This is a genomic window from Lysobacter soli (assembly GCF_009755585.1).
Classification (GTDB): domain Bacteria; phylum Pseudomonadota; class Gammaproteobacteria; order Xanthomonadales; family Xanthomonadaceae; genus Lysobacter_J; species Lysobacter_J soli.
In genome coordinates, this window is record NZ_CP046603.1 from 2,841,254 (window position 1) to 2,898,924 (window position 57,671).

General features: G+C 67.6%; 40 protein-coding genes, 1 pseudogene and 2 riboswitches (2 of these 43 running past the window's edge). Of the genes and pseudogenes, 19 read left to right on the top strand and 22 right to left on the bottom strand.

Going from position 1 to position 57,671, the window contains the following annotated elements:
* Positions 1–44, bottom strand: partial view of an MmcQ/YjbR family DNA-binding protein gene (locus GOY17_RS12975; RefSeq protein WP_157030706.1) — the start only. Its footprint begins 316 nt before the window's first position; only the first 44 of its 360 coding nucleotides appear in the window; it begins with the start codon at positions 42–44; its stop codon lies beyond the left edge, outside the window.
* Between the two features lie 64 nt (positions 45–108).
* On the opposite strand from GOY17_RS12975, the gene GOY17_RS12980 reads away from it, so the two are divergent.
* Both GOY17_RS12980 and GOY17_RS12985 read left to right on the top strand, forming a co-directional pair.
* Positions 109–672: a GNAT family N-acetyltransferase gene (locus GOY17_RS12980; protein WP_115842902.1), complete on the top strand. Its 564-nt coding sequence runs from the start codon at positions 109–111 to the stop codon at positions 670–672.
* A gap of 218 nt (positions 673–890) precedes the next feature.
* On the top strand, positions 891–1,943 hold the full coding sequence (locus tag GOY17_RS12985) for a class I SAM-dependent methyltransferase (RefSeq protein WP_157030707.1): 1,053 nt from the start codon (positions 891–893) through the stop codon (positions 1,941–1,943).
* A gap of 74 nt (positions 1,944–2,017) precedes the next feature.
* On the opposite strand, the gene GOY17_RS12990 is transcribed toward GOY17_RS12985, so the two are convergent.
* Both GOY17_RS12990 and GOY17_RS12995 read right to left on the bottom strand, forming a co-directional pair.
* Entirely contained in the window at positions 2,018–2,443 is a 426-nt protein-coding gene (locus GOY17_RS12990; protein WP_115842900.1) for an organic hydroperoxide resistance protein, read from the bottom strand.
* A gap of 116 nt (positions 2,444–2,559) precedes the next feature.
* Positions 2,560–3,030, bottom strand: coding sequence for a MarR family winged helix-turn-helix transcriptional regulator (locus GOY17_RS12995; protein WP_157030708.1), 471 nt, complete (start codon positions 3,028–3,030; stop codon positions 2,560–2,562).
* A 194-nt stretch (positions 3,031–3,224) separates the two neighbouring features.
* On the opposite strand from GOY17_RS12995, the gene mfd reads away from it, so the two are divergent.
* Together mfd and GOY17_RS13005 are read left to right on the top strand one after the other, a co-directional pair.
* The gene (gene mfd / locus GOY17_RS13000) at positions 3,225–6,695 is read left to right on the top strand and encodes a transcription-repair coupling factor (protein ID WP_157030709.1); all 3,471 of its coding nucleotides are present in this window, start codon (positions 3,225–3,227) and stop codon (positions 6,693–6,695) included.
* 20 nt (positions 6,696–6,715) lie between these two features.
* The gene (locus GOY17_RS13005; RefSeq protein WP_157030710.1) at positions 6,716–7,318 is read left to right on the top strand and encodes a SixA phosphatase family protein; all 603 of its coding nucleotides are present in this window, start codon (positions 6,716–6,718) and stop codon (positions 7,316–7,318) included.
* 119 nt (positions 7,319–7,437) lie between these two features.
* Here the strand turns inward: GOY17_RS13005 and GOY17_RS13010 are convergent, their stop codons facing one another.
* The gene (locus tag GOY17_RS13010; RefSeq protein ID WP_157030711.1) at positions 7,438–9,012 is read right to left on the bottom strand and encodes a phospholipase D family protein; all 1,575 of its coding nucleotides are present in this window, start codon (positions 9,010–9,012) and stop codon (positions 7,438–7,440) included.
* Between the two features lie 139 nt (positions 9,013–9,151).
* Between GOY17_RS13010 and GOY17_RS13015 the strand changes: the two genes are divergently transcribed.
* The 3 genes from GOY17_RS13015 to gcvP all read left to right on the top strand — a co-directional run bounded on the left by GOY17_RS13015 (position 9,152) and on the right by gcvP (position 13,707).
* Positions 9,152–9,520: a YajG family lipoprotein gene (locus GOY17_RS13015; RefSeq protein ID WP_157030712.1), complete on the top strand. Its 369-nt coding sequence runs from the start codon at positions 9,152–9,154 to the stop codon at positions 9,518–9,520.
* Between the two features lie 83 nt (positions 9,521–9,603).
* Positions 9,604–10,464: a pirin family protein gene (locus GOY17_RS13020; protein WP_157030713.1), complete on the top strand. Its 861-nt coding sequence runs from the start codon at positions 9,604–9,606 to the stop codon at positions 10,462–10,464.
* 63 nt (positions 10,465–10,527) lie between these two features.
* Positions 10,528–10,628, top strand: a riboswitch (glycine riboswitch).
* Between the two features lies 1 nt (position 10,629).
* Positions 10,630–10,751, top strand: a riboswitch (glycine riboswitch).
* A 64-nt stretch (positions 10,752–10,815) separates the two neighbouring features.
* Positions 10,816–13,707 carry an aminomethyl-transferring glycine dehydrogenase gene (gcvP, locus tag GOY17_RS13025; RefSeq protein ID WP_157030714.1) on the top strand — a complete coding sequence of 964 codons (2,892 nt, stop codon included), beginning with the start codon at positions 10,816–10,818 and terminating at the stop codon, positions 13,705–13,707.
* Between the two features lie 528 nt (positions 13,708–14,235).
* On the opposite strand, the gene GOY17_RS13030 is transcribed toward gcvP, so the two are convergent.
* From GOY17_RS13030 to GOY17_RS13065, 9 genes and pseudogenes are all read right to left on the bottom strand, one after another.
* A complete protein-coding gene (locus tag GOY17_RS13030; RefSeq protein ID WP_157030715.1) occupies positions 14,236–15,069 on the bottom strand; it encodes an OmpA family protein in 834 nt (277 codons plus the stop codon).
* Between the two features lie 111 nt (positions 15,070–15,180).
* The gene (locus tag GOY17_RS13035) at positions 15,181–22,884 is read right to left on the bottom strand and encodes a YadA-like family protein (protein WP_232338429.1); all 7,704 of its coding nucleotides are present in this window, start codon (positions 22,882–22,884) and stop codon (positions 15,181–15,183) included.
* A gap of 240 nt (positions 22,885–23,124) precedes the next feature.
* Positions 23,125–23,205: pseudogene (locus GOY17_RS19145) on the bottom strand (ESPR domain-containing protein); the annotation flags it as partial.
* Between the two features lie 775 nt (positions 23,206–23,980).
* Positions 23,981–25,681 (bottom strand): ShlB/FhaC/HecB family hemolysin secretion/activation protein, encoded by a 1,701-nt coding sequence (locus tag GOY17_RS13040; protein WP_198173682.1) that lies wholly within the window; start codon positions 25,679–25,681, stop codon positions 23,981–23,983.
* A gap of 195 nt (positions 25,682–25,876) precedes the next feature.
* Positions 25,877–28,180: a two-partner secretion domain-containing protein gene (locus GOY17_RS13045; RefSeq protein WP_157030718.1), complete on the bottom strand. Its 2,304-nt coding sequence runs from the start codon at positions 28,178–28,180 to the stop codon at positions 25,877–25,879.
* Between the two features lie 288 nt (positions 28,181–28,468).
* Positions 28,469–28,999, bottom strand: a complete 531-nt coding sequence (locus tag GOY17_RS13050; protein WP_157030719.1) for a hypothetical protein — start codon at positions 28,997–28,999, stop codon at positions 28,469–28,471.
* 79 nt (positions 29,000–29,078) lie between these two features.
* A complete protein-coding gene (locus GOY17_RS13055) occupies positions 29,079–30,056 on the bottom strand; it encodes a hypothetical protein (RefSeq protein WP_157030720.1) in 978 nt (325 codons plus the stop codon).
* A 30-nt stretch (positions 30,057–30,086) separates the two neighbouring features.
* Positions 30,087–30,365, bottom strand: a complete 279-nt coding sequence (locus GOY17_RS13060; RefSeq protein ID WP_157030721.1) for a DUF4242 domain-containing protein — start codon at positions 30,363–30,365, stop codon at positions 30,087–30,089.
* A gap of 72 nt (positions 30,366–30,437) precedes the next feature.
* A complete protein-coding gene (locus GOY17_RS13065; RefSeq protein ID WP_157030722.1) occupies positions 30,438–31,223 on the bottom strand; it encodes a methyltransferase domain-containing protein in 786 nt (261 codons plus the stop codon).
* A gap of 173 nt (positions 31,224–31,396) precedes the next feature.
* Between GOY17_RS13065 and GOY17_RS13070 the strand changes: the two genes are divergently transcribed.
* The 3 genes from GOY17_RS13070 to GOY17_RS13080 all read left to right on the top strand — a co-directional run bounded on the left by GOY17_RS13070 (position 31,397) and on the right by GOY17_RS13080 (position 35,392).
* Entirely contained in the window at positions 31,397–32,110 is a 714-nt protein-coding gene (locus tag GOY17_RS13070; protein WP_157030723.1) for a response regulator, read from the top strand.
* 336 nt (positions 32,111–32,446) lie between these two features.
* Complete coding sequence (locus tag GOY17_RS13075; protein ID WP_157030724.1) at positions 32,447–34,921, top strand: PAS domain-containing hybrid sensor histidine kinase/response regulator; 2,475 nt, start codon at positions 32,447–32,449, stop codon at positions 34,919–34,921.
* Positions 34,922–35,032: 111 nt separating this feature from the next.
* A complete protein-coding gene (locus GOY17_RS13080) occupies positions 35,033–35,392 on the top strand; it encodes a response regulator (RefSeq protein ID WP_192631227.1) in 360 nt (119 codons plus the stop codon).
* 150 nt (positions 35,393–35,542) lie between these two features.
* Here the strand turns inward: GOY17_RS13080 and GOY17_RS13085 are convergent, their stop codons facing one another.
* Entirely contained in the window at positions 35,543–38,188 is a 2,646-nt protein-coding gene (locus GOY17_RS13085; RefSeq protein WP_157030726.1) for a M1 family metallopeptidase, read from the bottom strand.
* Positions 38,189–38,645: 457 nt separating this feature from the next.
* On the opposite strand from GOY17_RS13085, the gene GOY17_RS13090 reads away from it, so the two are divergent.
* On the top strand, positions 38,646–39,077 hold the full coding sequence (locus GOY17_RS13090) for an EF-hand domain-containing protein (protein ID WP_198173683.1): 432 nt from the start codon (positions 38,646–38,648) through the stop codon (positions 39,075–39,077).
* Between the two features lie 588 nt (positions 39,078–39,665).
* On the opposite strand, the gene GOY17_RS13095 is transcribed toward GOY17_RS13090, so the two are convergent.
* The gene (locus tag GOY17_RS13095) at positions 39,666–41,402 is read right to left on the bottom strand and encodes a sensor domain-containing diguanylate cyclase (protein WP_198173684.1); all 1,737 of its coding nucleotides are present in this window, start codon (positions 41,400–41,402) and stop codon (positions 39,666–39,668) included.
* A 171-nt stretch (positions 41,403–41,573) separates the two neighbouring features.
* Here GOY17_RS13095 and GOY17_RS13100 point away from each other — a divergent pair, with 171 nt between their 5' ends.
* On the top strand, positions 41,574–42,233 hold the full coding sequence (locus tag GOY17_RS13100) for a 2'-5' RNA ligase family protein (RefSeq protein WP_157030728.1): 660 nt from the start codon (positions 41,574–41,576) through the stop codon (positions 42,231–42,233).
* A 479-nt stretch (positions 42,234–42,712) separates the two neighbouring features.
* Here GOY17_RS13100 and GOY17_RS13105 read toward each other — a convergent pair whose 3' ends face one another.
* Positions 42,713–43,678: an MBL fold metallo-hydrolase gene (locus tag GOY17_RS13105; protein WP_157030729.1), complete on the bottom strand. Its 966-nt coding sequence runs from the start codon at positions 43,676–43,678 to the stop codon at positions 42,713–42,715.
* Between the two features lie 231 nt (positions 43,679–43,909).
* Between GOY17_RS13105 and GOY17_RS13110 the strand changes: the two genes are divergently transcribed.
* From GOY17_RS13110 to aqpZ, 4 genes are all read left to right on the top strand, one after another.
* Positions 43,910–46,333 (top strand): DEAD/DEAH box helicase, encoded by a 2,424-nt coding sequence (locus tag GOY17_RS13110; RefSeq protein WP_157030730.1) that lies wholly within the window; start codon positions 43,910–43,912, stop codon positions 46,331–46,333.
* Entirely contained in the window at positions 46,330–47,202 is an 873-nt protein-coding gene (locus tag GOY17_RS13115; RefSeq protein WP_157030731.1) for a ribonuclease H-like domain-containing protein, read from the top strand. The genes GOY17_RS13110 and GOY17_RS13115 overlap by 4 nt, the downstream gene beginning before the upstream one ends.
* Before the next feature lie 304 nt (positions 47,203–47,506).
* On the top strand, positions 47,507–47,944 hold the full coding sequence (locus GOY17_RS13120) for a hypothetical protein (RefSeq protein WP_115842878.1): 438 nt from the start codon (positions 47,507–47,509) through the stop codon (positions 47,942–47,944).
* Between the two features lie 191 nt (positions 47,945–48,135).
* Complete coding sequence (gene aqpZ, locus GOY17_RS13125) at positions 48,136–48,873, top strand: aquaporin Z (RefSeq protein ID WP_115842877.1); 738 nt, start codon at positions 48,136–48,138, stop codon at positions 48,871–48,873.
* A 70-nt stretch (positions 48,874–48,943) separates the two neighbouring features.
* Here aqpZ and GOY17_RS13130 read toward each other — a convergent pair whose 3' ends face one another.
* The 6 genes from GOY17_RS13130 to GOY17_RS13155 all read right to left on the bottom strand — a co-directional run bounded on the left by GOY17_RS13130 (position 48,944) and on the right by GOY17_RS13155 (position 55,439).
* Positions 48,944–49,264, bottom strand: a complete 321-nt coding sequence (locus GOY17_RS13130; protein ID WP_115842876.1) for a DUF3861 domain-containing protein — start codon at positions 49,262–49,264, stop codon at positions 48,944–48,946.
* Positions 49,264–50,115, bottom strand: a complete 852-nt coding sequence (locus tag GOY17_RS13135) for a pirin family protein (protein WP_157030732.1) — start codon at positions 50,113–50,115, stop codon at positions 49,264–49,266. Before GOY17_RS13135 ends, GOY17_RS13130 begins: the two co-directional genes overlap by 1 nt.
* Before the next feature lie 232 nt (positions 50,116–50,347).
* Positions 50,348–52,045, bottom strand: a complete 1,698-nt coding sequence (locus GOY17_RS13140) for a YadA family autotransporter adhesin (RefSeq protein WP_198173685.1) — start codon at positions 52,043–52,045, stop codon at positions 50,348–50,350.
* Positions 52,046–52,214: 169 nt separating this feature from the next.
* Positions 52,215–54,386 (bottom strand): bifunctional 23S rRNA (guanine(2069)-N(7))-methyltransferase RlmK/23S rRNA (guanine(2445)-N(2))-methyltransferase RlmL, encoded by a 2,172-nt coding sequence (gene rlmKL, locus GOY17_RS13145; protein ID WP_157030734.1) that lies wholly within the window; start codon positions 54,384–54,386, stop codon positions 52,215–52,217.
* 10 nt (positions 54,387–54,396) lie between these two features.
* Positions 54,397–54,927, bottom strand: coding sequence for an alpha/beta hydrolase (locus GOY17_RS13150; RefSeq protein WP_157030735.1), 531 nt, complete (start codon positions 54,925–54,927; stop codon positions 54,397–54,399).
* Entirely contained in the window at positions 54,924–55,439 is a 516-nt protein-coding gene (locus GOY17_RS13155; protein ID WP_157030736.1) for an MOSC domain-containing protein, read from the bottom strand. The genes GOY17_RS13150 and GOY17_RS13155 overlap by 4 nt, the downstream gene beginning before the upstream one ends.
* Before the next feature lie 119 nt (positions 55,440–55,558).
* Between GOY17_RS13155 and GOY17_RS13160 the strand changes: the two genes are divergently transcribed.
* From GOY17_RS13160 to GOY17_RS13170, 3 genes are all read left to right on the top strand, one after another.
* A complete protein-coding gene (locus GOY17_RS13160) occupies positions 55,559–56,131 on the top strand; it encodes an N-acetylmuramoyl-L-alanine amidase (protein ID WP_157030737.1) in 573 nt (190 codons plus the stop codon).
* A 600-nt stretch (positions 56,132–56,731) separates the two neighbouring features.
* Positions 56,732–57,643, top strand: coding sequence for an acyl-CoA thioesterase II (gene tesB / locus GOY17_RS13165; RefSeq protein WP_157030738.1), 912 nt, complete (start codon positions 56,732–56,734; stop codon positions 57,641–57,643).
* 1 nt (position 57,644) lies between these two features.
* Positions 57,645–57,671, top strand: partial view of a hypothetical protein gene (locus tag GOY17_RS13170; protein ID WP_157030739.1) — the 5' portion only. 831 nt of this gene lie beyond the right edge of the window; 27 of the gene's 858 nt are visible here — the first part of the coding sequence; the start codon lies at positions 57,645–57,647; its stop codon lies off the right edge, out of view.

The window sequence follows — 57,671 nt, forward strand, 5'->3', positions numbered from 1 at the left end:
CCCGGCCAGCCGCCTACCCAGTCCCGCAATCCCGCCTGATCCATCGCCCTGTCCCCGGGGCTGTCCCCGTGAAGAATGTGAATACGGGCAGTGTGCCAATATCCGTCCATGGCCGCGCGCGAACGACTCCCGCCCTGGCACGAAAGGATGCGTCTTCCCAACGGACGCGAAGTATTGATTCGTCCGATCCGCCCGGAAGACGCAGAACCCATTCGCGCCAGCTTCTCCCTGCTCCAGCCGGAGGAGGTGCGCCAGCGCTTTTCCTCCGGCATCCAGCGCGACGCGTTGGCGGAAATGACGCCTGAAGCGGCTGAGCGGATGACCCGCATCAACCCCAAGAACGAGTTCGCCCTCGTCGCGGCCGAGCCTCTGCCGCCCGGCGAGGCGTTGATCGGCGCGGTCGCGCGCATCTCGGTCGACGACAACGGTCGGGATGCCGGGTTTGCCATTCTGGTCAGCCATTACGTGGCGAACATGGGACTCGGCCGGTATCTGATGACCCGGCTGGTGAAGTGGGCGCGCGGCAAGAAGCTCGACTGCGTGTACGGCGACGTGTTCGAGCACAACCAGGCGATGCTCTCGCTCGCCGAGTCGCTGGGTTTCGAGCGCAGCGGCGAGGACGCCGCCGGGCTCATCCGCGTACGGCTGGACCTGAAGCCCAAGGCCGCCTGATCGCCTCGCGGCGTCATCCCGGCGCAGGTTGGGACGCAGCCCAACACGCGTGATCCGACGCGAGCCCTGCGCTGGGCGCGTGAACAGGCGCTCGCACGACAAGCGGCCGGAAGTGACCGTCCCGCCCGGGCCATCGCGTTGTAAAACAACGACCGGGGGGCCTTGCGGCAGGCACAACCGCGTCCGTCCACGGAGGGATCGTTTCCGGGACTGCAGCGATGAACGCCATCAACGAAGACCGCCTCAACCAGTTCCTCGGCCAGGCCGTGGGCGACCTCGGCGCGGCGATGAGCGCCACGCTCATGCTCGTGGGCGACCAGCTCGGCCTGTACCGCGCACTCGCCGAAAAGCCCATGAACGCCGCCGACCTCGCCCGCCACACCGGCACCAACGAGCGCTACATCCGCGAGTGGCTCGGCAACCAGGCCGCGGGCGGGTATGTCGATTACGACCGTGCGAGCGATACGTACTCGCTCAGTGCCGAGCAGGCGCTGTGCCTGGCCGATCCGGGCGGGCCGGTCGATCTGCCCGGCGCGTATTCCATCGTGGAAGCGACCTTCCACGCGCTGGAGAAGACCAAGGCGAATTTCCGCACGGGCCAGGGCATGGAATGGGGCGAGCACCATCCCTGCCTGTTCCATGGCACCGAGCGCTTCTTCCGCGCCGGCTACAACGCGCACCTGGTGACCGAATGGCTGCCGGCGCTGGAAGGCGTCGTCGACAAGCTGCGCGCGGGCGGCAAGGCAGCCGACGTCGGCTGCGGCCACGGCGCCAGCACATCGCTGATGGCGCGAGCGTTCCCGAACTCGACCTTCTTCGGTTTCGACTACCACGTACCGTCGATCGAGGTCGCCCGCGAGCGCGCGACGCAGGCCGGCGCGACCAATGCGCGGTTCGAAGCGGCCGATGCCACGGGCTACGCCGAGAAGGACTTCGACCTGATCTGCTTCTTCGACTGCCTGCACGATATGGCCGACCCGGTCGGCGCCGCGCGGCACGCGCTGCAGGCACTGAAGCCCGACGGCACCTGCATGCTGGTGGAACCCTTCGCCGGCGACAGCGTGGCGGAGAATCTCAATCCCGTCGGCCGCGTGTACTACGGCGCGTCGTCGCAGATCTGCGTGCCGGTGTCGCTGGCGCGCAACGGCCCGGCGCTCGGGGCGCAGGCCGGCGAGGCGCGGCTGCGCAAGGTGATGACGGACGCCGGCTTCACGCGTTTCCGCCGCGCGACGCAGACGCCGTTCAACCTGGTGTTCGAAGCCAGGCCGTGAGGCCCGCTTCGTTCCGGTAGCGAGGGGGCACGCGCGACGCGGGCTGGACGCCCGCGCCGCGCTTCCTCGTGCGATCAGACGACGGTCAGCGTCACGTCGATGTTGCCGCGGGTCGCGTTCGAGTACGGGCAGACCTGGTGCGCCTTCTGCACAAGCGCTTCGGCCTGTTCGCGCGGCAGGCCCGGCAGTGAGATCTTCAACTCGGCCTGGATGCCGAAACCGGTCGGCAGCGGGCCGATGCCGACGGCGGCGTCGATGCTCGCATCGGCGGGGAGCGCGATCTTCTCCTTGCCTGCGACGAACTTCAGCGCGCCGAGGAAGCAGGCCGAGTAACCCGCGGCGAACAGCTGCTCGGGGTTCGTGCCCTCGCCGCCCGCGCCGCCGAGTTCGCGCGGCGTGGCGAGCTTGACGTCGAGCACCTTGTCGGAGGAGACGGAACGGCCGTCGCGGCCACCGGTGGACGTGGCGTGGGCGGTGTAGAGGACCTGATCGAGGGACATGCGATGACTCCTGGTTGTGGGGTGGAACGTGGGCGGCCGACTGGCCGATTACATAGATAGCCCGCTACTTCATAGCGCACTACTTATTTGATAGAGCGAAGTGTCGCGCGGCGGACTCATCCGTTCCGTGCGAGCGCTTCCCTCAGGGATTCCAGTTGCTTCTTCATCGCCACGAGGTCGTCGGGCGAGCATTCCGAGGCGCACAGCAGGTCGGCCGGAACCGACTTAGCGCGGGTTTTCAGCGCCCTGCCTTCGGCGCTTAGCTCGACGATCACCTGCCGCTCGTCGTGGCTGGCGCGCGTGCGCGTCACCAGGCCCATCGCCTCCAGCCGCTTGAGCAGCGGCGTCAGCGTGGCCGAGTCGAGGAACAGGCGCTCGCCGATCTCCGACACGCTCAGCCCCTCGCGCTCCCACAGCACCATCATCACCAGGTACTGCGGATACGTCAGGCCCAGCGGCGCCAGCAGCCGCCGGTACACCTTGTTCAGCGCCAGCCCGGTGGAATACAGCGCGAAGCACAGCTGCTCGTCCAGATGCAGCAGGTTGCGGGCCGGCTTCGGCGTGGAGGCTTTGCGGACGGTCTTCATGGGTCGGAAATTTACATAGCGCGCTATCTAATTGCAAGCGATATTACGCGCACTGACATAACGCTGCGATCCGGTAGCGGCCCGTCCGAACGGCCTTCATCCGCATGTCCCGTAAAATGCGGGCTCTTTGCGCTGGGAGGCACGCTTCCGGCGCTGGTCTTGTTTTCGCTTTCCGGACGCCCCACGCCTTCCCGATGCGCAAATCCGCAATCCCCACGCCTCCCCTGCCGAAAACCGGCCAGCAGCGCGCCTGGTGGCGCGCGCCGGCCTCGCCGTCCGCGCTGGCGTTCCACGTCGCCGCCGCGGCGTCCGCCCATGGCGCGCCGCTGCTGGTCGTCGCGCGCGACAACCAGGGCGCACACCAGCTCGAATCCGACCTGCACACGCTCCTGGGCGCGCAGCAGACCGAGCTGCCGGTGATCGGCTTCCCCGACTGGGAAACCCTGCCCTACGACGTCTTCAGCCCGCACCCCGACATCGTGAGCCAGCGCCTGGCCGCACTGCATCGCCTGCCCACGCTCAAGCGCGGCATCGTGATCGTGCCGGTGCAGACGCTGCTGCAGCGCCTGGCGCCGCTCAAGCACGTGGTCGGCGGCAGTTTCGATGTGAAGACGGGGCAGCGCCTGGACCTCGACGCGGAGAAGCGTCGCCTCGAATCCGCCGGCTATCGCCATGTGCCGCAGGTGCTCGATCCGGGCGATTTCGCCGTACGTGGCGGCCTGCTCGACGTCTACCCGATGGGCGCCGACCAGCCGTTCCGCGTCGAGCTGCTGGACGACGAGATCGAAACCATCCGCGCGTTCGATCCCGAATCGCAGCGCTCGCTGGAAAAGATCGACGCCGTGCACCTGCTGCCGGGCCGCGAAGTGCCGCTCAGCGATGCTGCGCTGAAGCGCGCGCTCGATGCGCTGCGCGACCGCTTCGATCTGGATACGCGCCGAAGCGCGCTTTACCAGGATTTGAAGGCCGGCCTCGCACCGCCGGGCATCGAGTACTACCTGCCGCTGTTCTTCGATACGACGTCCACGCTGTTCGACTACCTGCACGCTGACACGCTGCCGGTCATCGCCGACGGCGCGATGGAAGCGGCCGACCAGTTCTGGACGCATACGGGCGAGCGTTACGAGCAGCGCCGACACGACCTCGAACGCCCGCTGCTTCCGCCCGACGCGCTGTACCTGCCGCCGGACGCATTGCGTGAGCGCCTCAATGCCGGCGCGCGCGTGGAAGTCTGCGGCGAAGGCCACGCACAGCGCGAGCGCGCGACCGCGCTCGGCGACCAGCCGGCACCGTCCCTGCCTGTCGCCGCGCGCGATCACGCGCCGGCCGACGCGCTCACGTCATTCCTGTCGAGCTATCCCGGCCGCGTGCTGGTGGCGGCGGACTCGCCGGGACGTCGCGAGGCGCTGCTGGAAATCCTGCAAGCCGGCGCATTGAAGCCCGAGGTCGTCGCGGATTTCCCGGCGTTCCTCGCGAACGACGCATCGCGATTCTCCATTGCCGTCGCTCCACTCGACGACGGTTTCGCGATCACCGAGCCGGCGTTCGTCGTGCTCACCGAACGGCAGCTGTTCCCCGAACGCGCGAGCCAGCCGCGTCGCCGACGTCGCGTCGGGCGCGAACCCGAAGCGATCATCAAGGATCTGGGCGAACTCACCGAAGGCGCGCCGATCGTCCACGAAGACCACGGCGTGGGCCGCTATCGCGGACTGGTGACGCTAGAAGCCGGCGGCATGCCGGCCGAATACCTGGAAATCGAGTACGCCAAGGGCGACCGCCTGTACGTGCCGGTCGCGCAGCTGCACCTGATCAACCGCTATTCCGGCGCGTCGGAGGAAACCGCGCCGCTGCATTCACTCGGCGGCGAGCAGTGGACCAAGGCCAAGCGCAAGGCCGCGGAAAAGGTGCGCGACGTCGCGGCGGAACTGCTGGAAATCCAGGCCAAGCGGCAGGCGCGCGCGGGCCTTGCGATCGACGTCGATCGCGCGGTGTACGAGCCGTTCGCGGCGGCGTTCCCGTTCGAGGAAACGCCCGACCAGCATGCAGCCATCGAAGCGGTGATCCGCGACCTCGCCTCCAGCCAGCCGATGGACCGCGTGGTCTGCGGCGACGTCGGCTTCGGCAAGACCGAGGTCGCGGTGCGCGCGGCTTTCACCACGGCGATGGGCGGCAAGCAGGTCGCCGTGCTCGTGCCGACGACGCTGCTGGCCGAACAGCATTACCGCAATTTCCGCGACCGCTTCGCCGACTGGCCGATCAGGGTCGAGGTGCTTTCGCGCTTCAAGACGAAGAAGGAAATCGAGGCGGAACTCGCGAAGGTCGCCGACGGCACGATCGACGTGATCGTCGGCACGCACCGCCTGCTGCAGAAGGACGTGCGCTTCAAGGATCTCGGCGCGGTCATCGTCGACGAGGAACAGCGTTTCGGCGTGCGCCAGAAGGAAGCGCTGAAGGCGCTGCGCGCGAACGTGCACCTGCTCACGCTCACCGCGACGCCGATCCCGCGCACGCTGAACATGGCGATGGCGGGACTGCGCGACCTGTCGATCATCGCCACGCCGCCGGCGCACCGCCTTGCCGTGCAGACCTTCGTCGTACCGTGGGACGACATGCAGCTGCGCGAGGCGTTCCAGCGCGAGCTGTCGCGCGGTGGCCAGGTGTACTTCCTGCACAACGACGTGGAAAGCATCGGCCGCATGCAGCGCGAGTTGCAGGAACTGGTACCCGAAGCGCGCATCGGCGTGGCGCACGGGCAGATGCCCGAGCGCGAACTCGAGCGCGTGATGCTCGACTTCCACAAGCAGCGCTACAACGTGCTGCTGTCGACGACGATCATCGAATCGGGCATCGACATCCCCAACGCGAACACGATCATCATCAACCGCGCCGACCGCTTCGGCCTGGCGCAGCTGCACCAGCTTCGCGGTCGCGTGGGTCGTTCGCACCATCGTGCGTATGCGTACCTCGTCGTGCCCGAACGCAAGGCGATGACCGACGATGCGCGCAAGCGCCTGGATGCGATCGCGGCGATGGACGAACTTGGCGCGGGCTTCACGCTGGCCACGCACGACCTGGAAATACGCGGCGCCGGCGAACTGCTGGGCGAGGAACAGAGCGGTCAGATGGCGGAAGTCGGCTTCAGCCTCTACACCGAGTTGCTCGAACGCGCGGTGCGCTCGATCCGCCAGGGCAAGCTGCCGGACGTGGACATGGTCGAAGCACGCGGCGCGGAAGTCGAGCTGCGCATTCCAGCGCTCATCCCCGACGACTACCTGCCCGACGTGCACACGCGCCTGACGCTGTACAAGCGCATCAGCGGGGCGCGCGACACGGACGAGCTGCGCGAGTTGCAGGTGGAGATGATCGACCGCTTCGGCCTGCTGCCCGACCCCGCCAAGTACATGTTCGCGGTGGCCGAACTAAAGCTGCGCGCGACGGAACTGGGCATCCGCAAGCTCGACCTCGGCGAAACCGGTGGCCGAGTGCATTTCGTCGAGAAACCCAATGTCGATCCGATGGCGATCATCCGCCTGATCCAAGGCCAGCCGAAGCTCTACAGGATGGAAGGCCCGGACAAGCTGCGCATGACGCTGGACCTGCCCGATGCATCCTCGCGCGTGCTGGCCGCCAAGGGCATCCTCACGGCACTTCAGCCGGCCGCGTGAGGTCGGCTAAGGTGGGCGGCATGAAGAAGATGCCGCTCACCGCCTTGTTCCTGACGTCGTGTCTGTCGCTGCTGTCCGCATGTGCATCGGCGCCGCACACCGAGGCCGCGCAGGCCGATACGTCGATGACATTCGTGATCGTGCGTCACGCCGAAAAGGTGCCCGATGGCTCGAAGGATCCGCCGCTGACCGATGCGGGCCACGCGCGGGCACAGGCGCTGGCGAAGCGGTTGTCGTCGATGCCGGTGATCGCGGTCTACACCACGCCCTTCCTGCGCACGCGCCAGACCGCGACGCCGACGGCGCAGGAACACGGTTTGCCGCTGATCGAGTACGACGCGAAGCTGCCGGCGTCGGAGTTCGCCGCGCAATTGAAGCAGCGGCATGCGGGCCAGACGGTGTTGGTCGTCGGCCATAGCAACACGGTGCCGGATATCGCGGCCGCGTTGTGTTCGTGCGATGTCGCGCCGATGAGCGAAGCGGAGTACGACCGGTTGATGACGGTGCGGATCGATGCGTCCGGGCGTGCGGCGCTGGACGTGACGAGGCAGCCTGCTGTTTCCTTCTCCCTGCGGGAGAAGGTGCCCGAAGGGCGGATGAGGGGCGACGGAGCGTCACGGTAGAACCAGCCGTGCCTCACTGCACTGCGAGTTCCAGCCCTCATGCTCCGTTACCCCTCACCCCAACCCCTCTCCCGCGGGGAGAGGGGCTCAAAGCGCAGCGACCGCTGAAAACTGCGCCACTACAACTGCGACTCCACTGGCAGCCATCTCGCCACGGTCGCCATCGCGCGACGCTTCCAGTCGGCATCGGGCTCTTCCGTCCACGTACGCGGCGGCTTCGCGGCGGCATCCTCCCAGCGCAGCTCGCCGTTCTCCAGCCACAGGCGATAGCTGTTTTCGCGGCCGATCTTCCACGCGTACAGGCGCATCAGCTCGCGCGTGAGTTCGCGATCGGTGAACAGGATGCCCATCTCGGTGTTGAGGTTGATCGAGCGCGGATCGAAGTTGACCGAGCCGACGAAGCCGGAGTCGCCGTCGACCATGAACGCCTTGGTGTGGAGGCTCGCCTCGCCCGATTTCGAACCCAGCAGACCGCTGCCGGCGCGACCGCCTCCGGGCCCCTGGGCCTTGAGTTCGTACAGTTCGATGCCGCCGCGCAGCAGCGGCACGCGGTACGGCGCGTAACCGCCGTGCACGGCGGCAACATCGGTCGCGGCGAGCGAGTTGGTCAGGATGCCGATGCGCACGCCGCGATCACGCATGCGCAGCAGCCCGGTCACGCCGTCGTCGCCGGGCACGAAATACGGCGAACTGATGAACACCTCGCGCTCGGCGCTGGTGAACGCCGGCGTGATCGCATCGATCAGCCAGTTCCGGCGACGCGGCGCGCCTTCGGCTTTCTCGGGCGGATCGGAGTAGACGTGTGCGTTCGGCGTCCAGCGCGGTTCGCGACTTCCGTGCAGCAGCGCCTGGACACTGGGCGAACGGCGAAGCTGTTCGATGTAGGGCTTGGCGTCCTTCGACCGGTATTCGAGCACGCCCACGCGACGCAGCCGCTGCAGCGACAGCTCGTCGGCGTCGACCAGCTCCGACAGCGGAATCGCGGTCGAACTGTTCCAGTACGCGTCGAAGATGCGCGAGGTTTCGCGCACCGGCTCGCCGATGACCGCAAGGTCCGCATCGAGGAAGTTCGACTCCGACGCTGCGCCGAAATACTCATCGCCGATGTTGCGACCGCCCACCACGGCCACACGGCCGTCGGCGATCCACGCCTTGTTGTGCATGCGCCGGTTGAGGCTGAAGATCCGCAGCACCATCTCCACGCCGCGCAGGAAATACGACTGCCGCGCGCGCGAGGGATTGAACATGCGCACTTCGATGTTCGGATGGCGGTCGAGGGCGGCCAGCACCGAATCCTTCTTGTGCGAGTTCAGGTCGTCCAGCAGCAGCCGCACGCGAACGCCGCGATCGGCCGCGCGCAGCACTTCGTGCACGATAAGGTTGCCGGTGAGGTCCGGCTTCCAGATGTAGTACTGCAGATCCAGGCTGCGCCCGGCCTCGCGCGCGGTCAGCGCGCGCACGGTGAACGCGTCGAGGTTGTCGGCGATCAGCGAAAGCCCCGCCTGGCCCGGATGCGCCTGCTCCATCGGCGCGATCACGCGATCCAGCGGCGTCTGCACCGCCGTGGCGGCGATCGCCTGCGACGGCGCCCCGCGCGCACGCTGGGCGAAGCGTCCGTAGCTGTAGAGCGACAGCAGCGAGGCCGCCGCCAGCAGGAACACGGCCAGGCCGATCCACCGCAGCTTTCGTGTCATGGGGATCCGGCGTTGTGCACTGCCCGGATTCTAGCGACGGCCCCTTCAACGACTCATTCACGCGACGGCGATCACCGCGTCGTAGCGCGCAGCGGCTAGACTCGCGCCGTCCCGTTCACCTGCCGACTCCGATTCGACGATGGTCCGTTTCGCGCCCGCCCTGTTCGCCCTGCTCCTCACGGCCTGCGCCAGCGTGCCGAACGTCGCGCTGCCCGTGGAGGCACAGCTGCACCCCGGCCGGCGCATGGCGCTGCCCGAAGGCGCGAGCCTGATCTATGTCGATACGACCAACGATTCGCGCTGCCCGCCCGACGTGCAGTGCGTGCATGCGGGCGATGCGGACGTGCACGTGCGTTTCGTCAAACCCGACGCGGTGCTCGACGTGACGCTCAAGGCGTCCGAGCAGGGCCAGCCGCGCGCGATCGGCACGTGGCGCGTCACGCTCCGCGGCCTGGGCCCCGGCCCGCGCCCGCCGGCGACGCTGCGCGTGGACGACGCATCCCGCTGAGCGACACGGTGCGTGCCAGCCAGGGACGTGCCGCCTTCCGCAGGATGTGACACGCTCGCCGGACCCCACGTCGGAGTCCGGCCATGACCCTCATCGTTTCCCCGCGCGTGCACGACCTCGGCGGCTTCCACGTGCGCCGCGCGGTGCCGAGCATTCAGGCGCGCTCGATCGGTCCGTTCGTGTTCGTCGACCACATGGGGCCGGCGGTGTTCGAGGTCGGCCGCGGCATCGACGTGCGCCCGCATCCGCACATCGGGCTGGCGACGGTGACGTTCCTGTGGTCGGGCACGATCACCCATCGCGACACGCTCGGCAGCCTGCAGGACATCAACCCCGGCGACGTGAACTGGATGACCGCCGGCCGCGGCATCGCGCATTCCGAACGCACGCCCGCCACGCTGCGCGAGCACGAACATCCGCTGCACGGCATGCAGACCTGGGTCGCGTTGCCGCGCAGTTCGGAGGAGGCCGACCCGGGCTTCTTCCACCATCCCGCGGCGACCCTGCCGCAGCAGCGCCGCGACGGCAGCTGGCTGCGCGTGGTGGCCGGTCGCGGTTACGGCGAGGAATCGCCGGTGCACGTGTACGCGGACACGCTGTACGTGGCGATCGACCTGGATGCCGACGCCGAGCTCGCGCTCGACGACAGCCATGCGCAGCGCGCGCTCTACGTGCTGGAAGGCGACGCGCAGCTCGACGGCGCGGACATCCCGGCGATGCACCTGGTGGTGCTCGACGAAGGCACGCAGCCGAAGCTGCGTGCGCGCACGCCGGTCAAGGCGATGCTGCTGGGCGGCGAGCCGCTCGACGGCCCGCGCCACCTGTGGTGGAACTTCGTGTCCAGCTCGAAGGAGCGCATCGAGCAGGCCAAGCAGGACTGGCTGGACGGCCGCTTCGGGCACGTGCCGGGCGACGACGAGTTCATTCCCCTGCCCGAGCGCTGAACCCCGCGCCGGGGCGGTCGCTGCGGCAGGCAGGATCGGCCCGCGACCGGTATGATTCGCACCCAGCAGACGGTGGGAGAAGCGGCCCAACCTGAACAGGTCGGAGCCGCTGCCGAAGGCGCAAACGCCCGGAATCGCTCAGGCCCCATTACCGCCGTCGGCTCACACTCTGGAGAGACCGCCCGCGCCCGATGCATTCGGCCGGAACCGGCGCCGAAGGGGCAAGAAGCCAGCGGGGTCTCCTCCCCGCCCCGCGCTTTGAAACTCTCAGGCAAAAGGACAGAGGGGCACTCCACGTGCGCGACCGCGCACGCCCCGGCTTTCGAGCCAAACCTGGATGCCCCTCGCCACATGAGCCAGAAGACCTCCCTGCGCGCCCTCGAGCACCACGACGCCTTCCTCGAACGCCACATCGGCCCCAACGATGCCGAAATCGCGCAGATGCTGGGCGTGGTCGGGTTCGATTCGCTGGACGCGATGACCGACGCCATCGTCCCTGCGTCGATCAAGTCCCCGAAGCCGCTGGACCTTCCGGCGGCGATCACGGAAGTCGACGCCATCGCCAAGATCCGCGCGATCGCCGACAAGAACCAGGTCTTCAAGAGCTTCATCGGCCAGGGCTACTACGGCACGCACACGCCGAACGTCATCCTGCGCAACATCCTCGAGAACCCCGCGTGGTACACGGCCTACACGCCGTACCAGGCCGAGATCTCGCAGGGCCGCATGGAAGCGCTCATCAACTTCCAGACGATGTGCGCCGAACTGACGGGCATGGAGATCGCCAACGCGTCCCTGCTCGACGAAGCCACCGCGGCGGCCGAGGCGATGACGCTGGCCAAGCGTTCGGCCAAGTCGAAGTCCAACACCTTCTTCGTATCAAACGGCGTGCACCCGCAGACGCTGGAAGTGCTGCGCACGCGTGCCGAGCCGCTGGAGATCGAGCTCGTCGTCGCCGATGACAGCGAGGCCGCCAGCATCGACAGCTTCGGCGTGCTGCTGCAGTACCCGAACACGTTCGGCCAGATCCACGATTACAAGGCGCTCGCCGACGCCGTGCACGCGCGCGGCGGCCTCGTCGCCGTGGCGACCGACCTGCTCGCGCTGACGCTCATCGCCGCGCCGGGCGAATGGGGCGCGGACATCGTCGTGGGCAACACGCAGCGCTTCGGCGTGCCGTTCGGTTTCGGCGGCCCGCACGCGGCGTTCATGGCGTGCCGCGATGCGTACAAGCGTTCGATGCCGGGTCGCCTGATCGGCGTGTCGATCGACGCCGAAGGCAAGGCCGCGTACCGCCTCACGCTGCAGACGCGCGAGCAGCACATCCGTCGCGAGAAGGCGACGTCCAACATCTGCACGGCGCAGGTGTTGCTGGCGGTGATGGCGTCGATGTACGCCGTCTACCACGGCCCGGATGGCCTGCAGCGCATCGCGCGCCGCACCCACCGCCTGGCGTCGATCCTCGCCACCGCTCTGCGCAACGCCGGCATCACCGTCGGTCCGGACTTCTTCGACACCTTGCACGTGGTCGACGTCGATGCCGACGCGATCCACGCCAAGGCCGTTGATGCCCGCATCAACCTGCGTCGCATCGACGGACGCAGCCTCGGCATTTCGCTCGATGAAACGACCACGCGTGCGGACGTCGTCGCGCTGGCCGCGCTGTTCGGCGCGAACGTCGACGTCGATGCGCTGGATGCGACCGTCGAGGACGCGCTGCCGAACGGCCTGCTGCGCACCAGCGCGTTCCTGACGCACCCGGTGTTCAACACGCACCACAGCGAGCACGAGCTGCTGCGCTACATGCGCTCGCTGGCCGACAAGGACCTGGCGATGGATCGCACGATGATCCCGCTGGGTTCGTGCACGATGAAGCTCAATGCCACCGCCGAGATGATCCCGGTGACGTGGCCGGAGTTCGGCAACCTGCATCCGCTCGCCCCGGGCGCGCAGGCCGCCGGCTACCAGCAGCTCATCGGCGAACTGGAAGCGATGCTGGTCGAATGCACCGGCTACGACGCCGTCAGCCTGCAGCCGAACTCCGGCGCGCAGGGCGAATACGCCGGCCTGCTGGCGATTCGCGCCTACCACCGCTCGCGCGGCGAAGCGCATCGCGACATCTGCCTCATCCCGGATTCGGCTCACGGCACCAACCCGGCCTCGGCACAGATGTGCGGCATGCAGGTCGTGGTGACCAAGACCGACGGCAACGGCAACGTCGATGTCGAGGACATCCGCCGCAACGCCGAGAAGTACAGCGATCGCCTGGCCGCGATCATGATGACCTACCCGTCCACGCACGGCGTGTTCGAGGAAGAGGTCGTGGAGATCTGCGAGATCATCCACAAGCACGGCGGCCAGGTGTACACCGACGGCGCGAACATGAACGCCCTCGTCGGCGTCGCCAAGCCGGGCAAGTGGGGTTCGGACGTTTCGCACCTCAACCTGCACAAGACCTTCTGCATCCCGCACGGCGGCGGCGGCCCGGGCGTCGGCCCGTGCGCGGTGAAGTCGCACCTGGCGCCGTTCCTGCCCGGTGCGCTCAACGCCGATGGCGTGAGGACGGACGGCGTCGGCAACGGCGACGTGGGCATGGTGTCGGCGGCGAGCTTCGGTTCGGCCTCGATCCTGCCGATCAGCTGGATGTACGTGACGATGATGGGCGCCGCCGGCCTGCGCCGTGCGACGCAGGTCGCGCTGCTCAACGCGAACTACATCGCCCGCCGCCTGGCGCCGCACTACGAGACGCTCTACACCGGCCGCAACGACCTGGTCGCGCACGAGTGCATCCTCGACCTGCGTCCGCTGAAGGATTCGACCGGCGTGTCGGCCGAGGACGTCGCCAAGCGCCTGATCGACTTCGGCTTCCATGCGCCGACGCTGAGCTTCCCGGTCGCCGGCACGCTGATGGTCGAGCCGACCGAGTCCGAGTCGCTGCATGAACTCGACCGCTTCATCGATGCGATGATCCAGATCCGCGACGAGATCCGCGCGGTGGAAGAAGGCAAGCTCGATCGCGAGGACAACCCGCTCAAGAACGCGCCGCACACCGCGACCGCCGTGTCGGCGAGCGAGTGGACGCACGCGTACCCGCGCGAGCTGGCCGCATTCCCGCTGCCGAGCCTGCGACTGCAGAAGTACTGGCCGCCGGTCGCGCGCGTGGACAACGTCTATGGCGACAAGAACGTCATGTGCGCGTGCATCCCGGTGGATGCGTACAAGGATGATGAGGTCGAGGCGTAAGGCGTTTCATTACGACGAGACTTCGCCTTGATGCAGACGCCCCGCTTCGTGCGGGGCGTTTTGCTATTGGGGGTCGTGATTCGTGATTCGTGATTGCTGGTTACTGATTACCGATTGCTGATCGTTCGGGATTCGGGACGGCAGAGCGCGAAGCGTTTGTCCGAAGCCGTCATCCCGGCGAAAGCCGGGACCCAGGCCCGCAGCGCATGGGCACTCTCTTGTCGGCAAACCGCCTCACCGTCATTCCAGCGAAAGCTGGAATCCATCTTGCTGTTGCTTCGAGCATGACCCACGCGCAATGCAACCATGCGCCACGAGCGCCAGCACACTCGCACGTCCCGACCCTCACCCCAACCCCTCTCCCGGAGGGAGAGGGGCCAACAGCGAAGCCGCCCGTCGAGCGAGCCGCGTCTAGGGTTCCCGCGCAGGGTTCCCAGAAAAGAAAACGCCCCGCAAGGCGGGGCGTCTTCCACTCACGACGAGAATTCGCGACGCCAACGCAGCAAGCGTCGGCCTCGCAGGTACTACTCAGCGCGCCACCACCTCGATGCGAACGCGACGGTTCGGCTTGAGGCACGCCACCACCGACGGGCTCTTCGCACCCGGGCACGTCACGACCGGCTCGGCTGCACCACGGCCGGACGTGAGGATCGCCTCGCCCGGGACGCCGCGCGACACGAGGTACCGCTTCACCGCCTCCGCACGCTTCAGCGACAACTGCTGGTTGTAGGCCTCGCTACCGAGGCGATCGGTGAAGCCGATCACGCGCAACGCCTCCACGCGCTCGGCCTTGTCGAGCACTTCCATGACCTTGCTGTCGATGGCCTGCGCCGCGCCCGAGGCGAGCGTTCCGCTGTCGAAGTCGAACAGGAAATCCGCCGACACTTCGGTCGCCGCGACCACGCGCGCCGGAGCATCCGGCTGTGCCGGCTGCACCGCCTGCACAGGACCGACGACACCCGCGCAACCGGCCGGATTCCAGAACGTCTGGCGGGCCAGCATCTGGTCGTCGAACAGCACCTTGTACTGGCACGTCATGTACTGGCCGGGCTGCTCGGCGAGCGGGAACTTGAACACGTAGTCCCACTCGTGCACGCCGGCGATGCCCTCGCGGTACATCGGGTGGCCGATCAGGCGGTACACCTCGAGCTTCGGCGTGCCCACGTCGATCTTGCGTAGCGCTTCGACCTGCGGGAACACCGTGGACTCGACGATCGGGCGCGCCTTCTCGACCGCAGGCCAAACCGGCTGCTGCGTCTGGCCGTCTTCGATCCTGCTCAGGTGCGTGGAGCCGCAGGCGGACAACGTCGCCGCCGCGGCCAGCGCCAGGGCGAGCCCCGGCATTCGTTTGTAATTGAACATCGTTGGAACCTCTGCCTCGCGGCCGGAGCCGCGGGATGGAATGGATGACGGACGAGCGGTCGGGACGCTGCGGGCACGAAGTCCCGCAACGTCCTTTCCCCTCCGCTCTCGTCAGAAGACGTAGCCGACGCCGACGCGGAACACCGGCTCGTCGCCCTTCGCCGCGGACACGCCCGCGTTGAAGTTCACGCGGCCGTTGTCGCTCCAGCGCGACACACCCACGCCCAGCGCGGCTTCGCCACGGTAGGACGCGACGCCGGCGTTGACCGCGGTCTTGCCCGGCAGGTACGGCGTCACGTTGACCAGGGCCGATGCCGCCGCGATGCCGCGGTTGGCCTGGCGGTTGACCTGGTTGATCTCGTCGCCGAGGTCCTGCCACACGTCGTTGATGCGCTGGTCGGTGTAGCTGTTGGCCTGGTTGAGCACTTCCGTGTTGTTGCTCTGCAGGCGCTGGTTCAGCTGGCTGATGTTGACCGCGTCGTGATCGGCCACGCCGTCGGCGACGTTGTGGATCGCGACCGGCGTCGAAGCACCCTCACCACCCATCGTGATGCTGGTCTTCTCCGCGTTGTCGTAGGTCACCACGGCATTGGCGCTGCCGTCCTTGTTGATGACGCCCGCGTCCTTCAGCTGCTTGATGTTGACGGCGTCGTTGTCGGCCGAACCGGCCGCAACACCCGTCAGCACGCGGTCGCCGTCGGTGCCGGTGAAGTTCACCGCCTTGCCGTCGGTGCCCTTGCCGACCGTCAGGTCCGCGCCCGGGGCCGCCTGCTGCACCATGCCGATACCCGAACCGTTGATCTGGTTCGTGATGTTCTGGATCTGCGTGGTGTTGCTGTAGGTGCGCTGGTCGAGGTTGGTGACGGCGCCTTCCACGCCGTTGACCGTCGTGGTCGTGCCGTCGACGTTGGTCACGTTGTAGACCGGCGTGGTGACCGAGCCGTCTTCGTTGACCGTCGAACCGCCGCCCATGGCATCGGCCACGGATTGCGCCACCGTGTACAGCTGGCTGCCGTTCACCGCGTCGTGGCTCTTGTCGGAGACCGTACCGTTGTCCACGCCCGTCAGCTTGCGGTCGCCCGCCGTGCCGGCGAAGTTCACCTCGGCGCCATCGGTGTCCTTGCCGACGGTGAGCTTCTCGCCCGCTGCCGCCTGCTGGACCAGGCCCACGGTGCCCTGCTCGATGTTCTGGTACAGGTTGTAGACGCGGCCGTCGAGGTTGGTGATCGCATCGCCCACGGTGTGCACTTCGGTGGTGGTGCCATCAACGTTGGTCACGTTGTAGGTCGGGCCGACGTAGTTGCCGTTCTCGTCCTGCGTGTCCGTGCCGCCCAGGATGTCCTTCAGCTGCTTGACATTGACCGCGTCGGTGTCTTCGGCACCGGCGGCGACGTTCTTCAGCTGACGGGCTGCGCCGTCGGCATTGGCGAAGTCGACCGTCGTGCCGCCCTTGCCCGCCGCCACGGTGACCGTGCCGGTCGCATCGTCGTACTGCACCAGGCCGACTTCACCGTTGGTAATCTGCTGGGTCAGGTTGGTGATGTTGGTGGTGTTGTCGTATGTGCGCTGGTCGAGGTTGGTGATGGCGCCTTCGACGCCGTCGACCTTCTCCGTCGTGCCGTCGGCGTTGGTGACGTCGTACTGCGGCTTCGAGATGGTGCCGTCCGGATTCACCACGGAACCACCGCCCAGCGCTTCGGTCACCGAATTGGCGATGTCGTACGCCTGGCCACCGTTGATGGCCTGCGTGCCGCCTTCCTTGATCTCGCCATTCGCCACACCGTCCAAGACGCGCGCTTCGCCGTCCTTGTTGGTGAAGTTCACGACGGTGCCGTCGGTGTCCTTGCCCACCGTGATCTCGCGGCTCGTCTCGTCCTGCTGAACCAGGCCGGCCTTGCCGTCGATGATGTTGGTGACGTCGCCTTCGATGTTGGTGACGCGGTTGTCGACGTTGGTGACATGCTCGTCGACCGTGCTGATCGCATCGGCCACGGTGCCCGCCTCGACGGTGTTGCCATCCTTGTCGGTGACGTCGAACTTCGGCGGGGTGATCGCGCCCGTCGTCGGGTCGATCGCCGTGCCGCCGCCGATGGCGTCGGCGATGCCCTTCAGCTGCGAGACGTTGACCGCGTCGGTCTGCTCGACGCCGGCCTTCACGTTGACGACCTGGCGCTCGGCACCCGCCTTGCCCACCGACACCGTGTTCTCGCGATCGCTCGTCGAGTTGGAACCCAGGGCCACCGAGTTCTTCGCGTTGGCGATGGCGTTGCCGCCGATGGCCACCGAGTCCACGCCCTTCGCCTGCGAGTCCGCCAGCGTCGAGTTGGTGTGGAAGTACTTGATGCCCGCGCCGTTGTTGATGATGTTGTTGATGATGTCCGTGTTGGCCGTGGTGCGGCTGTCGATGTTGGTGATCGCATCGCCCACGTTGTCGACGGTGGTTTCGCCGTCTTCCAGCTTGAACTCCGGCTTGGTCAATTCGCCCGTCGTCGGATCGACCGACGCGCCGCCGCCGATGGCGTCGGCCACGGACTGGCTGACGTCATGCAGCTGGCCGCCGTTGACCGCGTCCTTCGAGCCCGCTTCCACCTTGCCGTCGGCCACGTTGGTCAGCACCACCGGCGTGCCGTCGGCGCCCAGGGTCACCTTGTCGTGCGCGGCCGAGTCGTACTTGACCACGTCGGCCATGTCGCCGGTGATCGTTTCGATCTTGCCGTTGATGCCGTCGATCCCGTCCTTCGCTTCCTTGGCGCGCGTGTCGAGGTTGTCGATGGCGTCTGCGACCGTGTCGGCCTTCGTGCCATCGGCCATGTCGAACGACGGCTTGACGATCTCGCCCGTGGTCGGATCGACCTTCGTGCCACCACCGATGACGTCGGCGAGTTCCTGCAGCTGGCCAGCCGTGGCGGCGTCGCCGGCGGCCGTGCCGTTTTCCAGGCCGGTGATCTTGCCGGCGTCGTTGATGGTGATGTCGCCGAACTTCGGCGAATCCACCACCGAGACCTTCAGCTCGTTCTTGGTCGAATCGAACGCCACCTTGGTGTTGGTGCCATCGACCACGGCCAGCGTGTCGCCGCCCTTGATCGTGCCCGCCGTGCCGGTATTGGCCTTGATCTTCCAACCTGCGCCGGCGCTGATCACAGCGTCGTCCAGCTGCTTCTTCGTCACTGCGTCGGTGGCAGCGGTGCCGTCCGTCAGGTTGGTGATCTTGCCACCGCCCATGTCGATGGAACCGTTGCCGCCCTTGTTGATGACGATGTTCCCGAACTGCGGGGAATCGGCCATCTTGATGACGATGCCGCCGTTGGTGGTGTCGGTCGCGGTCTGGACGTTCTTGTCCGAGAACGTGCCGGCCACCGGCGTGGCGCCGCCCTTGATGCCCAGCGTCTCGCCCAGCTTGCGCGTGACGTTGGTGCCGCTGTTGGCGGAGAACACCAAGCCCTTGTCGGTCAGCGCGGTCTGCACATCGAACAGCTGGCCGCCGTTGATCGCCTGCTTGGAGTCCTTCGCAACCGTGCCGTTGGCCACGTTGTCGAGCACGACCGGCGTGCCGGCCTCGCCGAAGGTGACCTTCTTGTGGTCGGCGGAGTCGTACTTCACGACGTCGGCCATGTCGGCGTTCAAGCCATCGATGCCGTCCTTCGCGGACTTGATGCTGTCGTCCAGCGCGGTGATCGCACCGTCCACGCCCTTCGCGTCCTTGCCGTCGACCGTGTAGGTCGGCTGCGTGATCGTGCCGTCGCTGGCGACCGCGGCGCCGCCGCCCATGGCCGTGGTGATGCCCTTGAGCTGGCTGACGTTCACCGCGTCGGTGTCGGCCGTGCCGGCCGCGACCTTGGTGATCTTGTTGCCGCCCATGTCGATCGTCTTGCCCGCGCCGACCGTCAGGCCGCCGTTGGCAGTGACCATGCCGGAGAACGTCGGGGCGTCGGCCACCGAAACCTTCAGCTCGTTCTTGGTCGAATCGAACGCCACCTTGGTGTTGGTGCCATCGACCACGGCCAGCGTGTCGCCGCCCTTGATGGTGCCTTCGGTACCAGCGTTAGCCTTGATCTTCCAGCCTGCACCGGCCTGGATGACGGCCGCGTCCAGCTGGCCCTTGTTGACCACGTCCGTCGCGGCCGTACCAGCGGCAACGCCACTGATCTTGCCGCTGTCGTTCACGGCGATGTTGCCGAACTTCGGCGCATCGGCCACCTGGATCTTGATTTCACCGGTGGTCGCGTCGGCAACGGTCTTGATGTTGTTGCCCGAGAAGGTACCGGCCGTGGTGCCCACGCCCGTGATCTTCAGGGTTTCGCCGAGCTTGCGCGACACGGTCGTACCAGCCGTGTCGGAGAACTTCAGCGGGTTGGCGGTGACGCCGTCGATGCGCGTATCCAGGGCGTCGATAGCGCTGCCCGCGTTGGTGTAGTTGGTGCCGTTGACGTCGTAACTCGGGGCCTTGATCGTGCCGTCCGCGTTGACCGCCGCGCCGCCACCCAAGTCCGTCACCACGCTCTTGAGCTGGCTCAGGTTCACCGCATCGGTGTCCTGCGTACCGCGCGCGACGCTGATGATCTGGCGCGTGTCGGTCGCCACGCCCGCGCCGCCGCTACCCACAGAAACAGCGCCCTTGGTGCTGCCGCCGGTCCCAGACGCGCGGTCGGCCTTGGCGGCATGGCCGAGTGCGACGCCATCGGCCGCGCTGGCCGAGCTGTCGCGCCCGAAAGCGAGGGCGTCGTTCGCGTCGGCTTTCGAGCCCGAGCCGACAGCGATGCCACCCGTCGTCGCACTGGAGGTGACAGCGGCGTTATGTCCAATGGCGATGCCGCTGCCAGCGGCTGCATTGACCGAAGCCGCAGGGCCAATGGCCGTCGAATCGGCACCGCCAGCCGTGGAGTCCGCCAGCGTTGAATTGGTGTGGAAGTACTTGATGCCAGCGCCGTTGGTGATGTTGGTCACCGTGCTGTTCACGCCGTCGATGCGCGTATCCAGCGCGTCGACCGCACCACCCACGTTGCTGTAGTTGGTTCCGTTCACGTCATACGTCGGCGCCTTGATCGTGCCGTCGGTGTTGACCGCCGCACCGCCGCCCATGGCGGTAGTGATGCCCTTGAGCTGGCTGATGTTGACTGCGTCGGTGTCGCCCGTGCCGGCCGCGACCTTGGTGATCTTGTTGCCGCCCATGTCGACCGTCTGGCTCGCGCCCACCGTCAGGCCGCCGTTAGCGGTGACCGTGCCCGAGAACGTCGGCGCATCGGCCACCGATACCTTCAGCTCGTTCTTGGTCGAATCGAACGCCACCTTCGTGTTGGTGCCATCGACAACGGCCAGCGTGTCGCCGCCCTTGATCGTGCCGGCCGTGCCTGCGTTGGCCTTGATCTTCCAGCCCGCACCGGCCTGGATGACAGCCGCGTCCAGCTGCCCCTTGGTGACTGCGTCGGTCGCGGCAGTGCCATCGGAGAGGCCGCTGATCTTGCCGCTGTCGTTGACGGTGATGTTGCCGAACTTCGGTGCATCTGCCATCTGGATCGAGATGCCGCCGTTGGTCGGGTCGGTCACCGTCTTGATGTTGTTGCCCGAGAAGGTGCCGGCCGTGGTGGCCAGGCCCTTGATCGCCAGCGTGTCGCCGAGCTTGCGCGACACATCCGTGCCGCTGTTGCCCGAGAACTTCAGCGGATTGGCGGTGACGCCGTCGATGCGCGTGTCCAACGCGTCGATGGCGCTGCCCGCGTTGGTGTAGTTGGTACCGTTGACGTCGTACGTCGGCGCCTTGATCGTGCCGTCGGCGTTGACCGCTGCGCCGCCACCCAGGTCCGTCACCACGCTCTTGAGCTGGCTCAGGTTCACCGCATCGGTGTCCTGCGTACCGCGCGCGACGCTGATGATCTGGCGCGTGTCGGTCGCGACTCCCGCGCCGCCGCTACCCACAGAAACAGCGCCCTTGGTGCTGCCGCCGGTCCCAGACGCGCGGTCGGCCTTGGCGGCATGGCCAAGTGCGACACCATCGGCGGCGCTGGCCGAGCTGTCACGCCCGAAAGCGAGGGCGTCGTTCGCGTCGGACTTCGAACCCGAGCCAATTGCCACGCCGCCCGTCGTCGCACTGGAGGTGATGGCCGCGCTGTGACCAATGGCGATGCCACCGCCAGCCGCTGCATTGACCGAAGCCGCAGGGCCAATTGCCGTCGAATCGGTACCGCCGGCCGTGGAGTCAGCCAGCGTTGAATTGGTGTGGAAGTACTTGATGCCACCGCCGTTGGTGATGTTGTTTACGGTGGTGTTGAGCGTGGTGATATCACCGGAGTTCTTGGTGGTCGCGGTGTCCAGCTTCGTGAGCGCAGTGCCAACGTCGTTGGCCGTCGTGCCCTGGATCGTGTACGTCGGCGCCTTGACGGTGCCGTCGGCGTTCACGGCCGCGCCGCCGCCGAGGTCCGTTACCACGCTCTTGAGCTGGCTCAAGTTGACCGCGTCGGTGTCCTGCTTACCGCGCGCCACGCTGATGATCTGACGCGTGTCGGTCGCAACGCCCGTGCCGCCGCTGCCCACCGAGACCGCACCCTTGGTGCTGCCGCCCGTGCCGGAAGCACGGTCGGCCACCGACTTCGAACCGAGCGCAACACCCGTCGCAGCGGACGCGTTGGCCTGATCGCCCAGCGCCGTCGAATTGGCGCCGGACGCCGCCGAGTACACGCCGGTCGCGGTGGACCAGGTGCCCGATGCATTGGCGTTGTAACCAAAAGCATTCGACACGCCATTGGCATGGGCACCGCTACCGACTGCGACGCCGGCGTTGTCGGTGTTGGTGGAATCGACCTTCGCGCCGTTGCCGATCGCGATGGAGTTATCTACTCCCGCCACGGCATTCGGGCCAACCGCGACGCTGTTGACGCCCGTCGCCTTGGAATCGGCCGCCGTCGAGTTGGCGTGGAAGTACTTCGCGGTACCGGACGCTGCCGCTGCCGTGATCGCATCACCGACGTTGTTGTAGGTGCTGCCGTTGACGGTGTAGCTCGGCGCCTTGACGGTGCCGTCTGCGTTGACGGCCGCGTCGCCGCCCAGGGCCGTGGTGACGCCCTTGAGCTGGCTGAGGTTCACCGCGTCGGTGTCCTGCGTACCGCGCGCCACGCTGATGATCTGGCGCGTGTCGGTCGCCACGCCGTCGCCGCCGCTGCCCACCGAAACTGCACCCTTGGTGCTGCCGCCGGCGCCGGAAGCGCGATCGGCGACCGCGGCGTGACCGATGGCGACGCTCGAGCTGACGCTCGCTTTGGCATCACGACCGAATGCCATCGCGCCGTCGGCATCCGCCTTCGCGCCCGTGCCAACGGCCACACCTGCCGACGTCGCGTTCGCCGTTACCGAGGCAGCTCTACCGATCGCGATGCCGCCACCTGCCGCGGCGTTGACTGAAGCCTCCGGACCGATGGCGGTGGAATCGGTGCCGCCGGCGGTCGAGTCCGACAGGGTCGAGTTCGAATGGAAGTACTTGATGCCGCCGCCGTTGCTGATGTTGTTGATTGCGTCGCCCACGGTGTTGTAGGCATTGCCGTTCACGGTGTACGTCGGCGCCTTGATCGTGCCGTCGGCGTTCACGGCCGCGCCACCGCCGAGCGCGGTCGTCACGCCCTTGAGCTGGCTCACGTTGACGGCGTCAGTATCGGCTGTACCCGCGGCGAGCTTGTTGATCTGGGTGCCCTGCATGTCGGCACCATTGTGGAACGTCGCGACGTCCCACACGTCGAGCCAGCCACCGATGTTGACGGAGTCTTCAAGTCCGTTTCCGGTGACACTGCCGCTCTGCTTGGCAATACCTGCGGAGGAGTAGATGACCACCTGGCTTCCCGGGTCACCCTGCGTGCTTGCCGTGCCCGTGGTTTGAGGAACGATGCACTTTGTAACGTTGGTATCGCCGGCGCTGATCTGGCCGCCGGAACCGTCCAGAATCCGATAGCAGGCACGAGCGGAACCCGTTTCCTGCGGATTTCCTTGAATGATCAGTGACGCATTTGCGCTCCCCGCAGAGGCAAGTACGACAGTGGCGGCAGCGACGGCCACTGCACCGGACGCCTTCTTCTTGCGGCCCTTGGCCATTTCCGAAGCAACGACCCACTGGCCGGTCTCCGCATTCCATACCACCCGGTAAATCTTGTTCATTTGAAACACACCTGTTTGACGAGAAAGGAAGAAAGACAAAAACGCCGGGCAGGAGCGCCCAGACGGGTGCGCATCGTCGTCGTCGGCAGGCAGTGGTCCTATTAGATAAATCTGAGGGTTTTAGGCCCGGATAAGCGCGAGCCGCTTGCACGCGCATCGCGGTGTTTTTCCTCAGAGAACTCTCAGAGAAAAACTGGCCAAGGGTTCAGGAAGCTCGCGTCCGCGGCGAGGCGATAAACCGTAGGACTCAAGCGATTGCGCGAGATGGCATGGCGGGATTTGGCGAACGCATGCAGCCAGCGCGGCGCGGCCGTGTTCGCGCGGGTTGTCGTGCAGATCGGCCTGACTGCATCAACGACGTGTCAAGCGGTTTTTGTCGCGCATCGGGCGATGTCACGCGCGCGCGGGCTCCGACCTCGACGTTCCGGGCTCGGAGTTCGTGGAAGATGTGCAGCGTCGGATGGATGGATTTCCGCCTTCGCGGGAATGACGGCGGTATGGGATGCGAGGAGTCGCACCAGAGCGCTAGAGAGAACCGTCTTCCCGGCGAAAGCCGGGACCCAGGCCCGTAGCGTAGGGACACTCTGGTGAGTGCAGGCCACATCACCGTCATTCCAGCGAAAGCTGGAATCCATTTGATTTCGCGCTTTTGGAAGCGCGCATCGCTATCGCCGGCGTGGTCGCACGCCCCGACCCTCACCCCAACCCCTCTCCCGCGGGGAGAGGGGCTAAAAGATGCGCTTTCCGTTGCATCGCGCTACGTGGAATTGTCGGCTCAGAACGACTTCCCCACCGTCACCCACACCTGATCGTCCTTCGGCTTTTCGTCCGAGCCACCGATCGCACGTGCAACGCTCACCTGTCCCTGCACGCCCTTCCAGTTCCAGTTCACGCCGATGCCGGCGCCTTGCAGGTTGGTCGAACGCGAGGGGTACCCCATCGCCGAACGATAGCGACCGGCCGCGCCGTCGTAGAAGGCGCTGATGCGCGTGTTGGGGATGATGAAATCGTGGCTGGCCTCCAGCGACACCACGGCGCCGTCGTCGACCGCCGCCGCGCTGAGATCGTAGGCACGAACCGCGCCGGGGCCGCCGAGGCTCATGCGCTCGGAACCGTCGAGGCTGCGGCTCGCCCACTGGCCGCGCACCTGCGCGCTGAGTTGCAAACTCGATACCGGCGCGACGGCGATGCTGGCGACGGGCTCGGCTTTCACAAACGTCGCGTGCTTGCGCGTGGCGTCCTCGCCGCTGGTGCGATCCAGATCGGTCTGGTCCATTGCGCCGTAGGACACGCCGAGCCCGTAGCGATACCAGCGCCGCCAACGTCCCTTCCCCGCGACGCCCGATCCGTCGGCGCGCACGCTGGCGACGTCGCTGTCGCGGCGGCTTTCGAGCAGGCCGTCGAAGCGGTCGTCGCGCAGTTGCTTGCGGTCGATCGACGCGCTGACGTCCAGGCTGGCGTCGCGCGTGCGCCACACGGGGCGTGTTGCATACAAGCTGGCAACGTCGGCCGAGCCCTTGCCGAGTCCGGCGAACGCGCCGCCAAGCCGGTACGCGACATGCGACACCGCGGCGCCGACACGCGTCACTCCATCGCCAACGGGTGTGTCGTACGACACGCGCGCCAGGCGCGTCTGCCCGCCTTCTGACGCATGCGTCTGCAATGCGTTGGGCGTGACGTACACCATCGCTTCGAAACGATCGCCACGACCGAACGGGTTGTTGATGCCGCCGACGAGCCCGATGCGGCGCTCGCCCGCTTCAATCGAACCGGCGTTGTCGGCGGTGATCGCGCCATACAGACCGGCGCCGGGCGCGACACTCACGGTCACGATCGTTCCGCCGGCGTACTTGCCGGGCGAGAGCGTGGCGTCCACCGCGCCGACGCCCGGCAATGCGCGCAGCAGCCGCATGCGCGCGTCGATGTCACGCAGCTTCGGGTCGGCGACGCTGCCACCCTGCAGGATGCGTTCGATGCGGTCGGTCGCCACGTCGGACGCGTTGCTTACCTCGATGCGTTCGATATGACCGCGCACGATCTCGAAGCGCACGACGCCGCCCTCGATCGTCTGCTGCGGCAGCGTCACGCGCACGAGCGATTCGCCGTCGTGGTAGAGCAGTTCGGTCAGTTCGCCACGCACGGTCTGCAATGCGGACAAGGTCATCTGCCGGCCGCGGAGCGGCGCGATGAACGCCTCGACGCGCGTGCGCTCGTCAGGCGACAACTCGCCGTCGAAGACGAAGTCATTGATCTGGAATCGCAGTTCGTCGCCGTCGCCGGGCGCGTCGGACGACGAAGCGGAATCGTTCTGCGCCGTTGCAGGACCGGACGGCTGCAACGCATGCGAAAGCTCGGGCGTCTGTCGCAGCAATCCGCCGGAGGTGATGCTGCCTTCGGCTGCGTGGGCGAGCGGCGAGAGAACGAACGCGGTCGCGATGGACAGGCGGCGGAGCGTGGTACGGGGAAAGGAATTCACGGCACGGTTTTCGACGCACGGCGGTATCGCCGCGCATCTGGAATCTGGAAAGGAAAGCGTTTCGCGCGATCGAAACCACGCAAGAAACGCGAAAGCGTCAGAACGCAAGAAGGAGGAAGGCGCCCTCGCACCTTCCTCCCGCTTGGTTACGTCACGACAGGAAGGGGCGGTGGCCGAAACCACCGCCCGCCCGCCTTACTGGATCACCAGCGCCATGGGACGGCCATCGACCCACACCACGGAGAACTGGTTGATGCCTTCGGCCTGCGCCTGGCTCATCGGGATGAGGCGCTCGGTGTGCTGGGCCGGCTGCGGCACCTGCTGCTCCGGAGCCGGGTAGATCGGCTGGGTCGGCTGCGGCTGGGGTTCCGGCTGCGGCTGCGGCTGCGGCTGCGGCTGCGGCTGCGGCTGTGCATCCGTCGCGATGATGTAGCCGGCGGTGTTCTTCGCATTCGCCGGAACGAACACGCGACGTGCGGTCAGCTTGCCACCCAGGGTGACGTCGCTGCCGTTCAGCGCGATCTGGTTGCCGGCGGTGATGACGCCCGACTTGATCGTCGTGCCGCTGATGTTGACGTCGCTGCCCGCATTGATCGCACCGTTGGTGGTGACGGTCGTAGCGGCGAGGTTCACCGAGCCGTACTTCGACTCGATGGCCTTGGCGGTCGTCAGGCTGCCGTTGCCGACGTTCACCTGCACGCCGGCGTCGGCCGAGATCGCACCGTTGAGGTTCACGCTGCCCGCGGCGTTATCCACCACTACCTGCGACGCCTTGATGTCGCCCAGGTTGAACGCCAGCGGCACGCCACGCGCCGGAGCGCGGAATTCCGCGTTGCGGGCGGCCGTCGTGGTGACGCCAGCGGCGTGGTACAGCGCGCCGCCGGTTTCCATCACATTGCCCTGCGTGCTGGTGACGTCGGCGGCCTGCCACACGCCGGTGACGTTGCCCGACAGGACGACGTCGCCCTTGCCGGTCACCGGTGCGTAGATTTCCACCGCGTCGGCGTTCATGCGGACCTGCTGGCCGTTGACCGCGCCGCGCGTGACGACCTTTGCGCCCACCGCGTCGAGGTTCACGCTGCCGGCGTCGGACGTCAGCGACTTCGCCGCCGTGATGCTGCCGCCGCGACCGGCGGCCACGTCGATGCCGTACTTGCCCTTCACGTCTTCGTTGAGCGCGACGGTCTTGCCGGCGATGCGGACCTGCTCGCCGTCCAGCGTGGCGGCCTTGACCGAACCGGTGGCCTGGTTCGCGATCAGCTCGATTGCGCCACCGCGCGTGGTCACGCCGGCGGCCTGATCGATGGTGTTGCCGTTGATCGACACGCGGCCGGTGCCGGTGATGTTCGCCTTCTGCGTGACGCTGTTGGCGCCGTACACGTTCACGTCGCGCGCCGACACGACCGGCGCGTTGACGACGACGTTGTCGCCGGCCAGCGTGACGGTGTTGGCGGTGTAGCTGCCGTTGGAGGTCAGCGTGCTGCCCACGGCGTTGAGCGCGATGTCCGACGCCTGCAGCTGCGCCAGCGGCTCGACGACGATCGTGCGGCCGTTGCTGGTCGCCGTGCCCGGACGGGCTTCGATGTTGATGCGGTCGTCGGCCGTCAGCTTGCCGCCGATGGCGATCTGGCCGTCGGCGTCGGAACGCAGTTCGATCGAACCGCCCGCGCCGGTGGTGGCGCGACGTGCTTCGATCGTGCCGGTGTTGCGCACGGCGTTGCGCAGCGCGTCGCCGGTGGCGGCGGCGGTCAGGCGCACGTTGCCGCCCTTGGCGACGATCATGCCGCCGTTGTCGACCAGCGCGTTCAGTTCCGGTGCGCCCAGGGCGACCGAGAAGCCGGAGTTGTCGAGCGACAGCGTCGCCGTCTGCGCCGAGCCCAGGGTCACGTCACCCGTGGCGTTGATCTGGCCCTTGTTCAGCACCTGGCCGCCGAGCAGCGCGACCTGGCGGGCGTTGATGCGACCCTGGTTGACGACCGAACCCTTGGTGCTGCCGGCCGTCAGGTCGAGCAGCTTCTGGTTGCCCGCCGCGCGGCCGCCGGCCATGAACTGCTGCGCGCCGATGTCCAGCGTCGAAGCAACGACGCTGTCGGCGTTGACGACGGCGTTCTGGCCGAACATCACGCCGGCCGGATTGACGACATACACGCGGCCGTTGGCGTTCAGCGTGCCCTGGATGTCGGTGGCCTTCACCGGGCCGACGACGCGGTTCAGCACGGCCGACGACGCGTTCGGCTGCGCGAAGTTGACGGTCTGGCCCTGCGCGATGTCGAAGTTGTTCCAGTTGACAACCATCTTGTCGGTCGACTGGGTGACGGTGGTGGTGGCGCCCTGCGTGGCGATGCGGCCAGTGCCGTTGACGACGACACCGCCGTCGGCGGCCCACGCGCTGCCGACGCAGCCCATCGCGACGGCGAGGACGGTCGGCTTGAGGACGCGCAGGGCGTTTTGCGATGCCGACAGCGTGCCGGCTTCGTAGCGTGCTTCGAATTGAGTCATGGGTACTTCTCTTGGGGGATTTACTGAAAGCCGCGATGACGTGCCGATCCTTCGGTCATCCGCCGCCCGGCCCACGTTGCCGAGGCGTTGCGCCTCTGGCCCGGCTGCACCGCGAGGCGACCGTTGGTCGGCCCTGCGCGAGTGCGGGCCGCGACTTTAGGTTGGAACCGCCCGTCGCTAGAAGGCGACGATTTCCCCTTCGACTCAGATAACTCCCACGAGTGAGACGTCCACAAACGAAAAGCCCCGCGATTGCGGGGCTCTTCGAGATCGCATCGATCGATGCATTCATCGTCGCCGGTCCAGCGACATCGGCAGCGACATGCGCATCCCGCCGGTCATCCCGCCGGTCGATGTCGAACCGCCGTTGCATTGCTGCATCGGCCACACGCGCCCCAGTCGCTGGCGAACGACGCAGCCCAGCGCGATCCAGCGATCGGTGCGCTCTTCGGCGCTGGAGGCCATCACGCGCTCCGGCGCGATGCCGCGACGCTGCGAACCACGCGGGATGGCCAGCGAGGCACGGCGCGCGGTCGCCGTGCGCATCGCGATCGCCCGCTTGCCCACATCGGCCACGTCGCTATCGTCGCGGGCCGCATGCACGCGCACCGGGGGGAGGTCGTGGATGCGCGGGGCCTGCATCGCGATCGCATCCGGCTCGCGCTCGACCGTGGCGTACACGCGCACGGTGGGCAGGTCGAAGGTGCGGATCGCGGTTGCGCTCGTGGTGGTGTTGTCGCTCGCAGCGGCGGTACGGGTGGCGATGGAATGGGTTGCCGCGACCATCGCCAGCGCGGCCATCAGGGTCATCGTTTTCATCGTTGCAGTCCTGTCGGGCGGCGGCCGCTCGCGGTCGCCGTGTGGGGCGTGAAGCAATCGGGGGATGTGTCTTGTCGAATCAGTCTTCGGGCACGATCGACGCGAGCGCCGCGTCGAAGCGCGTCCGCTGTGCCGGCGTGCACAGCTTCGCCAGCGCCTGGACGAAGTGCGGATGCCGCGCGCCCGAGGCGATGTACTGCCAGCGATACGCACGCCGCAGCACGTCCAGCACGAGCAGCTGCTGGCGCATGCCGAACGGTCGTCCGCATGCGGCGACGAAGTACGCCGCGTCCGCATCGGCCTGCGCGCGCAGGATGTCGTCCACCGCGCCCAGCAGCGCGATCAGGTCGTCCATGGCGGCGTCACGCTCGTCGTGATCCAGGCGTGCGTCTTCCGCGCGCCATTCGATCTCGTCCATGACCGAGTGCTGGCACTCCTCGCGGAAGTGGAACAGGAACACGTCCTTCCACAGCGGGCACAGTTCCTGCGTCGGCGCGATGCTCTCTTCGTAATGGCGCTGCACGAACAGCTCGATCAGGTAGACCAGCGCCAGCACCGCCCAGTTGCGGCGTGCCAGCACGAACTGCGCCACCGCATTGGGTTCGGCCGTCTTCACGTGGCCGTCGGGCATGCGCGCGTCCAGCAGCGCTTCCAGGCGACGGAACAGCTCCTGGTGCTTGATCTCCTCGTCGGAAAACCGCACCAGCGCTTCCAGCGCCTTCTGGTCGCCCAGCCAGTGCAGGCCCGAGGTCTGCAGCATCTTCGCGCCGATGAAGCGCTCGCACAGGCCGAACATCCACGCGTAGGTGCGTCCCTGCACCTGGCTGAAGAAACGGCGCTCATCGCTGTCGAGGAAGTCCAGCTTGTTCACCAGCGACAATCCCGCCGGCAGGAAGGTGCGGTCGAAATCGAAATCACGGCCGCGGATCACGTCGCGGTCGATGTCCCAGCGCACGCGCCGCGACACTTCGATGCAGCGGGCATAGCGCGCCCTGTCGGCGTCCGCCACTTCGGCATTCCATTGCGGGGCGGTGGTGCGGGCAGTTGCAGCGTTCATTCGTGGCTCCAGGTGCTTCTCGCGCCGGCGTTACGCAGGCGCCATGGTGGGGTCCAGCACGGCCTTCACTTCGGCGATCGAGTTCGCCGGAAAGCCGGAGCGCTTGGCGTGTTCGTGGATCAGCGCTTCGTCGCGCGCCATGTACACGCAGTAGGTCTTGTCGGCGGTGACGTAGGAATGCAGCCACTGGATGTCGGTGCCGAGTTCGTCCAGCACGTTGTTGGACTGCAGCGCGACGCCGCACAGCGCTTCCATCGGCTGGGCGCCGATGCCCTGGATGTTCCGTTCGATCACGTATTTCTTGAACATGACGAGCCTCCGTTGTGCGCCTGTGGCGCGAATGGCCGGCGGGGGAACCGGCCGAATCGAAAGGGCGTTGCGTTAGCGCTTGTGCGCGAGCACGTTGACGCCGTACGCGTGCAGGTGCGTGTGGAACTTGCGGTCGATGTCGGTGCCGGCGAAGCATTCGAAGCGTTCGGTCACCTGCGCGTCGCTCAGTCCGCAGTCGCGTAGCAGCTCCATCAGCAAGCTTTCCGTCACCGCGCCGCCGATGCACGACGCCCACAGGTCCGCATTGCTGCGCACACCGTCGGCGAGTTCGCGATCGAGCACCACGTCGGCCAGGAACAGCCGGCCGCCGGGCTTCAGGACGCGTGCGATCTCGCACAGCACGCGCGGCTTGTCGGGCGCGAGGTTCAGCACCCCGTTGGAGATCGCGACGTCGACGCTGGCGTCGTCCATCGGCAGATCCTCGAACGTGCCCTCGAAGACGCGGATGCGATCCAGCAATCCCGACTGCGCCGCCGCACGCAGCGCGCTGGCGCGCATGCCGGGCGTGAGGTCGACGCCGAACGCGCGGCCGTCGGGGCCGGCGGCCTTCGCGGCGAGCAGCAGGTCCATCCCGGCGCCGCACGCGTGATCCAGCACCACCGCCCCGGCAGGAATCGTGCCGATGCGCAGCGGGTTGCCCACGCCCGAGAAGCGCTCGGTGCAGGCGGCCGGCAGCGCGGCGAGCTCGGCGGCGTCGTAACGCAGCTGGCGGACGGCGTAATCGGCACCGGTGTGGAAGTGGAACCCGCTGGCCGGGGCGCGTGCGACACGCTCGTACGTCGCACGAACCTGCCGATTCAGGTACATCGTGTCCAGTTCGAGCGGGCAACGGGTCATTTCGGCCTCTCTTCGCCGGCGCGTTTCCGGCATGGGGCCAATCTACGGACGGCCGGTAACGGTCCGATGTCCCGTGTCGATGGATTTGTAACCGTTGGTAACAGGGGCGGATACTGCGCCCGCAATGCGGCAGGATGCCCGCCCGAATCCCCTTGGCGACGGCAGGTAACGCGATGGCCCACACGCCCTGTGTCCTGGTGGTAGACGACGACCAGCCCACGCGCGAGATGCTGCTGGAAGCACTCGCCACCCACGGTTTCCGCGCGTTGCAGGCGGGCGACGGCGCCGGCATGCGACGCGAACTCGAACGCGAGGCGCCGGACCTCGTGCTGCTCGACATCCGCCTGCCCGGCGAGGACGGCCTGACGCTGGCGCGCTTTCTTCGCGAACGCTACGACGTGGGCATCATCATGGTCACCGGCTCGGGTGACGTGATCGATCGCATTGTCGGGCTCGAAATCGGCGCCGACGATTACGTCGCAAAACCCTTCGACCCGCGCGAGTTGCTCGCACGCGTCAAGAGCGTGCTTCGCCGCATCCAGGCGCGTCCCGATGCCGCCGGCGCATCGGCGCCCCAGAACACGCGCCGCGTGCCGTTCGGCCGGTGCACGCTCGATCTCGACTCGCACCAGCTGTACGACAGCGACGGCAGCGAGGTGATGGTCACGCACATGGAGTTCGACCTGTTGCGCGTATTGCACGAACACGCCGGCAAGGCGCTGTCGCGCGATGCGATTCTCACGCTGACGAAGAACCGCGAGTGGGAGCCGTTCGATCGCTCCATCGACATCCGCATCGCGCGCTTGCGGCGGAAGGTGGAAGCCGATCCGGATAACCCGCGGGCGATACGGACGGTGCGCGGCGTGGGATACATGTTCGTTCCGTGACCTCGCCAGGCCCAGCCCTCTCCCGCTGAGCTGAGCCCCTCTCCCATCGGCGACCGAAGGGAGTGCAGAGCTGAGAGGGGTTGGGGTGAGGGGCAACGAAGCCGTATCGCTCGAACGACGATGCGGCGCAAGGCTAGATTCTTGCTTTCAACACAAAGCAGACCACGACAACCTGCCCCGCAATCACTCCGCCGCCCCTCACCCCAACCGCTCTCCCGCAGGGAGAGGGGCTAAATCTCCGCGCTCCAAGCGCATTTTTGTTTCAACCCTGTAACACCGCCTCCGCAGCCCGAACCCCGCTCCTATACTCGCCCCACGCACACCACGGGCCTGGCCATGAACGACGGCGCCCCCACGCCGGTGCAGATCGACGAACGCGAACGCGCACTGCGCGAAAGCGAGCTGCGGTTGCAGCAGGTGCTCGACAACACCTCCGCCGCGGTGTTCGCGAAGGATCGCGCGGGCCGCTACCTGTTCGTCAACCACGAGTTCGAACGCCTGACCGGCCGCAACGCCGACGCCCTGCTCGGCCACAACGACCGCGACATCTTTCCGCCCGAAATGGCCGCCGCGCTGCGACGCAACGACATGCTCGTGCTGCTCGAAGCGCGCGCGATGGAGTTCGAGGAGAGCGGCGTGTTCGCCGGCGAACACCGCACGTTCCTGTCGGCGAAGTTTCCGCTGCTCGACATCGACCAGGTGCCGTACGCGGTGTGCGGCATCGCCACCGACATCACGCGGCGCAAGCAGGTGGAAACCGCGCTCACCAGTTCGGCGCTCGCGGTGTCGGGCGCGTACGGCCGCGATCTGTTCGTGGAACTGTCGCGCTACCTCTCGGCGATCCTCGACGTCGATGTCGCATTCATCGCGCAGATCCGCGAGGACGAACCGACGATGATGCGCATCCTCGCCTTCGTCGCCGACGACAAGCCGCGCGAGAACTACGACTACCCCATCGCGAACACCGCCTGCGACACCGTGGTGGGACACGGTTTCCGCATGTATCCGGCCGGGCTCGGCTCGCTGTTCCCGCTGGACGACGACTTCATCGAGATGGGCGCGGAGAGCTACGCCGGCTATCCACTCAGCGATGCGCAGGGCCGTCCGCTGGGGATCATCTCCATCGTGTCGCGCCGCCCGCTGGAGCAGCCGGAGTTCATCGAATCGGTGATGAAGATCTTCGCCGTGCGCGCGGCGGCGGAGATCGAACGCCAGCGCGCCGAGGACGTCGCGCAGCGCAATGCCGAGCACCTGCGTGCGACGGTGAATGCGGCGTTGGACTGCATCATCGCGATGGACGAGCGCGGCATGATCGTCAAGTTCAATCCCGCGGCGGAAGCCTGTTTCGGCATCCGCGAGAAGGACGCGCTCGGCCGTTCGCTCGCCGACACCATCATCCCCGAACGTTTCCGCGAGCGGCACCAGTTCGGCCTGAAGCTGTACCTCGAAGGTGGCCCCGGCCCGGTCCTGAAGAAGCGCCTCGAGGTCACGGCGATGCGCGCCGACGGATCGGAATTTCCGGCCGAACTCGCCGTCGGCGTGGACGACAGCCCTTCCGGGAAGGTGTTCATCGGGTATCTGCGGGACATCACCGAGCGCACCGAGGCCGAGCAGCGCCGCCGGCGACTGGAAGCGCAGTTGCTGCAGGCGAAGAAGATGGAAGCGCTGGGCCATCTGACCGGCGGCATCGCGCACGATTTCAACAACCTGCTCGCCAGCATCATGGGCTACGTTGCGCTGGCGCACGAGCGCAGCGACAACGGCGAGGACGCGCGACTGTCCGGCTATCTCGATCAGGCCCTGCAATCCTGCGAGCGCGCGCGCGACCTCATCCAGCAGATGCTGATGTTCAGCCGCGGCCAGAAGGGACAGGCGCAGGCGATCGACGTCGCCATCTGCATCGAGCAGAACCTCGCGGTGCTCAGCCCGACCTTGGCCCAAGGCATCGAGGTCGAACAGGACGTGCAGGCGAACGCGTGCGCGGTGCAGTTCGATCCGGTGCAGCTCGGGCAGGTGTTGCTGAATCTATGCGTGAACGCGTGCGATGCGATGCAGGGCGAAGGTCGGCTCCGACTCACGCTTCGCGATGCGCGCGTGGAGGCGATGCAATGCGCCGCGTGCCGGCAGCCGGTGGACGGCGAGTTCGTCGAACTGAGTGTCAGCGATACCGGACCAGGCATCGAGGCCGCGGTGCTGGAGCGCATGTTCGATCCGTTCTTCTCGACAAAACCACCGGGAAAAGGCGCCGGCATGGGCCTGGCGACCGTGCACGGCATCGTCCATGAACACGGCGGACACCTGCTCGTCGATACGGAGCTCGGAGGCGGCACGTCGTTCCGTGTGCTGTTGCCCGCGTGTGCGGGTGCCGCGCGTACGACGCCGTCACGACGCCGTTCCGATCGCCTCGGCGTCGCGCGTCGCGAAGGGCGCGTGCTGGTGGTGGACGACGAGCACAGCGTCGGCGAGTTCATGTGCGAACTGCTGTCGAACTGGGGTCTTGAGGCGCATTTCGTTTCGACGCCGGAACTGGCGTTGGCGCGCGTTCGCGAATCGCCCGCGCAGTACCGCCTGGTGATCACCGATCACGCGATGCCGACCATGACCGGCATCCAGCTCGCACAAGCGCTGGAGCCGATCGCGCCGCATCTCCCGGTGCTGCTGTACACGGGACTGGCCGATCGCATCCGCGAGCCGTCGCTGCCGGCGAACATGCTGCGGACCGTGCTGCGCAAGCCGATCGACCATGGCCAGCTGGCGCGGATCGTCGACGATGTACTGGTTGAACGGGGCGCGCGCGACGCGATCGCGTGAGTTCACGCTGAACCGTGTGCCGGCGGAGGTTGCGGCGACACGGAATCATGACACTCCCGTTACGAACCGATGCCGCACCATGCGCGCTGGCATGCGATGACAGGCGTGTTCATGAAACCCAACGTGCTGATGGTCGAAGACGAAGCGTACCTGGCGATGGCGCTGGAAGACCTGCTCACCGACGCGGGCTACCACGTCCTCGGCGCCGCGCGGCTGTCTGATGCACTCGACATCGCCGACCACGAACACGTGGACGTCGCGCTGCTCGACATCAACCTGCAGGGCGAAGCGGTGTATCCGCTCGCGAACCGCCTTCGCGAATCCGGCGTTCCGTTCGCGTTCGCTTCGGCGTATTCGAAGGACACGATCCCACAGGACTTCCGCGATTGCGAACTGGTGCGCAAGCCCTACACGTCCGAGCGGATCATCGAAGCGGTGGAGTCGATGGTGGAGCGGGCCCGGCCGCATTGAGCGTCTTTGAGGGTCGAGTGCAGTCCCGACGTCTCTCTTGCGCCGTCATCCCGGCGTAGGCCGGGCACTGAACCGCGGCGGCCCTTCATCACAATCGCTTCGTTGCCCCTCACCCCAACCCCTCTCCCGATGGGAGAGGGGCAGAAGCGGTCAGCCCTTATGCTTCGCCAACCACGCATCGATCGCCGGCAGGCGTTCCTTCCGAACGCCGACGCGATAGGTGATGTTCGCCATCGCGTTCTCCGTCGCGCGGCGCGAGCCCGTCGCGACGTACTTGTCGGCGTACGCCTTCAACTTGCCGACCATCGCCGGATCCAGCGAGTTGTTCGCAAGACGCGGGTAGTAGCGCGAGCGCGACGTCGAATCGACCTTCGCGTCCACCTGTTCGCGATGCGCCACGGCGAAATCGAACGCGAGGTCCGGATGCAGGCCCGCGACAGTGCGGATCATGCCGGCGCTGTTGGTCGCACCGGGCTCATCGGTGAGCGCGAGTTCCAGCGCGCGTTGCGCTAGCGCGGCGTCCTGCGCGGACGACAGCAGCATGTACAGATCGTCCTTCACCAGCGGCGTCTTCTCCGACTTCGCGGCGGCGTGCAGGCGATCCCACGTGGCGGCATCGGCGTGCCGCGCGACGACGCCGAGTACGCTGCGGCGAAGTTCGCCCGGCAATGCACCGGAATCCTGTGCCGCGTAGCGACGACGGGATTCCTCGATCACGTCGCGATCGCCCAGTGCGCCGAGCGCTTCGATCAGGTCCGTGCGCAGCACCTTCACGGGATCGGCTTCGCCCGGCTCCGCGTTCCAGCCCACGCGGGCGAACACCGGCGACAGCTGCGCGATGGCGAACGCGCGGAACTTCGCCTGGCGTTGCGCGTCGCCGCGGTAGTACGCGTCCAGGCTCTGCAGCGAACCGGCGATGTCGCCCCAGATCTGCGGATCCGCATCGCGCGGCGTCGCCTTCACGAGATCGAGGTAATCCGACGAAGACTGGAGGCCCGCCATGCCGAGCGCCCAGACGTCGTTCATCACGCCGAGCTGGTCGATCGCATCGAGCTTGGCGAAGTTCGAACGAAGGCCCGCGAACTGCGCCGGCGCGTACAGCGTGCGGTAATAGCCGCTCTGGCCCGCGTTGACGACGACGGGACCGCAGCCGGGCACGTCGAGCGTGCCCTGCCCGCCTTCGACCACCGTGCGGGCCGGTTCACCACCGGCCTGCGCGATCACCGGCACGCGCCAGCGCAGCGGCGTCTTGCCGGGGCGGTCGCGCGTGAACTCGTCCTGCGTGAGCGTCAGCGTCGTCTTGCCGTTGGTGCATTTGCCCGCGGCGACGCGCAGCATCGGAATGCCGGGCTGCAGCGTGAAATCGTGCGCGATGTCGAGCACCGGCTTGCCGGCGGCGGACTGGATCTCGCGCCACAGATCGTCCGACACCGTGTTGCCGTACGCGTGCGCCTTCATGTAGCTGCGCACGCCCGTGCGCCACGCATCGCCGCCGACGTAGCCTTCGAGCATGCGGATCACCGCACTGCCCTTCTGGTAGGTGATCGAATCGAACGCCTGGCTTGCCTGCTCGACCGTTTCCACGTGCTGCACGACCGGATGCGTGGATTCCACCGAATCCAGCGCCATCGCCGATTCGCGCGAGCCGATCGCCTCCAGTTGCGTGTTCCATTCCGGATGCAGCTTCTGCGTGGTGCGCGACGCCATCCACGTCGCGAAGCCTTCGTTGAGCCACAGGTCGTCCCACCAGCTCATCGTCACCAGGTCGCCGAACCACTGGTGCGCGATCTCGTGCGCGGCGACGGCGAACACGCGCTGCTTGTCCGACTGCGTGGAAATGCTCGGATCCAGCAGCAGTGTGTGCTCGAAGGTGAAGATCGCGCCCCAGTTCTCCATCGCACTGAAGAACTGGCTCGCGCCCGGCGATGCCACGTTGTCCAGCTTGGGCAACGGATACGGCGTGCCGAAGTAGTCGTTGTATTCGCGCAGGACGTCGGCCGAGGAGTCCAGCGCGAAGCGCGCCTGGTCTATCGCGCCGCGCTGCGTGACGACGCCGATTTCCACGCCGTCGGCCTGCGTGGTCGCGCGTTCGAAATCGCCGACCGACAGGAACAGCAGGTACGTCGAAATCTTCGGCGAGGGCGCGAAGTCCACGCGCGTGGTGCCGTTGCCGAGATCCTTCGTGGCAGACGCCGGCATGTTGCTCACCGCCATCAGGCCGGTCGGCACGGTGGCCTGCAGGGTGAAGGTCGCCTTGTGCGCGGGCTCGTCCCACGAGGGGATCATGCGGCGCGCGTCGGAGTTCTCGAACTGCGTGAACAGCGCGCGCTTGTTGCCGGCTGCCGTGTCGTAGTCGATGGCGAACAGGCCGTTGGCCTGCGTGCCGATCTTGCCGGTGTAATCCAGCGCCAGACGGTACTGCCCCGGCGCGAGCGGCTTGTCGAAGGTGAAGGTCGCTGTCTGCGCGTCGTTGTCGACGGCGATCTTCGGTGTGAGCGCCTTGCCCTTCGCCGGCGTCAGCGTGGCCGAGGCGAAGGCCATGTCGAGCGCGTTCAGCGTGATGCTCGGCGTAGGCTCGAGCACCTGCAGCGTGATCGTCGCCTTGCCCACGAGGGTCAGCTTCGCGATGTCGGGCGTGATCGCCACGTCGTAATGCGTCGGCACCACGTTGCGCGGCAGCTGCGTCGTCGTGACTGGGCGGCTGGTCGGAGCAGCGGGAGCGGCGGGAGCCGCCGTCGAAACGGAGCTGAGGCCGGCAAGGGCCAGCGCGACGGCGGTTACCAGGGTTCGGCGCATCGTTCGACAACCTCGTGATCGGGATGGAGGCACAGTGCCAGAGGCGCAGTGTGCCCGTCCTGCCGGCAGCGTGGCGCCGCCCGGATGCGGCGCCGATCACGAAAGGTGGAAGAAGGAGGCCGCGCCGGCGGGCCGGAAACGCAGGAACTGCGTCGCCGCGACAAGGTGCCCGGGAGCGGCCTCCATGGAAGGAAGACCGCAAGAGCCGTGCCATCGGGACGGCCCGACGCCGGCCGCATTCCGCCGCCGATGTGTCCGGCGCCAAGCGCACGGTTTTCCGGACGCGGTAAAGAGTTGCGTGGCGTCTACCGAGCACCCGCCCGCATTCACCTAGCCCAACGCTGGCAGGGGATTTTCGCGCCGATTTGACGCGTGTCGAACGAATGCGCGCGCACCCTGCCGCGTACCTGACGAACTCGCCTGGGAGGGCACGATGAAAACAGGTACTCGATCCGACATGCGTATGGGTCTGTGGCTGGGCGTGCTGCTGCTCGCACCCGCCGCGGTGATGGCTGGCGACGACAAGGCCAAGCTGATGGATACCGACGGCGACGGCATGGTCAGCTCCGCCGAGCACGCCGCAGGCGCGAAAACGATGTTCACGCAGATGGACGCCAACAGCGACGGCAAGGTCACCGCTGCCGAGATGGACGCCCATCACGCCGCGAAGATGGGCGGGAAAAGTGGCGACAAGATGAAGATGTCGTCGGCCGACAAGATCAAGAAGCTCGACACCGACGGTGACGGTGCGATTTCGGCCGCCGAACACGACGCCGGCTCGGCGCAGATGTTCACGAAGATGGACACCAACGGCGACGGCAACCTGACCGCGGCCGAGATGAAGGCCGGACACGACAAGGAAATGCGCTCGGCGAAGAGCTCGCCGTAAGTGCGGAACTCGCTGTGGTTCCGGCGTTCGCCGGGATGACGGCCTAAAAGCCCCTCTCCCATCGGGAGAGGGGTTGGGGTGAGGGGTAACGAAGGGGTTGCGGTGACCAGGGAGTGCCGCACAGTGCAGTGCGGTTGCTTCGCTCATCTAAAACGCGAAGTTCAAGATGGATTTCAGCGTTCGCTGGAATGACGGTGAGTTTGTTGACGAACATGGAGTGCCCGCAGCCTACGGGCCTGGATCCCGGCTTTCGCCGGGATGACGGCCTAGAAGCCCCTCTCCCATCGGGAGAGGGGTTGGGGTGAGGGGCGACGGAGTGTCACCGGCGAACTGCGATTTCGGTACAGCGCTGCGCGGTTGCTTCCGACGGCTGCGAAACACGTAAGCAGATAGATTCCAGCTGTCGCTGGCTGACGGTGACTTTTGTTGCCCGTTGTCGGAGTGCCCGAAACTTACGGGCCTGGATCCCGGCTTTCGCCGGGATGACGGCAAGTAGACGGAGACACCGGACTACGAGGCGATGGTAATCAACGCGTCACCACGCGACGCACCCGACGCATCACGACGAATGCGTCATGAAGCCCCGCATCACACCATCCGATCCAGCTCCAGCACCGCAGCCCCCTCGACCACGCGGCCCGCCGCCACCGCCACGCGATCGCGTCCCTCGTGCTTGGCGCGATACAGCGCGCGATCGCCCGCGCGCATCAGTTCAAGGCCGACATCGCCGTGTTCCGGCATCAACGCGACGCCGATCGACACCGTGATGCGCAGCATCGCGCCGTCGGATTCGCCGATGCGCAGCATGGCCGCGCCGGCGCGGATGTCCTCGGCGCGTTCGAGCGCGGTCCCCAAGTCGGTTTCCGGCAGGATCAGCGTGAATTCCTCACCGCCGTAGCGGCAGGCGATGTCTTCCGGACGGCAGCGCGTCTTCAGCATGCGCGCGAAGGCCGACAGCGCCGCATCGCCCATTGCGTGGCCATGGCGGTCGTTGAAGGCCTTGAAGTGGTCGATGTCGAGCATCAGCACGGCCAGCGGTTGTTCGCGTCGTTGGCAGCGGGCGATCTCGCGCGCCAGCGATTCCTCCAGGTAACGACGATTGAACAGTCCGGTGAGCGGATCGCGTACCGCCTGGTGGCGCAGGCTTTCGCGCAGGCGCACGTTGGCGAGCGCGAGCGACAGCTGCTCGCACAGGCGGATCGCCAGCGATTCGTCGGGAATGCGGCCGCGTGCGCCCTCGCCCTGCAGCGACAGCCAGCCCACCACTTCGCCATGCGCGCTCAGCGGCACGCAAAGGCCGTGCACGTCTTCGGCGCCATGCGGCCGGCCGATGTGCGAGCACCGCAGGCCATGGCGCAGGTCTTCCATCGCGAACGGCGCGTGCTTGCGCACCGACCAGCATGCCTGCAGCGCCGGCGCCGGATCGTTCGGCGCTACCGGGCTGCCCCATTGCGCGACGAGTTCGGCGTGATCGCGCGAGGCGCGGATGACGTACAGCAGGCCGCCCATTCCCGGCAGCAGCTGGCGGAACGTCGAGGCGGTGATCTCGTAGAGTTCCTGCGCGTCGGATGCGCCCTGCAGCATCCCGGAGTACTGGCTCAGCGCGGCCATGCTGTCGGACAGCCGCGCGAGTTGCTGCACGGTCGCGTTGAGTTCGGCGTTGGATTGCGATGCCGCGGCCTCGGCCTGCTGGCGCACGCGGTTCTCGCGCGCGAGCAGCCGCTGCGCGTGGCCGATCAGCAGCAGGCTCAGCGGAATGCCGATGCCCGCGGCGAGCAGCGTCAGCCACGCCGAGCGCTCCGCGCGCCTGGATCGCGTGGACAGCAGTGCATTCTCGGCGGCCCGCAGCTTGTCGAGCCGGGTGGCGATGTCGCGGTCGCCGTTGCGGATCGCCGCCAGCAGCGGCGCATCGACCGGCGCGTCGACACCGCGGCGCCAGGACTGCATCGCCTGTTCGCTCAGGCGCAGGCGCGCGTCGAGGGAACGCCGCAGCTCCAGTGCGCGTCCGAGCTGCTCGGGGTTGTCGCTGACCTGTTCGGCGAGCAGGTCCGCTTCGCGCTGCAATGCGCCGCCGATGCGCCAGAAGCTGTCGCGGCTCTCGGCGCGCCCGGCCAGCAGGTAGCCGCGCGATTCGGCCACGGCCTGGTGCTTGAGCGACTCGATCCGGTCCAGGTGCTGGAGCACGGTGTAGGTGTGCGTGACCGAGCGGTAGTCGGACGCGAACTGGATCGCGTTGGCGACCACGTACAGGCCGAGCGCCATCAGGATCACCGTGGCGGCGAGGAACACGCGCAGCGGCGAGAGTCGGCGGCGGGTTGCGGTCATGGAATCGCGTCGTCCGGCGCGGTTTCGTCGCGCGTGTGGCTTCCATGCCGTGGATGAAGGCGGCGCGCTCCGGCCCGCAGGCCACATCGCATCGCGGTTTGTCGGGCATTCTATCGGCCGGGCCTGTTCATTCTTGAGACGCAGGCCGCACCTTCCCTCCGGGAGCGCCCGATGAGCCACCCCATCGCCATCGACGTCCTGCTCGAACCCGACCCCGTCACGCAGGCCCGCGCACGCGAACTCAACGCGGCGTTGCGCGCGGATCATCCGGCCGGTTTCGCGTTCGACGCCACGCACCTTCCGCACGTCACGCTGGTGCAGCGTTACGTCTACGAACACGATCTGGATGCGCTGCTGTCGGGGATTGCGAGCGTCGCCGAAGCGCACAACCCGCTCGCGCTGTCGCTGGAGGTCACCGGCGTGCAGGTGCGCATCGACGGCGACACGGGCAGCGCGTCGTGGCGCATCGCCCCGTCACCAGCGTTGCAGGCGCTGGCCGACGAGTGCCTCGCCACGGCGCAGGCGCTCGCCGTCGCGGGTGGGACGGCGCAGGCGTTCGTCCGCAACGACGACGGCTCTCCGATCCGCGACTCGACGATCCGCTATGTCGAGCGTTTCGTCCCTGACCACAGCGGCGCGAACTACGCGCCGCACCTGACGCTCGGCCATGCGCGTGCGGCGTTCCTGCGGGAGCTGGAAGTGGCGCCGTTCGAGGCGTTTGCGTTCGCGCCGGTGGCGGTGGGCGTGTATCAGCTGGGGAATCATGGAACGGCGCGGCGGGCGATCTGGCGGTGGCCGGGGCGCGTGCCAGCTCCGGGCGCGCGCGCCTGAGCATCGTCATCCCGGCGAAAGCCGGGAACCAGGCTCGTAGCGCTTGGGCAACTCCGATGTCGGCGACCGGCACCGTCATTCCAGCGAAAGCTGGAATCCATTTTTGGGCATCGCAATTTCGACGAGCGAAGCAACCGCGCAGCACTGTGCGGCACTCATCGGTCAGCGCAACCACTCGGTTGCCCCTCACCCCAACCCCTCTCCCGTTGGGAGAGGGGCTTCCAACGTCGTCATTCCAGCGGAAGCTGGAATCCATTTTCTTCTTTGCGCCTTCGACTTGGGCGAAGCAAGAGCGCAGCACTGTGCGGCACTCATCGGTCACCGCAACCACTCCGTTGCCCCTCACCCCAACCCCTCTCAGCTCTGCACTCCCTTCGGTCGCCGATGGGAGAGGGGCTTGCACCTTCGTCACTCCAGCGAAAGCTGGAATCCATTCCGCTTTGCGCTTTCGAGCTGAAGCTGAGGGTTAAAGCAGCGACTCACCCCTCCGGCACCCACACGTACGCATCGCCCTGCGCCTTCACGTGGCCGATGCCCGGGAACGGGAAGTGCACGGCGTACACGCGCAGGTTGCCGTCGGCGGCGCGCTTGAGCAGCGCGCGACGCGCGGCCTCGGCGGTCGGCGCGTCGGTGTCGTAGCCGATGGTCCAGTCCGGGCGCTGCACCGACACGATGGAGTGATGCGCGGCGTCGCCGATGTAGAGCAGGCGCTCCTCGCCGGACGCGATCTCGTACGCGCTGTGGCCCGGGGTGTGGCCCGGCAGCGCGACGGCGGTGACGCCCGGCAGCACGGTCGCGCCGGGTTCGAAGGTCGCGACCTTCGGGCCGATTGCCGCGACGAGCTTGGCCGCGTCGGCGTTCTTCTGGATCGCCGCCCATTCCGGCGCCGAGAGGTGCACGGCGGCGTTCGGGAATGCCAGCGTGCCGTCCTTCGCCAGCAGGCCGCCGACGTGGTCGGGATGACCGTGCGAGATGAAGATGTCGGTGACCTGCGTCGGCTCGACGCCCGCCGCCTTCAGCGACGCCTGCAGCTTGCCGGCCTTCGCCCAGCTCACGTCGCCGGCGCCGGTGTCGAACAGCAGCGTGTGCTCGCCGTCGCGCACCAGCAGCGGCTGGATGCTCAGGTGCAGCACGTCGGTCGGCTGGCCGTTTGCGGTGAGCAGCGCGGCAACGTCCTCGGTCTTCTGGCCGACGCCGAAGGTCTTGCCGTCGTTGGGCGTGTCGATGGTGCCGTCGAGCAGCGCGATCGCATCGAGCGCGCCGACCTTGAAGCGGAAGATGTCGGCGCTTTCCTGCGGCGCGGGTGCAGGCGCCGGCGCAGCCGGCGTTGCGGCCGGAGTCGCCGGCGCGGTGGCCTGCTCTTCGGATCCGGGCTTCGCGCAACCGCCGAGCATCGCGCCGGCGAGCAGCAGGGAAACCGTGAGGGAAAGGGAGGTGCGGGTCATGGGGGTGCTCCGAGGGTGGAAGGACCGGCGACCGCGCCGGGACGCGCGAGAGCTTAGCGCGGCAGGTTTGCCGGTGCCGCAATGCCCGAACGTTGCGGGCCTGGGTCCCGGCCTTCGCCGGGATGACGGCTTCGGATGCGCACGCGCGAACTCGAACACGAAATCACGCAGTCTCACTCCCTGAGACCCGCGCGCCCTACAACGCCCTGCCCTTCCGCGAATCGAATCCGCATGAGCCAGCCGGCGCGCAGTCCGTCCGACCTCTCCGTCTTCCCCGAGGTCGCACGACCGCGGCCGGCCGCCGACGGGCGCGCGCTCGCGCAGCGGCTGGAGAACAAGTACCTCTCGCGAATCACCGGCGTGCACACGGTGCCCGGCCGGCCCGAGCGCAGCGTCCCGATGCCGGACGACGTGCCCGCCGGGGTGGTGCAGGCGCTCGGCGCGCGTGGCATCGACCGCCTGTATTCGCACCAGGCCGAGGCGTGGCACGCGGTGCGTCGCGGCGAGGACGTGGTGATCGCCACCGCCACCGCGTCGGGCAAGAGCCTGTGCTATCTGCTGCCGGTGCTGGCCGCCGCATCGACGCAGCGTTCGAAGGCGTTGTTCCTGTTCCCGACCAAAGCCCTCGCGCAGGACCAGGTCGCCGAACTGCTCGAACTCAATGCCGCCGGCAACCTGGGCGTGCGCACCTTCACCTTCGACGGCGACACGCCGGGCGATGCGCGGCAGGCGATCCGCCTGCACGGCGACATCGTGGTGAGCAATCCCGACATGCTCCACCAGGGCATCCTGCCGCACCACACCAAATGGGCGCAGTTCTTCGAGAACCTGCGCTATGTGGTGATCGACGAAGTACACAGCTACCGCGGCGTGTTCGGTTCGCACGTGGCGAACGTGATCCGCCGCCTGCAGCGCATCTGCGCGTTCTACGGTTCAAAGCCGCAGTTCATCCTGTGCTCGGCGACGATAGGCAATCCGAAGGCGCACGCCGAAGCGCTGACCGAGCGCGACGTCACCGCGGTCACCGAATCCGGCGCGCCCAGCGGCGACAAGCACGTGCTGCTGTGGAATCCGCCGGTGGTCAATCCCGACCTCGGCCTGCGAGCGTCGGCGCGGTCGCAGAGCAACCTCATCGCGCGCCTGACCATCAAGGCCGGGTTGAAGACGCTGGTGTTCGCGCAGTCGCGATTGATGGTCGAAGTGCTGACCAAGTACCTCAAGGACGTCTTCGACAACGATCCGCGCAAGCCCGCGCGCATCCGCAGCTACCGCGGCGGCTATCTGCCGACCGAACGCCGCGAGACCGAACGCGCCATGCGCGCCGGCACCATCGACGGCATCGTCTCGACCTCCGCGCTGGAGCTCGGCGTGGACATCGGCGCGCTCGATGCAGTGGTGCTCAACGGCTATCCCGGATCGATCGCCGCGACGTGGCAGCGCTTCGGCCGCGCCGGTAGGCGCAAACAGGCGTCGGTCGGCGTGCTGGTCGCCAGTTCCGATCCGCTCGATCAATACGTCATCCGGCATCCGGAGTTCTTCGCCAACGCTTCGCCCGAACACGCGCGCATCCACGCCGACCAGCCGGTGATCCTGCTGGACCACATCCGCTGCGCGGCGTTCGAGCTGCCGTTCCAGGCGCGCGAGCTGTTCGGCCCGGTCGATCCGCAGGTGTATTTGCAACTGCTTTCCGAAGATGGCGTGGTCCACAACGAGAACGATCGCTGGGAGTGGATCGCCGACAGCTATCCCGCCAACGCGGTGAGCCTGCGTTCGGTCGCCGACGGCAACTTCGTCGTGGTCGATCGCACCGCAGGCCGGCAGACGATCATCGCCGAAGTCGATTTCTCCTCCGCGCCGCTCACGCTGTACGAAGGCGCGATCTACATGGTGCAGGCCACGCCCTACCAGGTCGAAAAGCTCGACTGGGACGGCCGCAAGGCCTTCGTCACGCGCACGCACGTGGACTACTACACCGACGCGATCGACTACACCAAGCTGAAGGTGCTCGAACGTTTCGACGGTTCGCCCGCCGGTCGCGGCACCTGCCACCACGGCGAGGTGCACGTGGTGCGGCGCGTCGCCGGCTACAAGAAGATCCGCTACTACACGCACGAGAACATCGGCTACGGCCCGGTCACGCTGCCCGACCAGGAGCTGCATACGACGAGCGTGTGGTGGCAGCTTCCGCCGGCCGTGCTGGAGTCGGAATTCGCATCGAGGCAGGAAGCGCTCGACGGTTTCCTCGGCGCCGGATATGCGCTGCATGTCGTCGCCAAGCTCGCGGTGATGGCCGAAGGCGTCGATCTGCAGAAGGCCGTCGGCGACGGCAACGGCGCGTGGTTCGCCAGCGCGGACGGACGCGGCCGTGGGCAGTTGCGCGGCGCGGGCGAAGACGCGGCCTCGCTGGAAGACGGCGAGCGTTTCGTGCCCACCGTGTACCTCTACGACAACTATCCCGGCGGCGTGGGCCTGAGCGAACCGCTGCATTTCCGCCAGCGCGAACTGGTGCAGCGCGCGGTCGAACTGGTCGAACGCTGCGATTGCAAGGCCGGTTGCCCGGCGTGCGTGGGGCCGGTACTCGCAATGGACGAAGACGCGAGCGTCGCGCCGCGCGCGCTCGCGCTGCGCGTGCTGAAGGCGCTTGCCCCGGCATGAGCCTGACCCTCGCGCGTCTTCAACAACTCAAGCGGCAAGCGGGCGCGGCGGCTCCCACGAAGCAGGCCGAGCCGGCGCGCACGCCCAGCATCGACGACCTGCGCCGCCATCTGCGACGTCGCGCGCCGGAACCGGTGTCGCGCATCGCATCGAACGACCGCCACGTACCGGGCGTCGAGATCGCACCGGGCCTGCGACTGGTCGAAGCGCGATTGCCGTTCGCGCCACCGCAGACATGGATCGACGGCCGCTTCGACCGGCGCGATGCGCTCGATGCGCAGAACCTGATGTTCTTCGACACCGAAACCACGGGCCTGGCCGGCGGCAGCGGCACGCGCGCCTTCATGATCGGCGCCGCCGACTGGTTCGAGGGCGCGCTGCGCGTGCGGCAGTTGCTGATCACGGCGATGTCCGGCGAAGCGGCGATGCTCGACGTCTTCCGGCAGTGGCTGCATCCGGACACGACGCTGGTCAGCTACAACGGCAAGTGCTACGACGCACCGCTGCTCGCCACGCGTTTCCGGCTGAACCGCATGGGCACGCCGCTGGCGGAGCTGTCGCATGTCGACCTGCTCTATCCCACGCGACGCCGCTATCGCGGCCGCTGGGAGAACTGCCGGCTGGCGACGATCGAACGTCGCGCGTTGAACGTCGTCCGCGAGGACGATCTGCCCGGCTCCGAAGCGCCCGCCGCATGGCTGTCGTACCTGCGTGGCGGTTCGGCGCTCAACCTGAGGCGCGTGCTCGCGCATAACGATCGCGACGTGGCGACGCTGGCCGAACTGCTGCTGCATCTGTCGGAGCTGACCGCCGCGGATATGGATGCCGCACAGGAGACACCGCTGCCGGCGGTGGAAGCCTGGGCCTGAGCGTCCGGGCCTTCGGCCGCGCAAATGGTTTCGCGAGAAACCACCTGGACCGCCCGGAAGCCCCTGAAATCGGCCTTTTCCGCCCTTTCCGCCCCTCGGCACAGGGCCTCGGGCGACTCATAAGCCCGGGTGTTCGCCTATTAAGTCTGGTTATTTGTCAAGTGCCGTTTTCTGGACTATGTTCGATCCAGACCGGCCGATCCGTCACGTTTCGGCGGTCATACAGCAGTCCGCCACGGGCTGTTTCGTTGCATGGGGTGTAACGATCAACAGGGGGTTTGTCGTGAAGACGACGGCATGGCGTATGTCGGCCCTGCTCGTGCTCGCCGGTAGCTTCGGCGGTGCATACGCGCAGGAATCGCAGAATGGGGTCAGCTGCCCGCAGCTTCCGGCGAATTCGGGGCTGACGTGGGAATACAAGGCCACCGGCGGTTCGGACTTCTGCCGCGCGTTGCGTGCGGACGGCTCCGAAGCGTTCGGCCTGTACATCTCGCGCAAGGCGAACTTCGAGCCCAAGCGCGGCAACCGCGCCGAAGAAGCGGTGATCGATGGGCAGAGCGTGTACTGGTACAAGGGCGAACTGGCGACCAAGCCGGACATGCAGGTCCGCGAGACGCTCGTGCAGCTGCCCGACGGTCGCGTCGCGCACATCTGGTTGCAGGCATCGGTGCCGGACCTGGCCCCGACCTTGAACCAGGCGCAGTCGATGCGCTTTCCCGCCACGCGCCTGACCAGCAACTGACGTCTTTGGGCGAGCCGGACGGCTCATCCGCCCGCGATGCCGGGCGGAGCGCCGTCAATCGGCTTGCGCGTGCAATCAGCTTCTTTCGCAGTTACCGTCGCTCCTGCCGCTCCTAAGATCCGAGCCCGTTTTGCCTGCGAAAACGCAGCGCAGCACGGTTTCCCTCAATCCCTGGGCAGGAGAAGTGCAACATGATCAGGAAGCTTGCGGCCGAATTCATCGGCACGTTCTGGTTGGTCCTTGGCGGCTGCGGCAGTGCGGTACTGGCAGCCAATTTCGGCGGTGACGGCAATCCCCTCGGCATCGGCCTGCTCGGCGTCTCGCTGGCGTTCGGCCTCACGGTGCTCACCGGCGCGTACGCGCTGGGCCACATTTCCGGTGGTCATTTCAATCCGGCGGTGAGTTTCGGCCTGTGGGCCGGCGGCCGCTTCCCGGCGCGCGAACTGGTGCCCTACATCATCGCCCAGGTGCTGGGCGGCATCTTCGCCGGCTTCATCCTGTTCCACATCGCCCGCGGCACGCCGGGCTTCGCGATCGATCCGAACGCGGCCGGCGCCTTCGCCAGCAACGGCTACGGTTCGCATTCGCCTGGCGGCTACAGCATCAACGCGGCGTTCCTGACGGAAATCGTGATGACCGCGATGTTCCTGGTGGTGATCCTCGGCGCCACGCACGTGCGCGCGCCGGTGGGCTTCGCGCCGATCGCGATCGGCCTGGCGCTCACGCTGATCCACCTGATCAGCATCCCGGTGACCAATACCTCGGTGAACCCGGCGCGCTCGACGGGCGTGGCGCTGTTCGCAGGTCCTGTCGCGATGTCGCAGCTGTGGCTGTTCTGGGTCGCGCCGATCGCAGGCGGCCTGCTCGGCGGCGTGATCTACCGCTGGCTCGGCCAGTACGGCCCGGACGTCACCGGCACGCAGCGCTGATCGCACGCGCCCTCGTCGAAACGAAAGGCCACGCGAAAGCGTGGCCTTTTTTGTGCGCCGATATCGCGACTCAAGCGTCAGGATTCGAACGCGCAGCGCCTTGCGCCTTCAACTGCTTGATGAAATCGCCGATCGGCGCCTTGAGCTGCTGCAGCAGCGGATCGTCACGATTGCGCAGCACCGCTTCGCTCAGCAATTTCAGGCCGATGGCGAACGCCGCCGCTTCGTCATCGTTACCGAAGCGGCCGCTGGCGCGTTGCAGTTCGACGATTCGGAACAGGTCGTCGTGGTTGCCATCCTCGAAGCTCAGCGTGCCGCGCAGCGGCTGGTCCTCGCGCGGGGTGGCGAGGTGTTCGACGGTGATGCGGTAACGGTGTTCGCGAACGGCCATCAGAAGCGTCCCTCCTGGAAATCGACGAAGGCCTGCATGATCTGCTCCTTCGTGTTCATCACGAACGGGCCGTAACGCGCGACAGGTTCGCGCAGCGGCCGGCCCGCGACGAGGATCACGCGAAGCCCGCCCTCGCCCGCCGTCAGGCGCACGGTGCGGCCGCCGACGAGCACCGCGATTTCCTGCGAGGCAATCGCCCGCGACTGCGCGCCTTCACCGATCGAGCCGCCGCCTTCGAATGCATACGCGAAGGCGTTGTGGCCTTCGGGCAGGTCGTGGTCCCAGGTCGTGTTCGGCGCGAGTTCGATGTCCAGGTACACCGGATCGGTCGCCGGCTGGCGGATGGGCCCGGCCACGTCGCCGACGCGTCCGGCGATCACCTTCACGCGCACGCCGTCAGCCGGCTGCAACTGCGGGATGCGGTCGGGCGCGAATTCCTGGTACTGCGGCTGGCTCATCTTCTCCGCCGCGGGCAGGTTCACCCACAGCTGGAAACCGCGCATGCGGCCTTCCTGCTGCTCGGGCATTTCCGAATGCACCAGGCCGCGACCGGCGGTCATCCACTGCACGCTGCCGGGGACGAGCACGCCTTCGTTGCCGTGGTTGTCCTTGTGGCGCATGCGGCCGTCGAGCATGTACGTGACGGTCTCGAAGCCGCGATGCGGATGCTCCGGGAAGCCGGCGAGGTAATCCTCGGGCTGGTCGGTGCCGAACTCGTCCAGCATCAGGAAGGGATCGAGCATCTCCAGCTGCGGCGTGCCGATCACGCGCGTGAGGCGCACGCCGGCGCCGTCGGAGGCGGGCATGCCGCGCAGGGTGCGGCCGATATGGGCGAAGTCGGTGCTGTTCATGGGGAATCTCCAATGTCGCTTCCGACAATGTCGTGCCACGGCCGCCTCGCGGCCAGTGCCGTGGGTGGAACGGTCCATGTTCCGGAGCTTTCTGCCCGGCACGCCGAGGCAGGACCTCGGAACGCGAGGCCTTTTGCTCGACGCGCCGAGCTCGCTGCTTCGGAGCTTCGCCCCCCCTCCCAAACCTTCCCCTGCGCGCAGTGGAGGGAGAAAGAACTCGCCTGCGCGCCCGTCACCACCCGATGCCGATGCCCGCGCCCGCCGACTGCTCGCTTCCGCTGAACGCCGCGCCCAGCGAGAAGGACACGTTCGGCTTCAGCTGGCGCTGGTAGCCGACCGCGAGCGCCTCCTGCCCTTCCGAATAGCCGGCGCCCACGGACACTCGGTTCGTCGTCTGGATGTTCGCCGCGCTGGACGCCATGTGGATCATCGCGGCGTTCATCGCGCCGTGCCGGTTGATGCGGCGGTCCGTCTGGCGGAATTCGTCCTCGACCTGCCCGCGCAGGTCTTCGATCGCCTGCATCGGCACCGCCACGATTTCGCTGACGCGCTGGTCGGTGTAGGCGTTGGCCTGGTTCAGCGTCGTCACCGACTGCGCCTGCATCTGCCGCACGTTCACCGCGTCGGTGCCGGATGAACCGTCGGCGACGTTCGCCACCTGCCGCTCCGCGCCCGCCGCGCCGACCGACACGGTGTTCGCGCGATCGGCCACCGAATTGGCGCCAAGCGCCACGCTGTTGTTCGCGTTCGCCTGTGCGTTGCTGCCCGCGGCGACCGAGTTGCTGCCGTTTGCGCTCGCCGGCGTGGCGTCCTGTGCGGTGAAGCGCGCATCGCTCCCGCCGCCTCCGCCACCTTGCGTGTCGAGAAACTGCAACGCCGACGCGACGTCGTTGAACACGTTTCCGCCCAGCACGAACTGCGGCGCCTGCAGCACGCCGCCATTGACCAGCGAGCCGTCGCCCACCAGCGCACTGCTCACGCTCGACAGCCCGCCGTACAGCTGCCCGCCGTTGATCGCCTCGGTGCTGCCGGCGGCGACGAGGCCGTCGCCGAGGTTGACGATGCGGTTCGGTCCCGCGCCCAGGTGGTTCGCGCTGAACGCACCCGCGCCTGCATCCCACAACAACGCGTCGCCCGCGGACACCTGCACCACGCGAAGTTGCGCGACGTTCACCGCGTCGGTGTCCTCGCTGCCGGCGGCGACGTGGGTCAGCTTGCGGCTGCCCGAAAAACCACCGATGGACACTTCGCCGACCGAGGTTTGTGGCGCGGCCAGACCGAACGCGACGTAGCCCGATTGCGCGCCGACGGTCGTGGTCGACAGCAGGCCGAGTGCCACCGAGCTGTCGTGCATCACCTGTGTGCTTGCACCCAGCGCCAGGCTTCCTGTGCCCAGCGCTTGTGCGGTAGTGCCCAGGGCGATGGCCGATTCCTGTTCCGACAACGCGTCGCGACCGATCGCGATGCCGACGTTGGCATTGACGCCAACGCGCGAACGCTGGCCAATGGCGATGCCGCCGCCTGCCACGGCGATCGCCTCATGCCCCATCGCCACGCTGTCGTCGCCGTTGGCGACGGCCACGTGCCCGACCGCCACCGCACTGGCGCCGGTCGCAAGCGTGTCCAGGCCGAGCGCGCTCGCGCCGGTCGCGTTGGCGATGGTGTTGAAACCGGCGGCAAGCGAGAGCGTTGCCAGCGCCTGCGCTTGCGTGCCGAGCGCCACCGCGTTGTCCGCGCCTGCCGTCGCGCCCGTGCCGCAGACGAACGCGCCGGTGCCGACCGCAATGACCGTCTGTCCGGTGGGGCCGTTGCACGCTTCCTGTGCCCGCGCGCGATCCGGAAGCCAGGCGCCGATGCAGGCCGCGAGCAGGACGAGGCACTTCACGGCCGGTCGCAGTGGACGCGGCGGTGCGGTTCGAAGGCGGATCATGGCGCGCTCCCGAGGCAATCGGCGCCGACGGATGGCGGCGTCGCCGAAGTCCTGCGCGCGCATCACCACGCGATCGCGCGCCTGACGTTCGAGCGGGCTGAGCTTTACGCCTGCGCCCGTTCAATGCCGATGAAGGACGCTGGCCGACGCGAGCGCTTCGTCGCCGCGCCTACCTGCGCGTGATGCGCCAGCAGCGATGGATGCGCGCGTCGCGCTCGAAGTCCGGCGGGATCGTGCGGGCGCTGATGTCCTCGACCTTCGCAAATTCCGCAACGCTCGCCTCGTCCAGGCGGAAACGGCGGAAGTTGTTCGAGAAATACAGCACGCCGTCGTCGGCCAGGCGCGCGACCGCCGCGCGCAGCAGGCGAACGTGCTGCGCCTGCACGTCGAAGTCCTGCGCGCGCTTGGAGTTGGAGAACGTGGGCGGGTCGCAGAAGATCAGGTCGTACTGGTGCGTGTCCGCTTCCAGCCACGTCAGCGCATCGGCCTGCACGAGGCGATGGCGCGTGCCGCCGATGTCGTTCTCGCGCAGGTTGTCGGCGCACCACTCCAGGTACGTCGCCGACAGGTCCACCGTCGTGGTGAGGCGCGCGCCACCGACGGCCGCGTGCACCGTCGCCGCGCCCGTGTAACCGAACAGGTTGAGGAAACGCGTGTCGTGCGCTTCCTCCGCGATGCGCAGGCGCATCGGGCGATGGTCGAGGAACAGGCCGGTGTCGAGGTAGTCGAACAGGTTCACGCGCAGCAGCACGTCGCCCTCGCGCACGGTGACGAACTCGCCGCGCGAATCCATCGCACCGTACTTGCTTCCCCCCTTGCCGCGTGCACGCGTCTTCAGCGCCACGTTCTCGCGCGGCACGTTGAACACCTCGCGCGCGGCGGCCAGCAGCTCGTTGAGGCGGCGGCGCTGGATGTTCTCGGGAATTTCCTGCGGGGCGGCGTATTCCTGCACGTGCAGGAACGTGCGCGGGTTCTGCTCGTGCGTGGTGTAGACGTCGATCGCCGCGGCGTACTCCGGGATGTCCGCGTCGTAGGCGCGATAGCACGTGACGCCTTCGCGTTCGCGCCAGCGCTTGAGCTTGTGCAGGTTCTTGCGCAGGCGGTTGGCGACCATCTGCGCGCCTTCCGACAGCGTGGGCGCCACTTCCGCGCCGGTGTCGTCGGTACGACGACGCTGCACCGGCGCGACGGGATCGCACACGATCAGCGTGCATTCGATCGCACCGTTGAACACCTGGTACTTCTTCTGCGCGCGCAGCCCGGTGGCGAAGGCGAGTTCCGCATCACCGCACAGCAGGCTCGCGCGCCACTGCGGCACGGCGCGCTTGAGCGCGTCGCCGAGCGCTCGGTACAGCGCGGGATCGGCGTGCAGCCGGGCGTCGTAGGGCGGATTGCAGACGACCAGGCCGTTGGGAGCTTCCTCGTTCGCGGCGCCCGGCGCATGGTCGAGCGAACGGATGTCGCCGACGTGGAAATCGATCAGGCCGGCCAGGCCCGCCAGCACGGCGTTGTCCTGTGCGGCGCGGATCGCGTGCGGGTCGGTGTCGCGGCCGAAGAAAGCCGGGCGCAGCGCGTTCATGCCGGCCGCCTCGCGCTTGCGCGCGTCGTCGAGCAGCGCGCTCCACGCCGCGATGTCGAAACCGCGCCAGCGCGTGGGCGTTTCGTTCCCGTGGCGCTGCAATCCCGGCGCGACGTCCGCGGCCATCAGCGCGCCTTCGATCAGCAGCGTGCCGCTGCCGCACATCGGATCCAGCAGCGAGCCGCCTTCGGCGTACACCTTCGTCCACTGGCCGCGCATCAGCACGGCCGCGGCGAGGTTCTCCTTCAGCGGCGCTTCGCCCTGCTTCGTGCGCCAGCCGCGGCGGTGCATCGGCCCGCCGGACAGGTCGATCGACACGATCGCGCGTCCCTTGCGCAGCACGAGGTTCACGCGCAGGTCGGGCGATTCGACATCGACGTCGGGCCGCGTGCCGGTCTTCGCGCGCATGACGTCGACGATGCCGTCCTTCACGCGCTGCGCGGCGTAGCGCGCGTGCGTGATGGCTTCGCCGGACACGTGCGCATCGACGGCGACGGTGTGGTTCGGCTCGAGATGCTTCGACCAGTCGATCGCGGCGACGCCCGCGTAGAGCGCGTGTTCGTCGGGGCAGTCGAACTCGTCGATCGGCCACAGCACGCGGCTGGCCAGGCGCGACCACAGCACGGCGCGCTGCGCGTCGGCGAGCGCGCCTTCGGCGTTGACGCCGGCGATGGCCGCGGTGGCGCGCGTGCAGCCCAGCGCGGCCAGCTCGTCGGCGAGCAGGTATTCCAGGCCTTTGCCGCAGCTGGCGAAGAACTTCATGTACGTAATCTCAGAGCGATGCGAGCAGCGAGGCGAACGCGTCCGCGCTCGCTTCGACGTGGTTGGAAAGACGGTGGCTGTCGTCCACCAGCAGCAGCCGCGCACTGCGCGCGTAAGCCCAGGCGACGACTTCGGCCGGCGCGATGAGTTCATCGTTCCAGCCGTGGATGATCGAGGTCGGCACGTTCGCGGCGGTCAGGCGCGGCGCCTTGCCCATGCTGACCGGCGGCGCCATCAGGAACAGTCCGAGCGTGTCGACCTTCAGCGACACCAGGCCGGAGATGTACGCGCCAAGGCTCGAACCGGCGAGCACCACCGGGCCGCGCGCGGCGGCGGCCTGCGCGAGGCCGAGCAGGCGATCGACGCGTGCGTACACGTCGCCGACTTCGCTCACTTCGCGCTTCGCGTCCAGATCGGTGTAGTCGGGGCGTTCGTGCGTCCAGCCCAGGCGCTCGGCCGCCAGCGCGAGCGCCGTCACCTTGGTGGCGTCGGGGCCGCTCTCGAAACCGTGGGAAAGGATGCAGTGTCCGCGAGTGCTCATGCGTTGGAGTCTGTGATGGGAAGGGCGACGACGGCGTCGCCGCGGCGGATGGTGCCGCCCTGCAGGATGCGTGCGCACAGGCCGCCATGGCCGCGCATCGCGTTGTAACCGCCGGGGCCAAGCGCGGCTTCCATGCGCGAGCATGGATCGCAGGAATCGGTGCCTTCCAGCACGACCTCGCCCACGCGGAAACGCCGCCCCTTCAGCGCGACCAGCGGGATTCCCGAGACGACGAGGTTCCGTCGCAGCGTCGCCGGCTCGACCGACGCGTGGCCCGAGAGCGTGGCGATGACGGGCAGATGCTCGGCCTGGATCAGCGTGATGCCGCGCTTGCCGCTGCCGCCGCTGTAGCGGTCCCCGACAAGCCCGGCGCCGGTTTCGGCGACGACTTCATCGACTTCGTTCATGGCGACGTCGCGCTTCGGACGCAGGCCGATCCAGTCCACCGCGCCGGTTTGCGGCAGCGTGGCCATCAGCTTGCCCAGCTCGGAGTCGGGCGGCGGGAGTTTCATGGGCGGTTCCGTCCGGGGGTCGGACCGCGACAGGCGCGGGCGTGGGTCGACTGGAGCGAGGGGCGGCTGGAGCGGCGCCGCGCCTGGCGCGCGGGAGGCGAATGGTAGCATCCGGCCCCATGTCGACCGCCCCTCCGGCCCCGCCCATCGCCTTCGATCCGCTGCCCTACCAGGAGCGGCTGGACGCGCGGGCTCTCGACGCGATCGACCTGGTCGTCATCCACTGCACCGAGCTGCCGGACCTGGCGATGGCGCGGCGTTTCGGCGAGGAAGTGCTGTACGAGACCTCGCTCACCGGCAACAGCGGCCACTTCTACATCGACCGCGACGGCAGCGTGCACCAGTACGTCGCGCTCGACCGCATCGCCCACCACGTGCGCGGCCACAACACGCGCGCGGTGGGGATCGAACTGGTGAACCGCGGGCGTTATCCCGACTGGCTGGCGGCGTCGCACCAGGCGATGGACGAGGCGTATACGCCGGCGCAGATCGACGCGCTGATCGCGCTGCTGCGCTGGCTGGAAGTCGAGCTGCCGTCGCTGCGGACGATCGCCGGCCACGAAGACCTGGACACCACGCAGGTGCGCGCGACCGACGATCCCGACGCGCTGGTGCGCCGCAAGCGCGACCCGGGGCCGCTGTTTCCGTGGGATCGCGTGATGGGGGCGGTGGGGTTGGTGCGGGTGCCTTAGGGGCTCCAGGTCGCCGTCGTCCCTGATCGGATCGTCATCCCGGCGAAAGCCGGGACCCAGGCCCGTAGCGCTTGGGCACTCCCGGGTGGGCAAACCACCTGATCGTCATTCCAGCGAACGCTGGAATCCATTTTGCTTCCGAGCTCAAGCCTCGAAACAGCAGCGCTGTACGGCAAGGCTCGTTCACCGGTACGGCTTCGTTGCCCCTCACCCCAACCCCTCTCCCGTGGGGAGAGGGGCTCAAAGCGCCGTCATTCCAGCGAACGCTGGAATCCATTTTGCTTCCGAGCTCAAGCCTCGAAACAGCAGCGCTGTACGGCAAGGCTCGTTCACCGGTACGGCTTCGTTGCCCCTCACCCCAACCCCTCTCCCGCGGGGAGAGGGGCTCAAAGCGCCGTCATTCCAGCGAACGCTGGAATCCATTCTGCTTCTGCGCTCAAGACTCGAGCCAGCAGCGCTGCACGGCAAGGCTCGTTCACCGGTGCGGCTTCGTTGCCCCTCACCCCAACCCCTCTCCCGTGGGGAGAGGGGCTCAAGGTCCGGAAAGGCCTTCCGACACGCGCGGTTATACTTTCGTCCCGCCCCCGACAAAGCCTGCGCATGACCTCGCCCGCCAACGAGCAAGTCGTTCACGAACTGGTCGAACTGCTCTCGCTGGAGCGGCTGGAGGACAACCTCTTCCGCGGGCAAAGCCGCGACATCGGCACCAAGTACGTGTTCGGCGGGCAGGTGCTCGGGCAGGCGCTGTCGGCGGCACAGGCGACGATGCAGGCGCCGCGCGGCGCGCATTCGCTGCATGCCTACTTCCTGCGCGCCGGCGACATCGCCGCGCCGATCGTCTACCAGATCGACCGCACCCGCGACGGCGGCAGCTTCTCCGTGCGCCGCGTCACCGCGATCCAGCACGGCGAAGTGATCTTCTTCATGGCCGCCTCGTTCCAGCAGACCGAGGACGCCGCCGAGCACCAGCTGTCGATGCCCGAAGTCCCCAAGCCCGAAGACATCGACCCGGCGCCGGCCCTCCCCGAACACGTGATGGCGACGCTGCCGACCAAGGTGCAGCGCTGGCTGTCGCGCAAGGGACCGTTCGAACTGCGCCACGTGTACCCGCGCGACGAGCTCAATCCGCCCAAGCGCCCGCCGTACCAGCAGTTCTGGTTCCGCCTGACCGAACGCGTCGGCGACGCGCCGGAACTGCATCGCGCCCTGCTCGCCTACGCGTCCGATTTCCACCTGCTCGGCACGGCGACGTTCCCGCACGGCGTGAGCTACTACCAGCCGAACGTGCAGATGGCCTCGCTCGACCATGCGCTGTGGTTCCACCGCCCGTTCCGCGCGGACGAATGGCTGCTGTATTCGATGGACAGCCCCACCGTGCAGAGCAGTCGCGGCCTCGCGCGCGGGCAGATCTTCGATCGCGCCGGCCACCTGGTCGCGAGCACCGCGCAGGAAGGTTTGATCCGCGTGGTGAAGGACGCCGCAGCGGCCTCGCACGTACCGGCGAAGGAATGACATGAGGCAGGTCTTCAGCAGCCAGCGC

What these genes read in the sequence shown, in the direction of transcription:
- GOY17_RS12980 (WP_115842902.1), top strand. Translation starts at nt 109, where the DNA reads ATGGCCGCGCGCGAACGACTCCCGCCCTGGCACGAAAGGATGCGTCTT.
- GOY17_RS12985 (WP_157030707.1), top strand. Translation starts at nt 891, where the DNA reads ATGAACGCCATCAACGAAGACCGCCTCAACCAGTTCCTCGGCCAGGCC.
- GOY17_RS12990 (WP_115842900.1), bottom strand. Translation starts at nt 2,443, where the DNA reads ATGTCCCTCGATCAGGTCCTCTACACCGCCCACGCCACGTCCACCGGT.
- GOY17_RS12995 (WP_157030708.1), bottom strand. Translation starts at nt 3,030, where the DNA reads ATGAAGACCGTCCGCAAAGCCTCCACGCCGAAGCCGGCCCGCAACCTG.
- mfd (WP_157030709.1), top strand. Translation starts at nt 3,225, where the DNA reads ATGCGCAAATCCGCAATCCCCACGCCTCCCCTGCCGAAAACCGGCCAG.
- GOY17_RS13005 (WP_157030710.1), top strand. Translation starts at nt 6,716, where the DNA reads ATGAAGAAGATGCCGCTCACCGCCTTGTTCCTGACGTCGTGTCTGTCG.
- GOY17_RS13010 (WP_157030711.1), bottom strand. Translation starts at nt 9,012, where the DNA reads ATGACACGAAAGCTGCGGTGGATCGGCCTGGCCGTGTTCCTGCTGGCG.
- GOY17_RS13015 (WP_157030712.1), top strand. Translation starts at nt 9,152, where the DNA reads ATGGTCCGTTTCGCGCCCGCCCTGTTCGCCCTGCTCCTCACGGCCTGC.
- GOY17_RS13020 (WP_157030713.1), top strand. Translation starts at nt 9,604, where the DNA reads ATGACCCTCATCGTTTCCCCGCGCGTGCACGACCTCGGCGGCTTCCAC.
- gcvP (WP_157030714.1), top strand. Translation starts at nt 10,816, where the DNA reads ATGAGCCAGAAGACCTCCCTGCGCGCCCTCGAGCACCACGACGCCTTC.
- GOY17_RS13030 (WP_157030715.1), bottom strand. Translation starts at nt 15,069, where the DNA reads ATGTTCAATTACAAACGAATGCCGGGGCTCGCCCTGGCGCTGGCCGCG.
- GOY17_RS13045 (WP_157030718.1), bottom strand. Translation starts at nt 28,180, where the DNA reads ATGACTCAATTCGAAGCACGCTACGAAGCCGGCACGCTGTCGGCATCG.
- GOY17_RS13050 (WP_157030719.1), bottom strand. Translation starts at nt 28,999, where the DNA reads ATGAAAACGATGACCCTGATGGCCGCGCTGGCGATGGTCGCGGCAACC.
- GOY17_RS13055 (WP_157030720.1), bottom strand. Translation starts at nt 30,056, where the DNA reads ATGAACGCTGCAACTGCCCGCACCACCGCCCCGCAATGGAATGCCGAA.
- GOY17_RS13060 (WP_157030721.1), bottom strand. Translation starts at nt 30,365, where the DNA reads ATGTTCAAGAAATACGTGATCGAACGGAACATCCAGGGCATCGGCGCC.
- GOY17_RS13065 (WP_157030722.1), bottom strand. Translation starts at nt 31,223, where the DNA reads ATGACCCGTTGCCCGCTCGAACTGGACACGATGTACCTGAATCGGCAG.
- GOY17_RS13070 (WP_157030723.1), top strand. Translation starts at nt 31,397, where the DNA reads ATGGCCCACACGCCCTGTGTCCTGGTGGTAGACGACGACCAGCCCACG.
- GOY17_RS13075 (WP_157030724.1), top strand. Translation starts at nt 32,447, where the DNA reads ATGAACGACGGCGCCCCCACGCCGGTGCAGATCGACGAACGCGAACGC.
- GOY17_RS13080 (WP_192631227.1), top strand. Translation starts at nt 35,033, where the DNA reads ATGAAACCCAACGTGCTGATGGTCGAAGACGAAGCGTACCTGGCGATG.
- GOY17_RS13085 (WP_157030726.1), bottom strand. Translation starts at nt 38,188, where the DNA reads ATGCGCCGAACCCTGGTAACCGCCGTCGCGCTGGCCCTTGCCGGCCTC.
- GOY17_RS13090 (WP_198173683.1), top strand. Translation starts at nt 38,646, where the DNA reads ATGCGTATGGGTCTGTGGCTGGGCGTGCTGCTGCTCGCACCCGCCGCG.
- GOY17_RS13095 (WP_198173684.1), bottom strand. Translation starts at nt 41,402, where the DNA reads ATGACCGCAACCCGCCGCCGACTCTCGCCGCTGCGCGTGTTCCTCGCC.
- GOY17_RS13100 (WP_157030728.1), top strand. Translation starts at nt 41,574, where the DNA reads ATGAGCCACCCCATCGCCATCGACGTCCTGCTCGAACCCGACCCCGTC.
- GOY17_RS13105 (WP_157030729.1), bottom strand. Translation starts at nt 43,678, where the DNA reads ATGACCCGCACCTCCCTTTCCCTCACGGTTTCCCTGCTGCTCGCCGGC.
- GOY17_RS13110 (WP_157030730.1), top strand. Translation starts at nt 43,910, where the DNA reads ATGAGCCAGCCGGCGCGCAGTCCGTCCGACCTCTCCGTCTTCCCCGAG.
- GOY17_RS13115 (WP_157030731.1), top strand. Translation starts at nt 46,330, where the DNA reads ATGAGCCTGACCCTCGCGCGTCTTCAACAACTCAAGCGGCAAGCGGGC.
- GOY17_RS13120 (WP_115842878.1), top strand. Translation starts at nt 47,507, where the DNA reads ATGTCGGCCCTGCTCGTGCTCGCCGGTAGCTTCGGCGGTGCATACGCG.
- aqpZ (WP_115842877.1), top strand. Translation starts at nt 48,136, where the DNA reads ATGATCAGGAAGCTTGCGGCCGAATTCATCGGCACGTTCTGGTTGGTC.
- GOY17_RS13130 (WP_115842876.1), bottom strand. Translation starts at nt 49,264, where the DNA reads ATGGCCGTTCGCGAACACCGTTACCGCATCACCGTCGAACACCTCGCC.
- GOY17_RS13135 (WP_157030732.1), bottom strand. Translation starts at nt 50,115, where the DNA reads ATGAACAGCACCGACTTCGCCCATATCGGCCGCACCCTGCGCGGCATG.
- GOY17_RS13140 (WP_198173685.1), bottom strand. Translation starts at nt 52,045, where the DNA reads ATGATCCGCCTTCGAACCGCACCGCCGCGTCCACTGCGACCGGCCGTG.
- rlmKL (WP_157030734.1), bottom strand. Translation starts at nt 54,386, where the DNA reads ATGAAGTTCTTCGCCAGCTGCGGCAAAGGCCTGGAATACCTGCTCGCC.
- GOY17_RS13150 (WP_157030735.1), bottom strand. Translation starts at nt 54,927, where the DNA reads ATGAGCACTCGCGGACACTGCATCCTTTCCCACGGTTTCGAGAGCGGC.
- GOY17_RS13155 (WP_157030736.1), bottom strand. Translation starts at nt 55,439, where the DNA reads ATGAAACTCCCGCCGCCCGACTCCGAGCTGGGCAAGCTGATGGCCACG.
- GOY17_RS13160 (WP_157030737.1), top strand. Translation starts at nt 55,559, where the DNA reads ATGTCGACCGCCCCTCCGGCCCCGCCCATCGCCTTCGATCCGCTGCCC.
- tesB (WP_157030738.1), top strand. Translation starts at nt 56,732, where the DNA reads ATGACCTCGCCCGCCAACGAGCAAGTCGTTCACGAACTGGTCGAACTG.